Origin of the sequence: Nocardia sp. NBC_01327 (genome assembly GCF_035958815.1) — a bacterium.
Classification (GTDB): Bacteria; Actinomycetota; Actinomycetes; order Mycobacteriales; family Mycobacteriaceae; genus Nocardia.
In genome coordinates, this window is sequence record NZ_CP108383.1 from 230687 (window position 1) to 288357 (window position 57671).

A 57671-nucleotide genomic window follows, 5' to 3' on the forward strand; every position below is an offset into this window, starting at 1 on the left:
CGCGCGCGATGCCGCCAAGCCCGAGGTCACCGTCCTCAACGCGCACCTGGTCTTCGATGAGAACACCATCGAATCGCAGATCTCCGTGGCCAAGACGAATATCGACAAGCTGTCGCTCTACGGCCGCACGCTGCCGATCGTGTTCGGCATCCTCGGCGCCATCGCCCTGATCGCCGGCCTGGTCATCGGCCTGCTCGGCGGTAATGGCAACGGCGGCACCCCCGTCCGCCGCGTCTCCCCCGCCGCCGGTGGTCCGGCTCCCGGTGGTCCCGCGCCCGGCGCCACGTTCCCCTCGAACCCTCCGCAGGGCCGAGTGGACCATTTCGCCGACGCCCCCACCCAGCAGATCGACATCAGCAAGACGCAACAGATCGACATGGACAAGAATCCCTGATCGGATTCGTCCCAGCGGCCCCGCACCTGCGAAAGGTGCGGGGCCGCTCCCGTTTCCGACCTCGGCGCGCATCCCCGCACTCGCTGCCGGAGGTCCCACCCGACCGCACAGCCCGCATCCGAACTTCACAGCCGCTACCTAGGTGTGCGGCACGGACGTGGGCTGTGCGGTTACCCCGAGGGTGAGGTTCCGGCGGAGTCGGGTGCGGTGTTGTGACTTCGGCGAGGCAGAGCCTTTCGGGCGCGAGGCGGATGTGGAACGGGGTGGGAGGGGAGCGGCGGGAGGGGGATGGGAGCATTGCGGGCGTGTCCGTTGTACGTCGTCTACCCGTGGTCGCGGACCTGACGTTGGTGACGGCGGGGGCCATGACGGCGAATGTGGCGGGGTATCTGCTGCAGTTGCTGGCCAGTCGGTGGCTGGGGGTTACCGGATACAGCTCGTTCGCGAGTCTGCTCGCGGTGCAGCTGCTGTGCGCGGTGCCCGCTCTGGCATTGCAGAACGTGGTGGCGCGCGAGATCGTGCGCGGGGCGAGTGTTGCGGCGGCGCGGGGGCTGGCGCTGCGATGTGCGGGACTGGTCGCGGTGGTGGCCGTGCCGCTGATTCCCCTGGTGAGTGCGGTGCTGTCGGTGAGCTTCGCGGCCTCGGCCGCCGCGCTGTGCGCCGCGCCCGTGCTGGTGCTGCTCTCCGGTGAGCAGGGGATATTGCAGGGGCGCAGCCGATTCCGCGAGTTGGCCATTGTGCTCGGCGGGGCCGGAATGGCGCGGGTGACACCAGCGGTGGTGGTTCTCGCGGCGGGTGGGGCAACCACAGCCGCACTGTGGGCTGCCGCAGCCGGAATCGCTGTCGCGGCACTCGGTGCCCGCCGGATGACGGACCTCACCGAGACTCGCACTGCCGATTTCGTGCGGACCATCGCGCCCGCCCCCAGCGGCGGCGCGACGTCCAGCACAACGGTTTTCGACGGTGCGGCCACGTCCAACGCACCGGCACTCGACACTGCGGGTGCCTCCGGCTCACCAGTTCGCGAAAGTGTGCCGACCTCTAACTCCCCGGTTCTCGAGGGTGCGGGAGCTACTGGTGTGGCGGGTCTCGATGGTGGCGCAGCCGTTCTAGATCCGGCTGGGGCTCGGGGTGGGGTGGGTCTTGCGGGGCGGGTGCGGGGGTATGTGGGTGGGGTCGGTCCGGTGTTCCGGGCGGTGCAGGTGCAGGCGGCGCTGATGGCCCTGTCGGCGGCGGATTTGATTGTTTCGCGAATCGTGCTCAGCGAGAGCGATGCTGGGCGGTACGCGCTGGGTGCCATTGCCGCGAAGATCGCGTTCTGGCTGCCGCAGGCGGTGGGGGTGGTGCTATATCCGCGGATGGCGCAGCCGCAGCATTCCGCGCGGGCTGTGCGGTCGGCGCTCGCCGTACTGGTGGGGGTCGGGGCGGTGGCGGTGGCGGGTGCGGCGGTGGCGGCGCCGCTCGCGCCGATGCTCGCCGGGCACGATTACGCGCCGGTGCAGGGACTGCTGTGGATGTTCGCGCTCAATGGCGCACTGCTCGCGGTGCTGCAGGGTGCGCTGCTGTCCGCCATCGCGGCGGATCGGACGGCTCCGGCCGCCATCACCTGGCTGGGTCTGGCTGTGGGCGTGGGCGTCATGCTGACCTGCACGCATTCGGTGTCGAGCTTGATCATGGTCGCGACAGCCGCGTCCGCGGTCACCACCCTCGTCATTACGATCCTCGCCTTGCGCACCGCGCGGGAAGCGGGCGAAAGGGCTTCGAGCGTCCCCGGTTTCGGTGCGAGCGGCGCATAGGGTGCCGGTGTGAGTGTGCGGGGCCGCGAGCGGCGGTGGGCCGGGCTGGTGCCCGCCGGGTACAGCCTGGCGCTGGCGCTGCTGGTACTCGGGCCGCTGCTGGGCCCGGGATACCTGCTGCTCCGCGATGCCGTCAGCACCCCGCGCTCATACCTCACCGATTCAGCACTGGGACTCGGTGATGCCGCGCCCCGCGCCGTCCCCCAGGACGCGCTCATCGCCACCCTCTCCCCGGTCATCGACGGCGGCCTGATCGTCAAAGTCATCCTGCTGGCGGCACTTTGGCTCGCCGGCTGGGGCGCCGCCACCCTCGCCCGCGACCTGCTCCGCGTCTCCACCGGACCTCAACTGGTGGCCGCCACCCTCGCCATCTGGAACCCCTACGTCGCCGAACGCCTCCTGCAGGGCCACTGGAGCCTCCTCACCGGCTACGCCGCCCTCCCCTGGATTGCCCTCCTGGCCACCCGCTTACGCGCCGCCGCGGTCGTACCCGCGGCGGCAATCGACGCAGCCATACCTGCCGACCCGCCGGTTGTGGTGGCAGGTGCGGCGCGGCTCTGCGGTCTCTCTTCTCGCCGATGCGTCACCTGGGCTGCGCTCGGGGGATGGCTGGCGGCTGCGGGACTGACGCCGACTGGCTCACTGTTGGCCGGGTGTGTGGCATTCCTGCTGGTCGGGCGGAGGAATTTGGCTGGCGCAGTGGGGCTTTGGATCGTGGCGGCGGCGCCGTGGCTGGCGGCTACCGCACTCGCGGGAACGGGGGCCGAGCCATCGGATCCGGCGGGCGTGGCTGCCTTCGCGGCGCGGGCGGAGCCTTGGCTCGGGACACTGGGCAGCTTGGCGGGATTGGGCGGGATCTGGAACAGCACCGCTGTACCCGACTCCCGTACAACCTTTTTCGCGCTGATCGGCACGGTGCTGCTGCTCGGACTGGTCGCGACCGGCGTACACGCTGTCATCGGCAGGCGACCGCTCTCGGCCGGCGCAACAGCGAGGATCAGCCAGAGCGGCAATGGTGGTTCGCACACAGGCACATTCGGCTCCGGCGCGGAGGTGAGTATCGGCGAGGACAGCTCGGAGGCCGCGGGTCCGCATACGTGTCGGGTACTGATCGCAATAGCGGTTGCGGCCGTGGTGCTACCGGCGCTCGGGGCGACGGGGTGGGGACTTTCGGCCGGGGAATTCCTGGTGACGAAGGTGCCGGGGGCGGGGCTGCTGCGGGATACGCAGAAATTCGTGGCGCTGGCCATGCCCGGATTCGCGCTGTGCGCGGCGGCCGGATGCCGGGCGGTGTCCGAACGTATTTCGGCGGGACGAGCCGGCACTTCAGACCCGATCGCCGAGCACAGCGCAATGGCGCACGGCGCAATCGCCGAGCACAGCGCAATGGCGCACGGCGCGATCCCCGAGGATAGCGCGGTGACGCGCGACCGGAATGCGGGTGCTCGAATCGGCGGGGTCGCGGCGGTTTTCATTGTGCTCATGCTCGTGGCGCTGCCTGATCTGGCCTGGGGTGTGGGCGGGGCACTGCGGCCGGTGCGGTATCCGGGTGGGTGGGAGCGGGTGGCCGGGATGGTCGAGGCGCCGGGGGATGTGGCGGTACTGCCGGGCGGGATGTTCCGGAAGTTCCGATATTCCGGTAGCGCACCGGTTTTGGATCCGGCGCCGCGCCTGCTGCCGCGAGATGTGCTGCAAACGGGCGAACTTCCGGTGCACGGTGCGACGGTGTCCGGGGAGGGTGTGCGGGCGCATACGGCCGAGCAATTGCTGCTGCGCGGCGGCTCGGCACGCGAGCTGGCCGATCTGGGAGTGGGATGGGTACTGGTCGAGCGCGGCACGCCCGGCCCGCTGGGCGAATCGAAAACCACACTGGCCGAACTGAACTCGGTCTACAGCGATGCCGATCTACAGCTCTATCGGGTGCCGGGCAGCATTGCCGATCACGATGCGTCTGCTTCTTCGCGGCGGATTGCCGGGGCGGCGCATCTCCTGTGGGCCGTCCTACTCTGCGGCGGAATCCTTTCCGCGGCAGCACATATGGTCAGTCTTTCGGGAATCCCACAACGAATCCGACGAGAATCACGACCACGCTGATCACGACGATTATGGGAATAATCCACATACCTACGAGGCTACGACCCGCAGTAGTGCATTGCTATGGCTGCAGGACAGCGCTTCCGGCGACAAGTCCGGACATCCGTTCCCCGCGCGCTACCGCCGACAGCACGTGGAAGACCCCGTTTCCGGTTTGCTCCCAGGAGAATTCGCGCGCTCGCGCCCGGGCCTTCTCCCCCAGTACCGTCCGTGCTTCGGCATTGCCGAGCAGATCGCCCACGGCCTCGGTCAGTTGCGCCGCATCGTCCACGAGGACTCCGGTCACGCCGTCCACGATGGAATCGGTGAGCCCGCGGGAGCTGCGGTAGCCGACCGTCGGCACACCGTGCTGCGCCGCCTCGATCACCGCCAGGCCCCAGCCCTCCTTGCGCGAGGGCAGCACATGCACCCAGGCGCGGGACAGCAGTTCGTGTTTGCGGTGTTCGTCGACATGCCCGTGGAAGGTGACGGCGTCGGCTATGCCCAGTTCATCGGCGTGCGCGCGGAGGTTTCCGGCCCACCAGCCGCCGCCGATCACATCCAGGTGCAGTCCGGGAACGCGCCCGCGCAATCCCGCGACCACGGCCATGGCGTCTTCGATCTGCTTGTGCGGCACCAGCCGGGACAGCACGACAATGCTCGGATGCTCGGTGCGGGTGCTGTCGTCTCCGGCGGTGACCTGCGCGGGCACGGCCTCGGCGCCATTGCGCACCACCGCAATTCGAGTTCCCTCGACGCCCAGCGCGGTCAGTTCCTCGGCCGACGGCAGTGACACCGTCAAGTATTGATTGCCCCGGTGCACGCGCGGCGACAGCCGGGACTCGATCCACCAGCCGATCCGCCCGACCAGTCGTCCCGCGACCGGCCACTGCTCCCGATGCCCGTGATGCACCAGCACCACCGTCGGCGCGGCCGCCGCGGCCTGTGCGAAGAAGGGGATTCCGTTCTGGGTGTCGATCACCGCATCCGGCCGCACCCCGCGCAACGGCCCGACCCCGAGCCGGCCCAGGGCGATCGCGGCCAGCGCCCGCGGATACACGGTGTACCGCCCACCACCCCGGCTGATATCGATCCCCTCGACATGCTCCCGCCGGGCCGCGCCCGCATACCGCGCAGTCCGCAGCGTCACCTTCACGCCCCGGGCCGCCAGCTGCGCCCCCACCTGCTCCAGATACCGCTCACTCCCCCCGCCCTGCGGATGCCCGGTGTCGCGCCAGCACAGCAGCAGCACTTCACGCACGGGACGATCTCCAGGGTCAATGGCAGGGGGACAGCGAACAATGCGCTCCACCATATAACCCAGCCCCCGGTCTTGACCCAGCACCGGCCACCCGACTTTGTACCGACCGGCTCGTCACAGCAGCGTGCCGCGGCCGGTTTACCCCGCGGGGGCAGCCACCAGGCGCGGATGGACAGCTACCGCCTTCGAAAAAGGCGACGACCGATTTCGCGAGGATCGGGGTAACTCCCGGGGCACCCCCGGACCTTGTCACCCGCCTGACCGCGGCACGGATGCTCGGCCGGTGGGGGCACTTACCTGCCCGCCGAAGTTCCGGGGAGGCGGAACAGGCACGTGTCACTGTGCGAGACTGCTCGGCGTGCTTCGAGCCGAGGGGACCCATTCCGGAAGACCGCGTTTTGCCCGGCGGGCCACGTTGCGGCGGTCGCTACGGCTGCTGGGGAGTTTCCGGTTCGAACAGACCGATCCCGGGCTGTTCTACGGCGGTGTGGCCACCGATACGGCCGATCTGGTGGCCGATTTCTATCGGGATCTGACGGGGCGGTCGCTGCGCGGCACCATTGTGCTGGACGTGGGCGGCGGGCCCGGATATTTCGCGGACGAATTCGAGCGCGCGGGGGCGCGGTATCTGCCGGTGGAACCGGATCCGTCGGAGATGCATGCGGCGGGGTTGCGCGTGGCGGGCGCGGTGCGCGGATCGGGAATGGCGCTGCCCTTTCGCGACAATGCCGTAGATGTCTGCATTTCTTCGAATGTGGCCGAACATGTACCGCAGCCGTGGGTGATGGCCGAGGAAATGCTGCGTGTCATCAAACCCGGTGGGCTGATGGTCTTTTCGTACACCGTGTGGTTCGGCCCGTTCGGCGGGCACGAGACCGGGCCGTGGCACTATCTGGGCGGAGAGTTCGCGGCACGGCGATACCGGCGGAAGCAGGGGCGGGAGCCGAAGAACCGATTCGGCACCTCATTGTTCGCGGTGGGCGCGGCCGAGGGGCTGCGCTGGGCACGGCAGACACCGGACGACGTGCAGGTGCTGGCCGTTTTCCCGCGCTATCACCCACGGTGGGCCTGGTGGGTGGTGCATGTTCCGGCGGTGCGTGAACTACTGGTGAGCAACCTGGTGGTGATTGCGACGAAACAGGACTCAGCGCTGCAGTCTGCCGCGCCGCCAGATTCTGCCTAATCCGCCGGTGCATTCCGGTTCGCTCCAGGGTGACTCCTGGGTTGCGAGCCCGACCGTCTCCATTGCTGTGAGCCCGACCCGGCCGGCCAGCTCATTCACTGCGGCAACGGCTTCCGCTGCCTGCAACGCCGCAGCAGCCTGCTCGGTGGTGAGGGTGCGGCCCGGCAGGAATGACACCACCCAGCCGCCGACCCCCACGCTTTTCGCCTGATGAGGGGTGAGATCACTTGTCATCAACGATCTGTCGACCACTTGCACCGCCATGACTCGGACTCCCCTGTGCGGTAACGGTTCATGTATCGAGCGAGCTATCTGCAATAGCTATAAAGCATGCTCGCTACAGGTGCCGAATGCAATAGTGCGTTTCACGAAAAGCGAACCGACAGGTTGGGATTCGATTCTCCCATATGCCAAGAGTTAGCCCGAGGTATGCGGAAGTAGTTGCGCGCCTTGCCCTCCGGTACCGCTCAGAGGTCGGCGACGACCAATCGCAGCACCGGCTGACCCTTGCGCGCCGCACCGCGCGTACTTTCGACGACCTCCACCTGCCAGCCCGGCGGCAACACCCGCTGCAACTGACCGGCAGCCCGCTGCATCGGCGTACTCGCGGGCACCACAGGACTTTCGGTGAACTCGGGAAAAATGAAAGAGTCGATGTCCACAGCGGTCATGCCGTTCGCCTACCTCTCACCAATGGAACCCAGGACGTCTTGAACCAGTGCGTAGTGAACCCAGTGCGCGTCGAGCGAGTAACCGGCCTAGAGAGGAAAACAAAAGAGAGGCACGGCAACCAGAATAGCAGCAGCTAATTAATAGCAACCGGCCAGAACGGTCGGTCGAGCGAAGCCATGCAGAGCATAGGACACCAATAGGCAAACCGAATTGCGAACCGCGTTTCAGGAACGAGTTCACCGGCCGACAAATAGACCGAAGAGTCGAATTTCAGTTCCGTCCCGCTCAGCGGGACGCTCGTCCGGACAATCTTCCGGACAATGGGGAGCAAAACTGTAACGTGTTCTCATGGAGTACCAGAGTCTGTTCATCGGCGGCCGCTGGACCGCACCCGCCGGCACCGAGACCATCCCCGTCGTATCCCCGGCCACCCTCGAAACCGTCGGCAGCGTCCCCAAGCCCACCCACGCCGACGTCGACGCCGCGGTCCGGGCCGCCCGTCACGCCTTCGATCACGGCCCCTGGCCGACCACCCCGCCCGAGGAGCGCGCCGAAGTCCTCGCCCGCGCCTCCCAACTGCTCGATCAGCGGTCGGAGGCGCTCGCCGCGGCACTCTCGGCCGAGACCGGCGCCCCGACCATGGCCGCCGTCACGCTCAACACCTTCCCCGCCAAGGGCACACTCGACTTCTACGCCGGGCTCGGAAAAGTCTTCCCCTGGAACGAAACCCGCACCGGCATCTTCGGCACCACCCGGGTGATGCGCGAACCCGTCGGCGTGGTCGCGGCCGTGATCGCCTGGAACGTGCCGCTGTTCCTGGCCATGAACAAACTCGCGCCCGCACTGCTGGCAGGCTGCACGGTCATCCTCAAGCCGGCGCCGCTGACACCGCTCACCGCGAATCTGCTCGCCGACATCTTCGCCGAGGCCGGACTGCCCGAGGGCGTGCTTTCGGTGCTCCCCGCCGATGCCGAGGTCTCCGAATACCTGGTCTCGCATCCCAGCGTCGACAAGGTCACCTTCACGGGCAGCTCCGCGGTCGGCCGGAAGATCGCGGCCATGGCGGGCAGCCAGCTCAAGCGCTGCTCCCTCGAACTCGGCGGCAAATCGGCCGCAATCCTGTTGCCGGACATGGATATCGCCGATATGCCCAAGCTCGCCTTCGCGGGCCTGATGAACAGCGGCCAGGCCTGCGTCGCCCAGACCCGCATCCTCGCGCCGCGCAGCCGGTACGACGAGATCCTCGACGCGCTCGCGGAATCCACGCGCGCCTTCCCGCTCGGACTGCCCACCGATCCGAATGCCCAACTGGGCCCGCTGATCTCGAAGACGCAGCGCGAACGCGTCGAAGGCTATATCGCCAAGGGCAAGGACGAGGGCGCGCGCCTGCTGCTCGGCGGCGGCCGCCCCGACGACCTCCCCGGCTACTACGTCCAGCCCACCGTCTTCGCAGATGTCACGAATTCGATGACCATCGCCCGCGAGGAGATCTTCGGCCCCGTGCTCTCGGTCCTGCCCTACGACACCGAGGACGAGGCGGTCGCCATCGCCAACGACTCCGATTACGGGCTCGCGGGATCGGTGTGGACCACCGATATCGAACACGGCGTCTCCATCGCCTCCCGCGTCCGCACCGGCACCTACGCCATCAACTGGTACGCCTTCGACCCCTGCGCCCCCTTCGGCGGCTACAAAACCTCCGGAATCGGCCGCGAGAACGGCCCCGAGGGCCTGGACGCCTACTGCGAGCAGAAGTCCGTCCTCATGCCCATGGGCATGTAACTGTCCCGCCTCCCCGCACCTTTAGCGCCGGGAGTTACGAAAACGGCCCGCCCACACCGGTTCGGTGCGGGCGGGCGGTTTCATGTCAGGGAGTGTGGGGGCGGAGCCCCCACGAGTTGCGCTTGTTGCGCACTTATCCCAGACGCTCCTTGAGAGCTTCGAACTCGTCGCGGATGCCGGAGGGCAGCTTGTCGCCGATGAACTCGAACCACTCCTCGATGAGCGGGATCTCCTTCTTCCACTCCTCGGAGTTGACCAGCAGCGCCTCGTCGACATCGGCGGCCACCACGTCCAGGCCCTCGAGGTCGAGGTGCGCGGCGGTGGGGACATTGCCGATCGGGGTGGGCTCGGCCTGCGAGCTGCCCTCGATGCGGCCGACGATCCACTCCAGCACGCGGGAGTTCTCGCCGAATCCGGGCCACAGGAAGCGGCCGTCCGCGCCGCGGCGGAACCAGTTGACGTAGAAGATCTTCGGCAGCTTGTTCGCGTCGGCGTTCTTGCCGATATTGATCCAGTGGTTCAGGTAGTCGCCGACGTGGTAGCCGAGGAACGGGATCATGGCCATCGGGTCGCGGCGGACGGTGCCGACCTTGCCCTCGGCGGCGGCGGTCTGCTCGGAGGAGAGCGTCGCGCCCATGAACACGCCGTGCTGCCAGTCGAAGGACTCGGTCACCAGCGGGACGGTGGTCTTGCGGCGACCGCCGAAGAGGATGGCCGAGATCGGCACACCCTGCGGATCGTCCCATTCGGGGGCGAGGGTGGGGCACTGCGACATCGGGGTGCAGTAGCGCGAGTTCGGGTGCGCGGCAAGCGTCTCCGACTCCCGCTCGTACCAGTCGTTGCCCTTCCAGTCGATGAGGTGATCGGGCGAGCCCTCCAGGCCCTCCCACCACACATCGCCGTCATCGGTGAGCGCGACATTGGTGTAGACGGTATTGCCGGCGTCGATGGTGGCCATCGCGTTCGGGTTGGAGCTGTGGTTGGTGCCCGGCGCGACGCCGAAGAAACCGAACTCCGGGTTGACGGCGTACAGCTGACCGTCCGGGCCGAAGCGCATCCACGCGATGTCGTCACCGAGGGTCTCGGCGCGCCAGCCGGGGATGGTCGGCTGCAGCATGGCGAGGTTGGTCTTGCCACAGGCCGACGGGAAGGCGGCGGCAATGTAGTACGCCTTGTTCTCCGGCGAGATCAGCTTGAGGATCAGCATGTGCTCGGCCAGCCAGCCCTCGTCGTGCGCCATCGCGGAGGCGATGCGCAGCGAGTAGCACTTCTTGCCCAGCAGCGCGTTGCCGCCGTAACCCGAACCGTAGGACCAGATCTCACGGTCCTCGGGGAAGTGGGTGATGTACTTGGTGTCATTGCACGGCCACGGCACATCGGCCTGGCCCTCGGCGAGCGGGGCGCCGACCGAGTGCAGCGCCTTCACGAAGGGCTTGTCGGTGCCGAGCTTCTCCAGCGCGGCGGTACCGGCGCGGGTCATGACGCGCATCGACACCACGACGTACTCGGAGTCGGTGAGCTCCACACCCAGCTTGGGGTCCTCGGCGCCGAGCGGGCCCATGCAGAAGGGCACCACGTACATGGTGCGGCCCTTCATCGAGCCGCGGTACAGCTCGGTCATGGTGGCGCGCATCTCGGCGGGGTCGACCCAGTTGTTGGTCGGACCGGCGTCTGCTTCGTTGCGCGAACAGATGTAGGTGCGAGATTCGACGCGGGCGACGTCGGAGGGATCGGAGAGAGCGAGGTACGAGTTGGGCTTCTTCGCCTCGTTCAGCTTCTTGAAGGTGCCCGCGGCGACGAGCTGCTCGGAGAGCCGCACCGCCTCCGCCTCGGAACCATCCGACCAGACCACGCGGTCGGGCTGGGTGAGTTCTGCGACCTCCTGTACCCAGGCAAGCAGTTCCTTGTGCTCGGTGGGCGCGGTGCCATCGTGTAGACCAGGAATGGTCGCTGAGGTCATGAAACAACTCTCCTGAGATGGGTGGCCCGGGGTGCTCGCGACACCGAGTGCCACCAATTGCGGCAAGGCACCCACCAGTCTTGCCGATAGCACGTCCCGGCTGGACGGCGTACAAGGACCAAGCGGACGCCCAGGTTCCTGCCATAGAGGTTAACGCCATATATCCCGGCGTATGGAATCGGGTTGTCCAGTCGGTACCGGGTCGAAACCTTCAACCAGCGACTATGCGAAATCGAGTGCGCCAATGTCACGTTCGCATGCCGCCAGAAGCGCAGGTCGCCGTTGCGCCGCCTGCCGCAATTGCGCCTCCAATTCCCCTACCCTGCGGTCTGTTTCGACCAGGTGCGCCGTCGTGGTCCGCACCACGTGATCGGTGAGCCGCTCCTCCGCCTCCACCAGTGCCGTCGCCACCCGCTGCTCCAACTGCGCCTTCACGTTGACCAGGGCATCCGCCACCCACTGGCGTAAATGAGCGCGATCAGCCAGCTGCCTGCGCGCCCGCACCACCCACCCCGCCGCGGCCGCGCCGAGCAGCAGACTGACCGGCGCCAGCGCGTAATCCACCGCCTCCCACAGCGCCAGCGGCAGCACCACCAGCCGCCCCAGCCCGAACCCTGCCGAGGCCCCTAACGCGATCATCAGATGATCTTCGACACCCCCGCAGCGCGGTTCGGGCTCCGAACCCACCCGCGGTCGCCGCTCCGGCTCCGTGGACAACGCCCCGACCTGCGCCGACACACCCGCCCCGGCCGTCGGCCCGCGATTTCCGGCCAGTTCCGATGTGCGAACAGCCTTCTCGACCAGTTCATCCAATGCAGCGAGCCGCTGAAAGCTCGCACGATCGATCTCCCGTGTGATCTTTTCCACCGAATTCTGTAATCCCTGCGGAAATCCCCCCAGCCCGCTACGCGGCAACCGCTCGATATCCGCCCGCGCCCCCGCATTGAGCGCCCGAACCCGCACCCCGACCTCGTGCAGCAGATCCACCCGAGCCAAATGCAACCGATTCCGCAGCATCCCCATCGCCGCCCCGCGCCCACCGTCATTCACCGCCAGCAACGTCGCCCGCTCGGCCCGCAACCCCGCAACATCCCCACCACTACGCAACTTCTCCAGCTCCCCCTCGATCCGCCGCCGCGTCTCGGCAATCACCCGCGCCCGCACGATCTCCACCTGATCCCCGGCAGCCCCCGCTCCGGCCGCCGCCACCAGCCGCGCATGCAGCATCGCCACACCCGACCGATCTGCCAGCGCCGCATCCCCATTCGCCCGCGCCACCACCGCCATCCGCGCCGAAACCGGGACGATCTCGGCCGGACCATCTGCCGAGAGCAGAGCCTCATCCCGCGCCAACACCTCCCGCCACTCTCGATGCACATGAAACCCATCGAGAGCGAACACAATCCGCGTCCCGTTCGCGCGCAACCCCTGGACCACACCCGCCATGTCCCGCCCGATGGGCGAACCCCCGTCCAGGAGAAGACAAGCGACCGGATCCAGCCGTTCCGCACCGACACGGGCAGCCCCGTCGACTTCTACAGGGAGTAACTCGACCCGAGGCGTCAACCGCGCCAGTTCGGCACGCAACAGCACAGAGTTCGTCTCCTGTCCGCCGATCAGTGCCACCGGCGCCACCCGCATGCCCGTACTGCTCCGCACGGCCAGCAGCAGGGCCAGGCCATGCGGATTCCACCGCATCACCACCGCTTCCGCCGCGACCGGAAGCGCCGGTACCACGCCGGACGATTCAGGCACCGATACCTCGTGTGATCCCGGCGAAACTTCGGGCGATCCGGCCGAATCAGACCGCGACCCCGTCGATGCCAGCGGACCCAGCGGCAGCGACATCGGCTTCGCCGCAACCGAAGACAATGCAGAATCCCGCTCGACGGGGTAGGGCGACTGCTCGTCGGCCGGCCGACTCTCCGGCGGGCTGACCGGATCGCTGAACCGCGGTACCGGTGAGCTGTCGGGCCGACTCGGATCGGACGGTGGTGAGATCGCGCGGGGCGGCGGCAAATTCAGCTCGGAGGATGACCAGGGCGCCGGTTCGGCCGCAGGTGGTGGCCCAGCCGATGCTCCCGGCGACGCGAGGGCCAAATGTGTTGGCGGGAGGCTCAATCCGGACGGTTCGGGCGACGGATGAGGGTCCGGGCGTTGCGGGCCGACGGGCAGCTCGGCAGGCCCCGGCTCCTCGGCCTGAGTGCCGGGTTTGCCTAGGGCTTGGCGGGTGCGGGGATTCGGTCCAACACCCGTTATTCGTTGTCGGGGGCGGGATCGGCTTGGTGGGTGGGAGATTCGGGGGTCAGGCGGCTTGTGGCTTCTTGGTAGCGGCGGTGGAGTTCGTGGTGGAGGGGGTCTATGCCGCTGGCGGAGTGGAGGATTTGGAGGAGGGACCGGGGGTGGAGGGCGGGGTTGTGGCGGAGGGCGGTGAGGGCGCAGGAGATGCCGTAGAGGTCCCAGCGGGTCAGGAGGGTGCGGCGGGCAGGGGTGTCTTCGGCGATGGCGGGGTCGGTGAAGAGGTCGGGGGTGAGGGTGAAGGCGGGGTCGGTTCGGGTGCGGTGGCGGTGCAGGGTGCGGAGGTCGGCGTCGGTGAAAGTGCCTGCGCGGGTGTGGACGGCGAGGGAGGCGACCGCGGGGAGGGTGCGGAGGCCGAGGGTCGCGGTGTGACGGTCGGCGGTCAGGGCGGCGTCGGACCAGCGGGTGCCGATGGCGTCGGCCTTGTTCAGGACCACAAGGGTGCGGTCCGGGGACAGGGTGGCGAGGACGCGGCGATCGGCGGGGTCGAGGACGCCGGGCAGGACATAGAGAATGAGGTCGCCGTCCAGGACCGGATCCGGTTGCCCGGGGACGTCGATGGGCGCTGTTTCTTCGGCGGATATGAGCGACAACGCATTTCGCACGGTGGATTTACCGGCGCGGGAGCGGCCGGTCACCTGGATGCGCGGTGGTCGCCCGGCCGACACGCAGGGCAGCTTAGTCGGCGTGCGTTGTGCGCGCGGAGATTTCGGCGGAGCGGGTGGGGTGCGGATCACGCACTGTGGGATAGCAGTGATGAGCTGCGGGTCTATCTGTGCGACAGCACAATTCGGTGCAACTGCTCTTCACAGATACCCCGAACTACCCTAGTGTTCGAACCGATCGACTGTTCATTCGACAGCGGCACACGACGGCTCCCTCGGGTCCGACAGCCGGACTCACTCTGGGAGGTTGCGATGACCACGACTGCCGACGATGACCTAGGTATGACCGATTCACCTGCGGGACAGTTCGATCCAGCCCCCACGCGCGCCGCCGACCGGCCGACCGCGCGACAGCCTCGGACACCCGTACGCCGGAGCGCTTCGCAGCGTCCGCTGCCGCCGAGCCGGGATCCGTTCCTCCGCCCGCCCAGCGGTTTCGCCGCGCAGGCCCCCGGCACCCTGCTGCGCAGTCGCCCGGTGGAATTGGCGCTGTTCGGACTGGTATCCCAGCAGGTGACAGCATGGCAGCTGCTGTACCGCAGCAGTGATCTGCACGGCCGGGCGGAGGTCGCGATCACCACGGTGCTGCTGCCGAAGGGCGCGGCGCCGGATGCGGATCGGCCGCTGCTGGTCTTCGGTTCGGCCATGGATGCGGTGACCGATCGCTGTGCGCCCTCGTACGCGCTGCGCAAGGGCGCGCTGTCGCCCGGTTCGATCACGCAGCTGGAGTGGCTGCTGGTCGCCAATGCGGTACGGCGCGGCTGGGCGGTGAGCATCGCCGATCATGAAGGCCCGCAGGGCGGTTTCGGAGTGCCACGCGAGCCCGGCTACCGCTCACTCGACGGTGTGCGCGCGGCATTGCGTTTCGCCCCGCTGGGATTGCGTCCCGATACGAAGATCGCGGTGTGGGGTTATTCGGGCGGCGGTATGGCCAGCGCCTGGACCATCGAGATGGCTCCCGAGTACGCCCCCGAGCTGAATATCGTCGGCGCCGCGCTCGGCGCGCCGGTGGGTGATCCGGGCGAGGTGTTCCTGCGTTTGAACGGTGGCGCGTTCGCGGGATTCCCGGCGATCGTCATAGCCGCACTGCATCGCGTGTATCCGGCCATGGCCGAGGTGGTCCGCGACGATTTCACCGATGAGGGCCGCCGCCTGCTCGAGCGTGTGCAGACGCTCGGCCCGCTCGCCGCACTTCCGCTGCTGATCGGCCGCCGCCTGGAAAACTATCTGAACCGGCCGCTCGATGACGTGCTGCCCCAGCTCACGGAGATGTTCGACGATATCCGCCTCGGCAGCGCGGCTCCGGCATGTCCCGTTCTGGTGATACAGCCGATTCACGATCAGGTCATCGGCGTCGCGGGAATCGACGGTCAGGTGCAGCGCTACCGGGAGGCGGGCGCCGCGGTCTGGTACATCCGGGATCGGCTCAGCGAGCACTTCTCGATGCTGCCGCTCTGCACTCCACTGAGCCTGGATTGGCTGGCCGATCGCATCGCCGGGAAAACTCTCACGGAACCCACAACCAAGACCGTCTGGTCGGTAGCCCTGGAGCCGTCGCACTGGCGCGGATTGGTGGAATTGGCAACTACCGCAATGCGTGTCACGTTCGGATGGGCTCTCCGGCAGGAGTCCGAGCCGGTCGCCGCCGAGGCGTCGGGCCTGGCAGCCTGAGTGATGGCACACGCCCGAACGCCTAGTCGATTGCCGCGCTAATCACCTGATACTGGACAATGGACGCCGTGAACGACGCCGCGAACCACACTGCCGAGTCAGTCCCCGGGCCGCGGTCCGCCGACCTTGCCGGTGACGGCGATCACGCCGCCCGCGAGGGTGTCGACCGCGCCGGTATCGATCGCGCCGATCGCGGCAACCGCCTCTACCCCCGGGTCACCAGCTTCCGCTCGCGCCGCGGCGCACTCACCCCGCAGCAGCAGCAATCCTGGGAGCGGATGTGGCCGCGCATCGGCCGCGACGTCTCCGACGAGAAGCTGGACGCCGACGCCTGGTTCGGCCGCAGCGCACCGCTGATCGTCGAGATCGGTTGCGGCACCGGCACAGCCACCGCCGCCATGGCGCAGGCCGAGCCGGAGTTCAATCTGATCGGCGTCGAGGTCTACAAGCCCGGTGTGGCGCAGCTGGTGCAGCGCGTCGAGCGCGAGCAGATCGAGAACATTCGCATTCTGCGCGGCGATGCCGTGGATGTGCTCGAGCATATGGTTGCTCCGGAGTCGCTGACGGGTGTCCGAGTGTTCTTCCCGGACCCCTGGCCGAAGGCGCGCCACCACAAGCGCCGGCTGCTGCAGTCCGCGACCTTCACACTCATCGCGAGTCGCCTGCGTCCCGGCGGCGTGTTGCACGTCGCCACCGATCACGCGGATTACGCCGAATGGATTGCCGAGGTGGGAAAGGGAGAATCCCAGCTCATTGGCATGAATGAGGCAACGGGTGGGGATTCCGCAAGGTACCTTGAAACCGCACCGATCGGTTTTGAACGTCCGATTACCAAGTTCGAAGGAAAAGGACTCCGCGCGGGTAGCGCCATCACGGAGTTCATCTGGGGGAAGATCGAATCATGAGCGTCAGTGAGATGGCCCCGGAGGTCGCGGATGTTGCCGAAATAATGCACGGCACTGCATCGTCCGAACTAACGGGCGCCGTGGGCGTGGGTGGCACCAGCACCGATTTACGGCGCGTGCTGCTCGTCTGGGATGCGCCCAACCTGGATATGGGTCTCGGCGCAATTCTCGGCGGCCGCCCGACCGCCGCGTACCGACCGCGTTTCGACGCCCTCGGCCGCTGGCTGCTGGCCCGCACCGCGGAACTATCCGTGGGCAGTCGCCAGCGCGTCGAACCCGAAGCGACCGTTTTCACCAATATCGCCCCCGGCACCGCAGATGTGGTGCGACCGTGGGTGGAGGCATTGCGCAATGTCGGCTACGCCGTCTTCGCAAAGCCCAAAATCGATGAAGACTCCGATGTCGACAGCGATATGCTCGGCCATATCGAGCTACGCCGTCGCGGCGCGGGACTGGCCGGAATCATGGTCGCCTCCGCCGACGGCCAGGCATTTCGCGCGCCGCTCGAAGAAATCGCCGCCAGCGGCGTGCCCGTTCAAGTGCTGGGATTCCGCGAGCACGCGAGCTGGGCGGTCACGTCGGATATTCTCGAGTTCATCGATCTCGAGGACATCCCGGGCGTGTTCCGTGAACCACTGCCCAGGGTCAGCCTCGATTCGCTGCCCGACGAGGGTGCATGGCTGCAGCCGTTCCGGCCGCTGACAGCACTGCTCACCTCCCGCCCCGCTCAAGGAGTCGCTTAGTGTTCACCCGCTGGGGCGACCTGGTCTATCGGCTGCGCTATTCCGTTCTCGGGATAGTGGTGGCTGCGCTGCTCTCGCTCGGTGCTTTCGGGTTCGGGTTGGAAGACCATCTCAGCTCCAGCGGATGGGACGATCCGACCTCCTCGTCGTCACAGGCCGCGGTGCTGCGGGATTCCGTCTACGGGCGGGATCACAGCGCGGATGTGCTGGTGCTCTACACCGCACCCGATGGGAAGACGATCGACGATCCGGCGTTCAGCCAGGAGGTCGTCGACAGCCTGAACAACCTGACGGTGAAGTACCCCGAGATCGACAAGGTCAACGGCGCGTACTGGAAAACCAATAACGGCCAGTGGATTCCGTCCCAGGCCGGTACCGCTGACAAGAAGCACGCCTTCGCGGCCATCGCCATCAAGGGCGATAACGACACCGACATGCTCCGGAACTATCGGAAGGTGAAGGACGCCTTCGCCATTCCGGGCGTCAAGGTCGAGGTCGCGGGTCTGCAGCCGGTCGCGGGCACACTGAACGACACCATGCAGGCCGACCAGAAGCGCATGGAGCTCATCGCCATTCCGGCGGTCGCGATCCTGCTGTTCTTCATCTTCGGCGGTGTGGTCGCGGCCGCGCTGCCGCTGATCGTCGGTGGTCTCACCGTGCTCGGCGCCAACGGCATCATCATGGCTTTGACGAAGGTGACCGACGTCAATTCCTTTGTCAGCGGCGTGGTATCGATGATCGGCCTGGGCCTGGCCATCGACTACGGGCTCTTCATAGTCAGTCGATTCCGGGAGGAATTGGCCGAGGGCTATGACACCAAGGCGGCCGTGCGCCGCACGGTGATGACCGCCGGCCGCACCGTCATGTTCTCCGCGACGATGATCGTGGCGAGCCTCGGCGGCATGCTGCTGTTCCCGCAGGGCTTCCTGAAATCCATTGCCTACGCGACCATTGCGACGGTCGCGCTGGCCGCGCTGTCCTCGATCACCATCCTGCCCGCGCTGCTCGCCATTCTGGGGCCGCGGGTGGATGCGTTCGGGCTCAAGTGGTTCAACAAGACCAAGAGCAATGAGGAGATCGAGGCCGGTTTCTGGGGCAAGCTCACCGCCTGGGTGATGAAGCATCCGCTGAAGGTCGCCATTCCGATCTGCGTCGGCCTGCTGCTGCTCATCATTCCGGTGAAGAACCTGGCCTTCGGCGGCATCAGCGAAACCTATCTGCCGCCGGACAATCCGACCCGGCTGGCGCAGCAGCACTTCGACGAATACTTCCCGCTGCGCAAGTCCGCGCCGGTACAGCTGATCATCGTCACCAGCAATCCCAAGGACATCGGCAATATCCTGACCCAGGCCAACAAGGCTCCGGGTCTGGTCAAGAAGAGCACCTTCTCGATTCCGGCGACGCCGCCCAACGGTTCCGATGTGTGGACCACGGACGCGCAGTTGGAGAGCGTCAACGACGCGGGGCCGACCATCGACTATCTGCGGTCCATGGATGTGCCCGATGATGCCCAGGTGCTGGTCGGCGGACAGCCTGCCATCCAGCAGGATTCGATCAACGCGCTGCTCGACCGCATGCCGCTGATGATCGGCCTGGTCGTCCTGATCACCACGATCCTGATGTTCCTGACCTTCGGATCACTGGTGCTGCCGATCAAGGCGGCGCTCATGAGCGCACTGGGTCTCGGCTCCACGCTCGGCATTCTGACCTGGATCTTCGTCGACGGTCACGGGTCCGGTCTGCTCAATTTCACGCCACAGCCGATCATGTCGCCGGTGCTGGTGCTGATCATCGCGGTGATCTACGGCCTCTCCACCGACTACGAGGTCTTCCTGCTGTCGCGAATGGTGGAGGCGCGCACCATGGGTGCGTCCACCACCGAGGCGGTGCGGGCCGGTACCGCGCAGACCGGGCGCATCATTACCGCCGCCGCGCTGATCCTGCTCACCGTGACCGGCGCGTTCGCCTTCTCCGACGTGGTGATGATGCAGTACATCGCGTACGGCATGATCGCGGCGCTGTTCATCGACGCCACCCTGCTGCGCATGCTGCTGGTGCCCGCCATCATGAAGCTGCTCGGCGACGACTGCTGGTGGGCTCCGGCCTGGATGAAGCGGATTCAGCAGAAGATCGGGCTGGGCGAACCCATCCTCGACGATGAGCGGCCCGGCGGCGGTGAGGTGGTGGATCTGGTCAAGACCACGCCCATCACCGATCCGGTCACCATGCAGATGCCTGCGCTGTCCGAGGACGCGACCAGCCGGTTCCCGCGGAAGCCGCGGCCCGCCAGGCTGATCGACAGTGAGGCGCCGACGCAGCGCATCAACACGACCGCGGCGCCGGATACCGAGACCAAGACCAAGGATGCCGGGGCACCGTCGGGGAGTGGAAAGCCTTCCGGCCCCTCGCAATCCCTGCTCGGCGGCGCGGCGGGTGCGGGACTGAACGTCTCGCTGACCAATCTCGGTTCGTCCGGCGGCCGCACCGGTGCTGCTGATTTCAGCGCACCCGCGGGTGCGCCGGTGCAGGCCGAGGCCGATTCGGCGAGCGGCCGGTCCGGTGGGACCGATGCCGTCGAGGAACCCGAGACCACGGATTTCAGTGTGACGGAACGCCGTTCGGGTACCGAGCCCGGTGGCGGGCTGCCGACCGATCTTCCGGTGCAGGCCGCTGTCCCCGCGGTGTCGACGCCGGCGCCGGAGGCCGAGCCGGTTGCGCCGCAATCGGATCCGGAGCCTCCGGCCGCGCCCACCCCGCATGTGGTCGGCGCGGAGCGGGTACTGCCGCCGCCGGCGCCGAAGATGCCGCCGCATCCGGCGACCCGGGCGCAGCTGTATCAGCCGCATGCTTCCGAGGAGGAGCAGCCCGCGGCTGATCCGACTGCCGAACAACCGCATCCGACCCATCACTCCGCCGAGGATCCGCCGAAGGGCGGCGGGCGCAGCAGCATCGAGCAGTGGATGTCGGATCTGCGCTCGGCGCGCCGCCGCACCGATAAGGAGCAGGACAGTGCGGAGGACGACGAGGGCAAGCATCGAGGTGGTGACGGTCGCACGGTCAGTGTGAACGAACTGCTCCGGCGCCAGAATCGCGACTGATATCCACAGGCTGATATCGACACAGCACCGCCCGGCCGAGTTATCCACTCGGCCGGGCGGTTTCATTTACAGGGCATGAGCGTTTACAGGGCATGAGCGTTTACGCGGGCTGGCTGGGCTGTGCCCGGCCGCCCGCCTCCGCGAAGGCACGGGCGTAGCGGGTGCCCACCAGCAGCAGGAGCACGCCGACCACCAGGAAGGCCGCCGCGCGCAGCAGGCCGTCGAGTGTCGCCAGGTCGAAGAGGAAGAGTTTGGCCAGGGCGGCGGCGGTGACCAGCAGACCGGCGGCCAGGGCGACCTTCGCCTGCTGCGGAGTCCGGGACAGGCGGCGCAGGCCGAAGAGCAGGGCCGTCGTGGCGGCGGCCATCCACACCATGGTGGCAATGCCGTGGCCGGCCAGGAAACCGTCGGAACCGCCGGTGATGATGCCGAGCGATACCGACAGCGCGGTCACCATGTAGAGCCCGGCCAAGCCGCCGACCACCATGACCGCGGTCGCATCGCTTTCCCGCTCCACGAAACCCAGCCGTCGTGCGCACCAGAACCCGACCGCGAGCACAGCCAGCGCCGCCACGGCGCCCAGCGCGGTCGAAATCCCCAGGTGCGCTTCGGCATACGACTGGTGCGCCAGGGTAGACGGGCCCGCATCGGCCAGGAAGCCCAGCGTGCCGATCAGCCCGAACACACCGGCGATACCCGCGGCCATTCGCGAGCGCTGCTGCCCGCCCACCGCCAGGAATCCGAGCGCGACGAGGTAGAGCGCCACCGGCACGGTCTGCACCCTGGTCGCACCGAAGCACACCTCGAGCAGTGCGAATGCGCCCGACACCGCGGCAACCGCCGCCAGATGACCCGGAATGCGCACCCGCCCAGCCAGTGTCGACATCCACGGCAGTGCGGCCACCGTCAGCAATACCGCCGCGAAAACAGCGGATACCAGCACACCGGTACGGCGCTCGAACATGGTCGGCGATGCGAGCAGCGGCACCGTGGCGACCGCGAATGTCAGGCTCGCGGTGATGTCTCCGGCCCGGCGGCGTACCGCGAGCACCGAACCCGCCACGCCCACCGCAGCCACCGCGATCGCAGCGGCGAGCACCTCGTAGCGATGCCCGCGCGTGGCATCGCCCAACTCGGCCGCGGCCACCGCGATCAAGGTGGCCAGCACCGCAGGAAGAGTCCGCACCACATGCAGATAGGGCCAGTCACGCACCAATTGCACTGGTAGAGCAGCGATCTGCAACACGATCAAGAACGCGAGCAATGCCAACTCGGTGGTCACCACCGGCGAGAGCAGCGCCGCCCCCAGCACCACCAGCACCGCCAGCGCCTGCGACCGCCACCGCATGGCGAGCCCTACCCCACCCGCGGCAATCCCGAGCGCGACCACATACCCCACCACCGGCGGCAACCACCCGTACATGGTCGTCATAGCCACAATATCCAGATATCCCCCGGCAATACCCGTGGCCGCCAGCGCAATAGCCCCCACCTGTCCCCCGGCCCGCCCATGCACCCGCATCCCCAACCCCACCAGCACCCCCGAGAACACCGCCCCCGCAGCAACTCTCGGCACCGGCCCGAAGAACCCCGCCTGCGCCGCCAACACCAGCAGCATCACCACCCCGATCAACGTGACCCCCACCCCCGCCACCGCCAACACCCGACTGATCACCCCTTCCCGCTGCCACCACGGCACCTTCGGTCCCCGCACCGCCCCCACCCGCCGCTGCTGCCCCACAGGCGGCATAGGCGGATAAACCGGCCGCCCACCCATCCACCCGGCCCCCGCCGCCCCAAACCCCTGCGCCCCCGCAGGCGGCGGAGCCTGCATCCCGGCAGCCGGAGGACCCCACCCACCACCGGCAGCCGGCGGAACCGGCACTCCAGCTCTGGCCTGCGACATCGGCGGCACCGAGGTCTGTGGAGCCTGGGCGAACGCCGCAGTCTGCGCCGCCGAACCCGCACCCGGTGGCGGAACCGCGCCGGTCGGCGCGCTCCCGCTCGGCATCGGACTCGAACCGCCCTGCGTCGCGAAGAGATCCGCAGCTCGCACCGGCGGGCCCGGGACCTCCGCACTCGGACGGGATGACGGCTGCCCCGTGGTGCGTGAGTCGGGCATGACACCGCCCGCCACCGGTGTCTCCGGGGCGGGCGGGGTGGATAGGTGAGGCGCGCGTGGGGCGCCGGGGTTGGCGACGAGCTGGCAGCGCAGGGCCTCGAGGTCGCGGCCGAGGGTACCCATGTGCTCGCTGAGCGATGTGAACTCAGTCGACAACCGTGCGATCAATCGCGGATCGATGGCGGTATTCATGTCAGCAATGCTCGCGACCGGCAGCGCTGCGAACATGAGTAGAAACACTCGTCCGGCAGCCGGTTCCTACCTGTTTCCGCAGGAAGGAGGCGCTGGTGGCGTCGGTCAGGCGGAGTGAGCGGCGGCGGCGCGGGTGATGGTGGCGCGGATTTCGGTGGTGATGCGGGTGGGGGCCTCGAGCATGGGGACGTGGCCTACGCCGGGGAGGGGGTGGACTTCGATGGTGGGGGTGGGGGTCAGGGGTGGGTAGAGGTGGGGTGGGAGGACTCGGTCGAATTCGGGGAGGAGGATCGAGGTGGGGACCGAAAGGGTCGGCAGGGCGGTGAAACCTGTTGGGAGGGCAGGGTCTTCGGCCAGGTCGTCGAGGATGGCGCAGTGGGTGGGTGCGGCGGCCATGGCTCGGGCGAGGTGGGCGGGGACGGTTTCGGGGCGGTGTGCCAGCAGCGGGAGCAGGAGGCTGCGGATCATATTCGGCATGGCGGGCGGGGAGCCTGCGCCGAAGCCGATGAGCGGGCTCATACCGCGGAATTTGCGGACCAGGGTGTGGGAGGCGGCGGCATCGCGCCACAGGCCGGCCGGGGAGATGGCGGTGACACTGCGGGCGCGGCCACGAGCCGCCAGTTCCAGGGCGATCCAGCCGCCGAGCGAATTGCCCGCGATATGCGCTGTGCGCCAACCGTTCTCGTCCAGCAGGCCTTCGGCCCAGTCGGCGAGGGAGGCGATGGTGGCGGGCCGCTGTGCCTGCGGGCCACCCCAGTGACCGGGCAGGGTGGGCGCCAGAATGTCATGGTCGGCGCGCAGATCGTCGATGACCGGCAGCCAGGACTGCCAGGTGAGCAGTACGCCGTGCAGGAGCAGCAGGGGCGCACCGCGTCCGGTCCGTAGGAGTGGGTCCGGAACCGAGTCTGCTGTACCGCCTTCCGCCATGGGCGTGACGATACCTGCCGGAACCACTTGCCCCGGCGTCGGATTCGCCGCCGTGAGCTCAGGCCCGCTCTCAGGCCCCGTTGAGGAAACGCTTCCAGTGCGTGCCGAAGGGGTGCTTGGCGGTGACCGACCCGAATCGGACGCTGCCGTGCACGATGATGTGCAGCGGTCCCATCGGCGGTCCGGTGCGCACCTTATTGTTGGCGCTGGATCCGACCAGGTCGAGACCGTTCATATCGACCGTGGCCTCGGACGGCACGATCAGTTCGAGCGAACTGAAGAAGTCGTCGATCCGGATCTCCACCACCTGCGTCGCCATCGCGGCCTGGGTGAAGTCCAGGCTCACGCCCGACATGAAGCTGTTGACCAGCAGCGTCTGCGGCACCTGCCAATTGCCGGTGCGTTTGACGCCCGACATCCGCGAGCGAATCACATTCCCGGCGCCGACCGGATGCGCGAGCCGGGACCCGTACTGCGGCCGGGCGAACCCGTACTGCGGCCGGGGCGTGTAGACGAATTGCGGCGCTTTGGGCGCGGGCTGCCCGGCGAGCCGGATACCCGGCAGGTCGACCAGCACCGTATTCAGTTCACCACGGGTCTTGGCCGCGAGCGCGGTGTCCATGCGCTCGGTGAATTCCCCCAGTGACAGCATGCCGAGACCGACCGCGCGCTGCAGCAGCCGTCCGACGTGTTCGCGTTCGATATCCGATACCCGCAGGTCACGGTCGCCGATGACGGCGGCCTCGACACTGGAAATCGATTCAGGACCTCCCATACTTCGAGATTACGAGCCGAGGGTGCTTCGCACATCAGGGCAATCCCTGATCTGTCCCGCCTCCCCGGAACTTTGGCGCACGGCCTGGGAGCCGTTGACGGTTGGGGACGCGTAGTGCGGGTGGGAGCCGAACCGATTTTGGGGGTACCCGGGGAGTTACCCCGACCTTGCGAAATCAGTTGTTGCGTTGGGACGATGCACTACTCGTCCAGGCCCTGTTCGATGGCGTAGCGGGTGAGCTCTACGCGGTTGCCGAGTTGCAGTTTGCGGAGCGTGGATTGCACGTGGTTTTCCACGGTGCGGTGGCTGAGGTTGAGGCGGGTGGCGATCTGCTTGGCGGACAGGCCCTTCGCCACCATGCGCAGGACCTCGGTTTCGCGGTCGCTGAGGGCGGGGCGATGGGGTTCGTCACGATCGGGCGGGGTGTTGGCGATGCGCCGGTATTCGCCGAGCACCAGGCCCGCGAGGCCCGGCGTGAAGACGGCCTGGCCGGCGGCGGTGGCCCGGACGGCATCGACGAGTTCGGTGGCGGAGGCGCTTTTGACCAGGTAGCCGATGGCGCCGGCCTTGATGGCGTCGAGCACGTCATCGCGCTCGGCGGAGGCCGACAGCACCAGGACCCGGGTGTGGGGGGAAACGCGCAGCACCTCGGCGGTGGCGTCCGCGCCGTTGCCGTCGGGGAGCTGCATATCCATCAGCACGACGGCGGGCTGTACGGCGGCGGCCCGGCGGGCGGCGGTGCCGACGCCATCGGCGGTGGCGACCACATCGAATCCGGCCTCGGCCAGATCGCGGGCCACGCCTTCGCGCCAGATCGGGTGGTCGTCGACCACCATGACCGAAACCTGGTTTCCCGCATCACCTTCGGACATCATCGCCTCCGATTCCGGTGGATCCCGGCCATAATCATCGCCGGGGCCGCCGCGGCACCCGGAATTCCCACTCGGCCCCGGAGTCGTCGCCCCCGGCTTCGAAGAGTAGATGCGCGGTACCGTCGAGGGCCGCGATACGGCCGATTATGGATCGTGAAACTCCCATGCGCCCTTGCTCTTCCGCCTCGGCGAGGCGTCCGGAGGGAATACCCGGACCGTCATCGCGCACACTGACGATGAGCTCGTCGCCGGTATCCTCCAGCAGCACATACGCTTTCGCGCCCGATCCGGCGTGCTGGGCCACATTGGCCAGCGCGGACGCGACGGCCGCGGAGATCTCCCGGGCTTCGAACCGCCCGATGGGCACCGGCTCACCGGGCGTGGAGATGAGCACCGACGGCGTGGACTGAGCGGTCAGCAGCGGACGCAGATCCTGTTCGACGCCACCGGTGTCCGCGCCGACCCCCTGCTCGGAGATGAGAACCCGCAGCGCGACCTCCTGCTCACCGGCGCGCTGCGCCAATTCGGCCGTGGGACCGCCGATTTCACCGCCCCGGCGCTTGATATAGCTGAGCACCTGCAGCACCCCGTCGTGGACTTCCCGCGCCAGTCGCTCGCGTTCCTGCGCCGCGGCGGTCAGCCGTACGGCGCGTTGCAATTGCTGCTGTGCGCGGCGAGCGGTGTTGGCGGCCAGCCCGATTGCCAGGCCCACCGATACCAGCACCGGCGTGGTGGCATCGCGCCACAGGTCCAGATCCCATTGCGCGCGGGCGGTGACCATGACCGCGGCAATGAGCAGTCCGGACGCGATACCGCCCAGCGGACCCCACAGAATCGCCGCGGACATCACGGCATTGGCCGCCCACAGCGTGGTCGGCAGGGCCTGATGATTGTGATACCAGTCGTAATTCGCGACCAGCCGGGTCGCGAAGATCAGCGCGATGACGATCAGGTGATCGCCCACCACGACCGCGATCCGCACCCGCTGAACATTGTGAACACGCCACTGCGACAACAGCACCGCCGAGACCCCGGACCACACGGCCATGACCGCGATCAGCACCCAGCTGAGCCGCTGATTCGTGTAGTGCGGTGCGGACGCGATCTGCTGCCCCACCGCGTACAGCAGGGTGACCAGCCGGAAGGCCTGCGCCGCCCGCCACAGTGGGCCGGTGGCGGCATCGCGGGGATCGGGTTCAGTCGGCGGTATCACCGGAACTCGCGGCGGGCTTCGAGCCGTCGGCGGAGCCCGCTGATTCCGCTGGTTCCGGCAATTCCCACCGGTCCGGATCGGGCGAGTCCGGGTCGGCGCTGTACATGGATTTATGTGGATCGTGCGGGTGCAGTTCCTGATACAGCTCATCCGGCGAATCGGCCAGCAGCGATCGGATGGCGGTATTGAGCACCGCCACGAACGGCACCGCGAGCAGACCGCCGGCAATTCCGGCGAGCACGATGCCGACCGCGATCGCCAGCACCACCGCGAGCGGATGGATGCGCACCGCGCGGCCCATCAGCAAGGGCTGCAGCACATGCCCTTCCAGCTGCATGACCGCGATGGTGATGCCGAGGACGATGAGCGCGGTGACAAAGCCCTTGGTCATGAGCGCGATGAACACCGCGACCGAACCGGCCAGGAACGAGCCGATGATCGGAATGAACGCGCCGATGAAGACCAGCGACGCCAGCGGCAGCGCCAGCGGGACATTCAGAATCGCCAGACCGGACCCGATGCCGAGCGCGTCGACACCCGCCACCATGACGGTCGCGCGCACGAATCCGGTGAGGCTGCCGAATCCGAGCCGCCCCGCCGTGCGCACCCGCTCCCGATTCCGCACCGGGATGACCTTGGTGATGAACTGCCAGATCTGGTCGCCGCCGTAGACGAAGAAGATGAGGATGAACAGCGTCAGGAACGCACCGGTGAAGAATTCGCCGATGACGGTGGCGGTGGTCAGCGCACCGCTGGTGAGCGCGTTCTGATTCGATTCGACGGTTTTGACAATGGTGTCGCCCGCATTGCGAATCTGCTCATTGCTCATATGCAGCGGACCGTTGATGAGCCAGTCCTGAATATCGTGCACGCTGGTCTTGAACTGGTCGGACAGCTGCGGCACACCGGTGACGAACTGTTCGACGACAAAGGTCATGATCCCGGCCAGCAGCCCGAGACATCCGGCCAGCGCCACGAATACACCGAGCGATCGCGGCACGCCGAGCCGCTGCATCCAGTCCACCAGCGGCGACAGCAGCGCCGCCCCGAGCAGTGCGATGGACAGCGGAATCATGACGGTCGCCAGTCGATGCGCGAGATAGGCCAGCGCCAGCCCAGCCGCGAAGATGATGAGCATCCGCCAGCACCACTCCGCGGTCTCCCGAACCAGCGGGTGCACCGCATCCGCAGCTTCCCGCCGGCGCGCCGAACCGCCCTTTCCGGTACCACTCTTCCCGGTCTTACTGGGCACTGCCTGCGATCTACCGGGCTCTGCCTCCGCCTCGCTCACGATCTCGAGCCTAACCTGTGAGGCCCACAAATTGCCTCCGCTACGATCCGCCCCGCCTCCCCGGAACTTCGGCGCACGGCTGACCTGCTGCGCGAGGCCGGGGACGAGTACCGGCGGTGCGGGAGTCGACAGCCTCGATCAGCCGGTCGGTGGTGCGAGGTGTTCCAGCGCAGAACCTCGTCAGGACTCGGAGGTGGTCTCGCCGGCCTTGCGAGTGAGCGCGGTGAGGGCATCGAGGTGGGCGCGGTAGGCAGTACGGCCCTTGTAGGTGAGGGCGAGCCAGGTTTTCGGTTTGCGCCCCGCGTAGCCCTTGGTGACGGTGACGTACCCGGCGGTCTCGAGGAGGGTCATCGCTTTGGAGAGCGTGGATTTGTTCAGCTCGCACAGGTCGGCGACAACCAGGAATTCGGCTTCGGTACAGCCGTCGAGGAAGGCGACGAGTTTCAGGCGCGGCAGGGAGCCGAACAGTTCGTTCAGCTCCTCCATGATGCGATCCGCCGTCGCGTCTTCCACGGCATGCCCTGCGGTCGTGCCTGTTCGAACCAGACCCATCCGCCCAGGATCACTCCGGCCACCACTTGCAGCCCTACCGCCACGCTCGGATTTCCGAAGCCGAAGACCGGAACAACCAGCACCACAACCAGTATCACCGTGAACTTCCACTGCGCCAGCGGGACCGGAACGAGGCCGCGCGCACGCCGGACTCGGCGCAACCACCGCACGGTTGCGAAACACATCAGGCCCGAGGCGACGGCGCCGGCGGCGGCCGCCCAGGTGATCGGGTCGTCGAAATCGAAGACGGTCGTCAGCCCGAGCATCGTGGAGAACACTGCCGCGAACACACCGGCCGCGAAAGGTCCCCCACTGGGCAGAGCGGCAGCCTCCTGCGCCTGGCGGGTGGTAGCGGCGGCAATATCGAGCGCCTGCTGTGGAGTCTGTGCCTCATGCATGAAACCGACCCTACATCAACCAGTTTCCATTGAGAAACCAGTTTCCCCTTCGAGCGCCACGCGCCCCGAGTGGCCAACGGCACTCGAAGCCACCTAGCGGCGAGGAAGCTAGATTGGTGTCTGTGTCAGCGCCCCTGGAAGCAATTACAACCATAGTTCCTACATTTGCGATTCCACCAGGTCAGCGGGCGAAAACCCACGGTTCAACGAGCGTCAGCCGCCAATAAACTTCCCACTGACAGCCAGCAGCCAGATATCGGAGGAACATCTGGCCGTAAACAGCTGCTCCCAGCCAGCCGCCAGCGGCGGGGCTCGACCGGGGTTGCCATACCCGTCCAAGAAGCTGGCTCTAGCCGAATCAAGTGAGCTGTAATGCCGATGAGCGAGCTGACCAGCGACCATCAGGCCATGCGGGGGACCGGACCCCGGGGTTTCCAACTCTGGGAAATGGATGGCCTTCAGCGAGAATGGGCCGCTGATGGGAGCGGACATGGACATCGAGGAAATGCTGGACCGACTCGGCTCGGTGATCGGGCCGCCGCCCGCGGGCGGGGTGGTTCCGGTTCCGTGGGAGCTCGGGCCCGAGACGATCGGTTTCCAGCTGCCGGCGGACTACCGGGCGTTTGTCGACCGGTACGGGATGGTGAGCATCAGCGACGAGCTGCACATCTACGCACCATCAGCAGCGCCCAGTCCCCAGATCGGGGAGCCGCCGGGTTTCGACGGATTCCTGTACGCCACCACGGATCCCTACGGATACTGCGCCATGCTGGCTCAGGCCTACCAAGGCGGGGACTACGACGAGTGCCCGTATCCGCTGTTCCCGGCCGAGGGCGGGCTTTTGAAGTGGGGCAACAACTTCAACTCCGACCACTTCTTCTGGCTGATGCGCGACCCGGATCCGGACCGGTGGCCGGTCGCCGCCAAGTTCGACTCGATGCGGGAGTGGGACCTGTTCGAGGGCGGCTTCCTGGAGTTCGTGCTGGCCGCGGTGACCGAACAGTATCCGTACCATGAGGACGTTGTTCCCGGTGGGATGAAGCAGATCGGCGATGGCCGCGGTTATCTCCCTCGGGGTGACTGGTCGAAGCAGCTGTGGCAGTGAACCCGAACATGGTCAACGGCCATACCCAGGGCGGCTTCAGCACGGTGATCTGAGTATCCCGTCTCCGTCAGGGGTGACGCCCTTCGTTTGGCAGAACTCGCCGGGATTACACCAAACACACTAATCCGCCGCGACCCGGGCGGGCCCGGAGCGGCATGGGCAAGCCGCGATTTGAGCACCTGCCTCATCAATCTTCGGGCGGCCCTGGTGGATACAGGTCGAGCACGATGTCGAGCCCCAAGGCGGCGACATCGGCAAGCAAGTCAGCGGGCAGCGCGCAGCCACCCTGACCGTTCTCGCTGCCGAAGCCGAGGAACAACTCCATTTCGCAATCGGCGGACAGGCCGGCCAGCTCCTCGCGACATCCGTCCAACATGTCGACCAGCGTCTGGACGTGGTCGGCGAGATCGCTGTCGTTGGGCAGCCCGCTGCGCCGGAGCCAGAGACTGTTCTTGCGTCGAGCACCGTCCGGATGACGGGGACTCACCAGGCTGCCTTGTTCGAACTGTTTGTCAGCCACGATCCCCAGGCGCGCCGAGATCTCGCTCGCGGTAACAGTCAGACTCGCCAGGCGAACCGACCCTGCCGACCATTTTCTGTCGTCTGACTGTGGCTGCACCTGTAGTTCCTCTGACACGGCCTCACCATCGCAGACGGGCCTGAACTACGCGAACCCATTTATCAGGCTGCCAAAGGGGGACTCTCGAGCTCGGGTGTTCGTTCGGCCGTCGAACGCACTCAACTGCCGCGACCCGCGCGTTGCGAACCGGCCAGCGCGGGCACCGGAAGATCAAGTGGCCGTGGCCAACCCAGGCAGGCTGAACGCACCATATTGCCGATTTCCGATGATTCGCGTACCGGCTCGACTGGGCGCCACCCTCAGCGCGATGGAGGCGGACATCAGCGTCCGATGTCCGCCACCTACTTCCATTTCATTTCCGCGTGAGTTACGGCGCACTTCAATCTGTTGGGGCTACAGACTCACATGACCCCATTAGAAGGTGTCCGTAAACCCCTGCCCGGCGCGTGTTTTCGCTTCTGATCCTCGATCGCGGAGGGTGGCTGGCAATCACCGCCTGGTCGTCCGCTAGCAAGCGACGGGCGGGGGGTTGCGATGAGACCCGTCAGCGATCCGCCCCAGGCGGGCCTGGATCCCATGTCCCAGCAGTAACCAGCATCGCTGGCCTTTATCGGGTCAGCGATACCCTCCACCCACTCACGTTCCGCTCCTGGAATATCGCAGGCGTGGAGGCCGCCGACTTTTGGCAGGAATGCCGCACCCTTCACCGCGGACCAGCAGTACCCGAGGTCCATGGCGAGTACTTGCGCTTCCGCACCACGGCTCTGAAAGACCCAATAAGGCTCTTCTCCAGGTCCAATGTTGCACGATATTTCCTTGCTAGTCATGATCTCGATGCTAAGCGAGGATGGACACCGAAACTTGGCGATTACTACCGGAGCCCGGTCTTCTCAATGCTGAACTGCCGCGTGGCGCGCGGTTCGAACCGGCCAGCACGGGCACCTCCGAAGATCAACCGGCCGTGAACATCCGGCACACGAAACCGAGCCCGCACCGTCATCGAAACCGCACCGCCGGAAAACGAAACCCTGAGCCAGTTCTGCCGGCAACAAGGAACGCCAGTCCGAGAAGAGGACCAGAACCGGCCCTCACCCGCATACCTACAATGCAATGAAGCCCCTGATCGGCGGGGAAGCTAGATTAATGATCGTGTCAGGCGCGCCTTTGGAAGCAATTACAACCATAGTTCCTACATTTGCGATTCCACCAGGTCAGCGGGCGAAAATCCACGGTTCAACGGGCGTCAGCCGCCAATAAACTTCCCACTGGCAGCCAGCAGCCAGTTATCGGAGGAACATCTGGCCGTAAACAGCTGCTCTCAGCCAGCCGCCAGCGGCGGGGCTCGACCGGGGTTTGAGGTTCCCCCCAAATGGTGGACGGGGGTTCTATGCGGCCGAGGAATCGGCCGCGTGGAGTGACCGCTCATAGCGGTCGGGGCTGAGCATTCCGATCGCGGAATGGCGTCGCCGAGTGTTGTACCGATTCATCCATTTGTCAACTGCAGCAACGAGTTCCGACTTCGTGGTGAAAGTGTGCCGGTAGTAGTACTCGTGCTTGAACGTCGACCACAGGCTCTCCGCGCCGGCGTTGTCCCAGCATATTCCGGTCGCACCCATCGACCTGCGCAGCCCGTGACGCGAGCAAACGGCGGCCATGGCGCCCGCCGTGTATTGGGCGCCCCTGTCCGAGTGAAGAATCGTGCCCGCACACGAACCGCCGCGAGTGGCGACAGCCAATTCGACAGCGTCGGTGACCATTTCGGTGCGCATGTGCTCGGCCACTGTCCAGCCGAGCACCTTTCTGGAGTGCTCATCGCGGATCGCGCACAAGTACATGTCGCCTTCACCGCAGGTCAGATACGTGATATCCGAGGTCCACACCGCATCGAGGCGGCCCCGGTCGAAGTCGCGATCCACCAGATCCGGCGGGAACGACGCGGCGGGATCGGTGATGGTGGTGCGGATTTTGAAGGTGCGCGGGCTGATCCCGGCCAATCCGATCTCGGCCATGATCGCCGCGACCGTCTTCTCCGACACCCGATCACCCTGCTCACGCAGCTCAGCGGTGATGCGCGGCGCACCATAGGTGCCGTCGGAATCGGTGTGAACGACTTGGATTTTCACCGTCAGATCAGCGCGGCGTTGCTGCCGATCAGTCAGGACGGTGGCCGCCGCGCGTTGGCACCAGGCATAGAAACCCGAGGTCGATACGCTCAACAGGCGTGCCATGCGGGTGATATCGGTCCGAGCGCCGGTGATCTGCGGGGCGGCGCACTCCGCGGCCATCAGCTCGAACCGGGCCGGTTCTGCTGCATCGCCGCGAAGTACGCCGAAGCTTTTTTCAGGAACGCAATGTCCTTGTCCTGCTCCGAGACTCGCCTGCGCAAAGCGAGCAACTCGGCTCGCTCAGCAGGGCTCAACGGCGCCTCGCCATGGACCTCGGCGGCCGCCAGGCGGCGGCGTTCGTCTTTGACCCAGCCGCCCAGCACTGGCTCACCCACTCCGAGCTCGCGGGCGACTTCGGCGATCGTGCGCCCGGTGTCGATTACCCGGTGCGCGGCCTCGACTTTGTACTCGGTCGTGAACGACCGACGCTTGCGAGGAGGCATAGGGACATCCTTTCAACAGGACTTGTCGTCCTGCTAATCAGGTGTCCACCGATCGGGGGGAGCCTCAGTTGCCATACCCGTCTAAGAAACTGGCTCTAGCCGAATCAAGTGAGCTGTAGCCGATGAGCGCGGCTTCGGCATGATTTGAGCGCTTACCCCCGTACAGGTTGCACAGAATGGCCATCGCCGTCACCTGTCGCAGCAACTGCAAATGCACTGCGGCATAAACGACTTCCACGCAATCTGGCATCACCCCACCCACACCAACCGTGGACAGGTCAGACGCCCGCAGACCAACGACCCACTGAACGCACTCCAACCCACGAAGACCCTCTGCCACGGAACACCGTGCGCAGGCCATGACTCGGGAGCGGCACTACTCGATGCAGCCGCCCACCGACTGCGGGCACGGCGTAGCCCACGCTGACCCGTCCAGCACGCCGGACTGTTCTCTAGAGCTCTTCCTTTTGTCCTTCGTTACGAAAAGTCAGACCGCGCGTATGCCTGGCTGACCTCAACTTTTGGTGCTTGCGAACCTGAAAGTTCTTGCTAGACTGACCATCACGAACGGCACCTGTGTGCCTATCGCGAGCCCCGACCAATCGGTCGGGGCTTTTTCGTTCCGCCCAAGCCCCCGGTTGCGCACCCGCGCCGGGGGCTTTTTGCGTTCAAAGGAGATTGACGTTGTCCGGAGTATGGAGTGCCCTCGCCGAGGGTGGCAGTTGGCTGGTGTTCTGGCTTCAGCTGCCGCTACTGGTGCTCGCCATCGCGGTCTTGGTTGCCTTCGCCCTCGCGTTGTTCCGTGCGCGCCCCGAGGATGTTCCGCAGGTGTTCTGCACAGCCACAACGCTTTTCGACCGATGGCCGCACTGGCTTCCCCACCGACGGGCCATACTTCCTCAGGGCGAGAGCGAGCATGACGAGAGCGAAACAACTCCCGTCGACAGTGAGACGAGCCCCGACCTGAACGAATCCGATAGTGAGCAGGAAGAGCAGTGACTCGTCGACGCTCTTCATCCCGCCCAACTGAACGACATGCCACCGACCGGGTCTCGGTTGAAGGGACTCTGGCCGCAGTCCAGCAGAGGTTGTCCGCCTATATCGGTATGCGGTTGCTGACCCAGGACCAAGCGACCGCGATCACCGAGATGGTCCATGGGATGTGCGACATGTTCCCGGTAGCGATGACCGAGGTCGCCGAAGAACTCGTCAACGACCCCTGCGGGGTGAACCCGAGCGACACGTTGGGCACCTTCGTCGCCGCGATGTTCATCATGGCCCGATACGCAGAAGACGCCGCAGGATCCTCCGCAGACAAGAGAGCAGTGAAGCCGTACGAGATGAATTCTCGCGAAGGCAGGATCTGGTCCAAGGTCCACGACCAGCCACAACTGAAAGAGATGTATGACCAGTGGCTGAGGGAACTGTCCATGGGGATCCGGGAGCGTGCAGCGGCGAGCCGGGGTGCGCGACTGCTCAAGTGCCCCAAGCACGGCCGTGTGGCCGAGGTGACCGCGGATATGAGACTCTGCGCAGCACGTACCTGCGAATGCCCGTTGCGTGAGCAAAGTCGCGGTCGCCGTTCTAAGTTCTGCCGACCGGAGTGCCGCCAGCGTGGATACCGCGACAGGCAAAAAGGATTGCCGAGCACGGCACCGGACATCTTGGAGGTGCTCGGGCACGCCGCAACCCTCGACTACGGTGTGGGAAACCTCGCTGACGGCTGGCGAGCGATAGACGACAAAGCGAGGTGGGAGTACACGTGGTCGGAGGCGATCACGGCGTCTGCCGTAGAGATCACCTTCGGGGAAGAGGGCTGACCACACCTAGTCGCTACCCTGAAAGTGACTCGGCAGTACATGGCAGGACCCGCTGATCTCCCTGTTCGGAGATCGGCGGGTCCTGGTCCGCTATCGGCCTACAATCTCTTGTCGTCGTACTCCTCGCTATCGAATCCGAATGCGCCCCGATTCTTTCGGCGCAGGTCGCGGTGACGGCCAGTGCCCGTGACCACGGTCCCGGTTGATCGGATGACCGGTAGTTGAGGGCAAAGCGTCGGTGCCGCGCTGAGACCCGCTGGGGACATCCAGAGAGTCCGTTGTCGATCGGGGCAGCCGATAGTCGGGAGCTAGTTACCCCATGGCAATTCAAAGGCTGATGTCGGCGGGTTGAGTTACATTGTGCGAATGTCGCCCGTTCGGGCGTCTGGTATTGCACTGATAGGAGGTCCCTCATTGGACCCGATTACGTTGATTGTGGCCGCAGTAGCAACTGGTGCTGCCGCCGGTACAGGGGATGTGGTCAAGCAAGCTATCACGGACGCCTACGCCGCGTTGAAGCGACGAATCTCCAACGACTACGGGGTCGTCGACGCTGAGGTTCTCAGCGTCGAGTCCGAACCGGAAGAGGACCTGCGCCGCCAACTGCTGGCCAAACAGCTCACCAAGGTCGGTGCCGGCGAAGACGAACAGCTCGTCGCCGCCGCCCAAGAACTTCTGAACTTGGTCATCGATGAGGCACCACAAGCTGCACAGATCGTTGGCATCGAGCTGAACCGTGTCGACGTCGGCGGCGATATCGAAGTCATCGACGTGGCTGTACAGGGGGGCAGCGGTGTCACCGCTACTGACGTCTCCACCGGCGGTTCGTTCACGATCAGCAACGTGCGGGCCAGCGCCGGGGAGCCTCCCCACCCTCCCCAGGCGCGGCGGTAACCGGCTTCACTGCCGCCGCGCAGCAGAGCTTCACCGCCTCCAACCGCAACACCTCGGTCGGGCGGGATTACATCATCAACGTCGGTACGCCCGTAGGTGAGGGCGGAAACTCCGGGAACGTCCGCGCCGTCACCACCTCCGTCGAAGCGCTCCCGATCGGCGAAAACATGTGGACGATCAAGGTTCACAACGGCTCCAAAGGCCCGATCACCGATCTCAGCGTGAACGTGTACGTCACCGACCAAGTCGGTCAGCCGACTGAGGACGAGTGCGTCCCCGCGAAGGGACGGATATCCATCGAGCAGCTCACACGGGACCTGATGGGGCAAGCCATGCGCGGCGGTATCGGGGCGGTCGAGGACCAAGCAAGGAGATCACCGCTGGCCTCGCTGTTCATGCCGAATGACATCAACCTCATGGGGCTCGTCGACAGCAGCTCGATGATTCCGGACATCCTCAACCTCGCCATGCCCACATTGAGGCAGCACATGCAGGCAATGAACGACACCTTCCCGACGGTCCTGCCAGCGGGTCAATCCACCGCCGTGGTGTACTTCGCTGCAGGCCAGGGCCAAGTGCAGGCCGATATCAAGTTCGACGACGAAGCAGGCAACCATTGGGTCCGGTTGTTCGGCCAACCGCCGGTACTGACCGAGTAGGCCGATCCCCAGGATGAGGTCCGCGCAGCGGCGGCCTTCATCCTGGGGAGAGACAGTTAAGGTCGACATCTTCACGCGGTGATGGGCATGGAACATGGTCATAGCGTCAATCGCGTCGAGGTCGTCGACGGTGGGGCCGTGATTGTTGAGGTACCCGCGGAAGACAAATTTCAAGGTCGACAGCTCACCCGCGTAATTGTGCCGGACCAAGTCGAAGGCTAGGCGCGAGTGCACGTCTGAAGTCTCGAGCCATCCGCTATTGCCGCGTGACGCGCGGTTCGAACCGGCCAGCACCGGGCACCTCCGAAGATCAACCGGCCGTGGACATCCGTCACACGAAACCGAGCCCGCACCGTCATCGAAACCGCGCCGCCGGAAAACGAAACCCTGAGCCAGATTTGCCAGCAACAAGGAGGCGCCCCTTCGGGAAGAGGACCAGAACCGGCCCTCACCCGCATGCCTACATGCAATGAAGCCCCTGATCGGCGGGGAAGCTAGATTGATGATCGTGTCAGGCGCGCCTTTGGAAGCGGTCAAACAGACCATGAGAACACGCTGGCCGCTGTACCTCGCATCGATGCTCGCGGCCAACGCGTTCGGTGCTGTCCTGGTGTGGGCGTTCATCCAGTACGGGCTGCCCGTGCCGGAGCGGGGGTCGAATGCGACCCGGCAGACGGGGTTCCTGCTGCCCGCGCTCGTGTTTCTCGTCGGCGGGCTGCTGAGTTTGACCGCTTCGGCGCTCATGTTGCGGCCGGTGATGCGCTGGCAGGTGCGCGGCGGGCCGCCGAGCCGTCAGGAGCAGATGGCGGCGCTGCACGCACCGCTGCGGCAGTCCATCGTGCATCTGGTGCTGTGGCTGGTGGGCGGCGCGGTGCTGGCATCGCTGATCATCGTGCGGGCCCCGGAGCTGGCGGCCGCGGTCATCGTCACCGAATGTATGGCCGCCACCATCGTTTTCGGCTTCACCTACATGCTGGGCGAGCGGATTCTGCGCCCGGTCGCCGCCGAGGCGCTGACCGTCGGCGCGTTCGATCACACCCTGACCGCCGGTGTCGGCACCCGTATGGCCATGACCTGGGGCATGGGCACTTTCGCCCCGGTGATCGCCATCGTGCTGCTGTGCGTCACCCAGATCTCCTCGCGCGTGCAGTTCTCCGCGCAGTCGCTGGCGGTATCCATTCTGCTGCTGTGCGGTGTGGTGATCATGCAGGCGCTGGCCCTTTCCATGCTTACCGCGGCCAGTATTTCCGATCCGATTCGGCAGCTCAGCCAGGCCATCGATCGCGTGCAGGAAGGCGCGCGGGATGTGCAGGTGGAAGTGTTCGACGGTTCCGAAATCGGACTGCTGCAGGTTGGCTTCAACCGAATGATGGGTGAGGCCGCAAAGCGTCGGGAACTTCAGGAATTGTTCGGCCGGCATGTCGGTGAGGATGTGGCGCGGCGGGCACTGGAGTACGGCACCGAACTCGGTGGTGAAACCCGATTCGTGGCGGTGCTGTTCGTCGATATGGTCGGTTCCACCGCCACCGCGGCGGAACGCCCGCCGACCGAAGTGGTCAGCCTGCTCAACGAGTTCTTCCGTGTCGTGGTGGATGTGATCGACCGCCACCACGGTTTGATCAATAAATTCATGGGTGATGCCGCGCTGGCTATTTTCGGTGCGCCGCTGGACCGCCCGGATGCCCCGACCGCGGCCCTCGCCGCGGCCCGTGAGCTGCGGGAAGCCCTGCGCGAGGTGCCCGGATTGGATATCGGCATGGGCGTTTCGGCAGGCTTGGCAGTCGCGGGAAATATCGGTGGCGCAAATCGTTTCGAGTACACCGTGATCGGTGATCCGGTGAACGAGGCCTCCCGCCTCACCGAACTCGCGAAGGATCGCCCGGGTCGCGTCCTGACCTCCTCCAGTGCGCTGTATTTCGCCGACGAGAACGAACAGCGGCATTGGGAAACGGGCGAAGAGGTCCAACTGCGTGGCCGCCGGCGGAAAACCCGGTTGGCCTGGCCCAAGGAAAGTACCGACCCGATGGATGCAGACGAGGCGGTAGCCAGTTCGTTAGGGTGAGCATGTGACGGCCCATGGTGAGCTGGCCGGCGAACCTGCGCCGCCCGCGGAGAACTCGCGCCGCGGCAGGTTCTGGTGGGCCAAATGGGTGCTCGGGGCCGCGCTGCTGAGTCTGTTGATTTCAGAAGGCTTTTATCTATATCCCCGCCTGCACGAATCCTGGAAGAACCTCACCGAAATCCATTGGGGATGGGTCGCCGCCTGCATCGCGATGCAGGCGATTTCCATGAGTGGGTTCGGCGCCATCCAGAAGCAGCTGCTGCATGCCGGGGGCGTGGAGGTCAGTCACCGCAAGTCGGTGTCGGTGGTGTACGGCTCCACCGGTATGTCGCTGACACTGCCTGCCGGGCAGGTCTTCTCGACCGCCTTCACCTACCGGCAGATGCGGCGCTGGGGCGCGAGTCCGATTGTGGCGTCCTGGCAGCTGGTCATGTCGGGAGTGGTGGCGGCCGCGGGCCTGACGCTGCTGGGTCTGTTCGGCGCGGTGCTGGCCGGGGACCGGGTCGGACCCGCCAAGGTGATCTTCTCGCTGGGCGCGGTGGCGCTGCTGGTGTGGGCCCTGAACTACGTGGCCCGCCACCCCGGCACCATCGAAGCGGTATTGCATCGAATTCTGCGGCTGGTCAACAGGATTCGACATAGACCCGCGGAGGCCGGCGCCGAGAAGATCGGTGAGGTCCTGAACCAGCTGGAGTCGGTGGATCTGGGCCGCAAGGACGGCGCCTGGGTGGTGCTGTGGGCGCTGGTGCACCGGCTCGCCGACGTCGCCTGCCTCGGTTTCGCCTGCTACGCGGTGGGCGCGGACCCCCGCCTGGCCGGGCTCATGCTGGCCTTCGCGGCCGGAAAAGCGGTGGGCACCATCCCCTTCGCCCCGGGCGGCATCGTCTATGTGGACGCCACCCTGATCTACTCGCTGACGGCGGCCGCCGGTCTGCCCGCCGCCCAGGCCGTGGCCGCGGCCTTCCTCTATCGCCTGATCAGCTTCATCCTGGTGGCGATCATCGGCTGGATCGTCTTCCTCTTCCTCTTCCGCAAGCCGCATGACGACGACGCGGCGTACGAGAAGGAATTCGAGGAGCGCGGCACCCCCCTGATCGCCGAACCGCGCCGGCCCAATGCCCCGCCCGGCGAGGATTCCTGACCTTCGGCAGACGCCCTCCCGCGGTGAGACGAGTGTCCCTCGCAGTGGGATGTAGGACGCCCGATAACCTGTGGCCCGTGAAGAAACTCGCGCCGTTCGTCGCAGATGCCGTACTGGTGATCGTGTTCTGCGCAATCGGCCGGCACAATCACGATGAGCCGGTGCTCGCCGGAATGGCCCGCACGGTATGGCCTTTCGCCACCGGCCTGCTACTGGGCTGGGTGATCGCCATCGCGGTCGCCGCCGGGGGTGAAGGAGCCAGCGCGGCAAAGCGTTTCGACGGCCGGCCGGTATGGCCGACCGGCGTCATCATCTGGCTGAGCACCCTGGTTGGCGGCATGCTGCTGCGCGTGGTGAGCGGCCAGGGCATCGCGTTCAGCTTCGTCCTGGTCGCCGCGACCGCGCTCGCGCTGTTCCTGCTCGGCTGGCGGGCCGGTGTGAAAGCGCTGCGCTGGAACTAGTCCCGAACAGTCGGGACTAGTCCGGGGCCGCCAGCGACTGCAGCAGTCGCGCCGCCATGCGCGCGGTGGTGTCCCCGCTGTCCACATCGTCGATGTGAATGGCGAAGGCGAGATCGCCCATGGTCGCGATGAGCCAGCCATTGGTGCCCGCCGGAGCGGCGAACGCCTGCACGCCCTGATAGCGATTGAGGCTGGCCAATTCCGGAGCCGCCGTGCCGTCGCGGAGCATGCCGCGCAGGCGATTGGTGACATCACCGGGGAGAGCGGGCAGATCGGCTTCGGTGGTGGCCGGGACGCCGATCTGGATCATCGGCTTGGGCACCTGGCCATTGGCGATGGCGGCCGCCGCGATGGCCATACCCCAGGGGCTGGCCAGCAGTGAGTCGGCGGCATTGCCGCGGCCGACCTGTTCGGCCGCGTTCTTGCCGGTGGGCAGGCGGCCGGTGGTCTCGTCCAGTCCGGGGATCTTGAAGTCGATTCCGACGCCGAGCATGCTCGCCGCATCGGCCGCATCGCCGACCGAGACGTCCTGCGGCGCTTTCTTCTTGGTGATGGCGGCCATGTTCTTGAACAGCTCGATCATGCCGCCGACCGGATACAGCCCGGTGAAGGCCACCGAACCGTGCTCACTGGCCTGGCTGTTCTGCGCGGCGGCGACGATCGCCCCACTGGAGGGCTGGATGGCCACGATGGAGGCGGGCGTGCCGACACTCACCACCGCGTCCTCGGCCGCGCGCTGCAGATGCTGGTCCATGGTGCCGGGGATATCCGGTCCGGGCGGGCCCTGTTCGCCGGCGAGCTGGGTGACGAAGGTGCCGTCCGGTTCGAAGAGTTGTACACCCCAACCTGAGCGCTGATCGTTATTGTTCTGCCACACCTTGTTCAGCGAGTCGAGCATCGGCGACCACACTCGGCGGTCGGCGGAGATGAGCCGGGGTTGCTGCTCCATGACCACGCCGGGGATGGCCGCCATCTTCGGTTGCAGGATGGCGAAGTCGCCGTCGCGCAGGTTCACCGCGACCACGGGTTTACCCTGCGAGGCCGACAGCTGTTGCAGCAGTGACGGTCCGGTGATGAGCGGCGCGACCGGGGCGATGGCATCGGCCAGCGCATTGCTGGAGGCGACCGGATCGCCGGTTTTGGTGGGGTCGAGTTTGACGACATTGATGGTCTGCTCGGTCATGAGCGGCGCACCGACGATGTCATTGACGTGCGGGGCCGGCGTGGCATACGTGCGAACCAGCTTCACGGTGCGTTTGCTGTCCAGCTGCGGGATGATCAGCGCCGGATCCCATGAGATGCGCCAGCCCACACTGAGTTTGCGCACGGTGCCCTGCAGGTCGTACTTCCAGTTCTTATTGTCCCCGAAGTTCCAGGCCGCACTCATGCTGAACAGACCGGTATTGCCGTCGAGGCCGATGAACTGGGTCACCTGGTAGTCGGGTTTGCCCGGGTTCAGCCCGCTGAAGACTTGCTTCAACGTTGCGGACGCACCATTCGGGTAGGACGTCAGCTCTGCCGCGTCCTCATAGTTCTGTTTATCGAGCAAGCTGGAGAATCGCTCGACAACAGCCTCCGCACCGGTCGCTCGCTCCCGGAAAGCACACGACCCCATCGCAATCGCGAGGGCGAGCACCCCCGCGAGCACGATCGCGCCACGGATCCGGAAGCGGCGGGATCCCCACACATCCATATCGCCCACTCTTCACTCTTGCCACATCAGCAACAGGACCACGGTACCGCGTTCAAATCACTCGCGGTGCCACCTTTCCACCAGGCGTGTATGTACCGAGATCCACCATAGTGCCGATTTCGGCCCACAAGGACCAGTTACATGATCACCGGTCGGTTACGGACCTGGCGTATTCACGCCTCCGCGAACCACTCAGTACGTACCCCATGGCGTGCTTGCGCAACCGTCGAGATCACCCGCACCAACCCCGTTCTCGGAGAGCGGAATCCAATCGCCCGGAATGAACGTAACGTTGTAATCAGAATTACAACTCGACACAGCAAGTGAGAGTGACCGCCATGAGACACGGACATCGTGGACGTGAGTTCGGACGCCCCGGAGGCTGGCAGCAAGCCGACCTGCCCGACGCCGCAGACGCTTCCGATTGGTTCGCTGGACGATTGCCAGCCGACTGGTTCACCGGACCCCCGACCCTCGAGATCGACCGCGACGAAATCGTCGTAGTCGGCGAACTTCCCCTGCCCACTCCCGAATCCGCCGAAGGTGAGGATGCGGCCGACGTGCCGCAGGCCACCCGCGAGGGCCTGGTTTCCCGCTTCCGGGAATCCACCCGTGCGGCCCGCATGCAGATCGCCCAGGAGGCTCAGGCCCGCTACGGCCGCAATGTCGCCTGGGGCGTCACGGCCGGCGACGATCGAATCCTGTTCACCCACCTGGCAGTTCCGGTCATGACCCGGCTCCGCCAGCCCGAGCGCAAGGTTCTCGACACCCTCATCGACGCGGGTGTCGCCCGCTCCCGCTCCGACGCGCTCGCCTGGACCGTGAAACTCGCGGGCAAGCACGCCGAGGAGTGGCTCGACGAACTGCGCGGCGCCATGCGCAAGGTCGACGACCTGCGCTCCGAAGGACCGCGCGGGCTCTGAAACCCGCGCCCGCGGCTCGGGTCCACGGCGAGGGGCCTGAACCCGGGCCACCGGCGGGTCAGCCGATACAGTGAGCGCATGGCTGCCTCCGCCGGTCCGATCCTGGTGCTCAACGGTCCGAACCTGAACATGCTCGGCACCCGACAGCCCGAGGTCTACGGGTCCGACACCCTCGACGATGTGATCGAGCTGTGCCGTAAGACGGCGGCGCGATTCGGCCGCGAGGTCGAGGCGTTCCAGTCCAATCATGAAGGCGCGCTGATCGACCGGATCCATGCGGCGCGCGGCGTCGAATCCGGGATCGTCATCAATCCGGGCGGCTTCACGCACACCTCGGTGGCGCTGCGCGACGCACTGGTGATTCCGGAGGTGCCGATCGTGGAGGTGCACATCAGCAATGTGCATGCGCGCGAAGAGTTCCGGCACCATTCGTTCGTCTCCCCCATCGCCACCGCGGTCATCGCGGGCATGGGGATCCAGGGTTACGCGGCGGCGATCGAGTTCCTCGCGACCCGCTGACACCACCCGCTGATCAGGCCCGGCTCACCTCGAGCCGGGTCTTTTTTTCTGCCTTTTTCGGGCGGCCGAATATCGCTTCCGCATCACGAGATGTAGTAGGTATGCTACATATCATCCGGCTTCTACTACGGAGGATGGTATGACCGTCGGCGAAGATGTTGTTTTGGACGTCGAACAGCTGCGCATGCGATACGGCACGCGAGATGTGCTGCACGACGTCACTTTTCAGGCACATGCGGGCGAGGTGCTGGTGCTGCTCGGCCCGAACGGGGCGGGCAAGACCACGACCATCGAGATTCTCGAGGGCTTCCGCATGCGCTCGGCGGGGCGAGTCTCGGTGCTCGGCGCCGACCCCGCGCACGGGGACGAAGCCTGGCGCGCACGGATCGGGGTGGTGCTGCAGTCCTGGCGCGATCACGGTAAGTGGCGGATCCGCGAACTACTGGACTACCTGGGCATGTTCTACGCGCCCTACTCCACCGGCAGCATTCGCCGGCCATGGGACACCGATGAACTCATCGCGGCGGTCGGTCTCACCGCACATGCCGATGCGAAGGTCATGACGCTGTCGGGCGGGCAACGCCGGCGGCTCGATGTGGCCATCGGCATTGTCGGGCGGCCGGAACTGCTGTTCCTGGACGAGCCGACCGCCGGCTTCGATCCACAGGCCCGGCGCGAATTCCACGATCTGGTGCACCGGCTCGCCGATGACGAGCACACCACCGTCCTGCTCACCACCCACGATCTGGACGAGGCGGAGAAACTGGCCGACCGCATTCTGGTGCTGGCGGGCGGGCGGATCATCGCCGACGGGTCGGCCGATCAGCTGTCCCGGCGCATTGCCGGTGAGGCCGAGGTGAAGTGGACGCGGGACGGTCAGCGGTTCGTGCACACCACGACCGAGTCCACCAAGTTCGTCTACGAGCTGTTCCAGCAGCACGGTGCGGAGATCGAGGAGCTGGAGGTGCGGCGCGCCTCCCTCGAGGACACGTATATGACGCTGGTGCAGCGCTTCGAGTCCGGCCAGGAGGAGAACGATGTGCACACTCTGGAGGAGGTAGTCCGATGAATCCCCTCGGCATCGCGGTCAAGGCCGGGTTCCGGCGCGGCTGGATCGAGCTGCGGCAGACGCTGACCAGCGGCCAGGACCTGTTCATCCAATTCTTCTGGCCCGTCATGACTTTGGTCGCGCTGTACCTCATGCGCAATGGCAGCTTCGCGGCCAGCGGGCTGAAGCTGGGTGCGCTGGCGCTGCCGGGCGTGCTGGGCATGCTGATCGCCTTCAACGGCATGTTCGGCATCTGCCAGGGCCTGACCACGGACCGCGAGGACGGCACGCTTTTGCGCGCCAAGGCGACTCCGAACGGCATGGTCGGCTATCTGATCGGCAAGATCGTCATGGTGTCCGGAATCGTGCTCTCTCAGCTGATCATGGTGCTGGCGGTGGGCGCGTTCATCATCGGCGGCGTGCGGCTGGACACCGCCGGCTCCTGGATGACCCTGATCTGGGTGCTGGTGCTGGGCCTGCTGGCCGTGCTGCCGATCGGCGCCGTGCTCGGATCGATCTTCGAGAGCCCGCGCGCCATCGGTTTCCTCTCGTTCCCCATTATGGGTCTGGTGGCGATCTCCGGAATCTTCTACCCGATGACGGCCCTGCCCGGCTGGCTGCAGGGCGTGGGTCAGATCTTCCCGATCTACTGGCTGGGTCTGGGCATGCGCTCGGCCCTGCTGCCGGACAGTGCGGTGGCGGTGGAGCTCGGCCACTCCTGGCGGCACCTGGAAACCGTTGCGGTACTGGGTGTCTGGTCGATTGCCGGACTACTGCTGGCACCGGTCGTGCTGCGCCGCATGGCACGGCGGGAATCCGGGTCGAGCGTGGCGGCCCGGCGCGAGAAGGCCATGGCGCGTGCCTACTGAGGTCATTTTCAATCGGATCGCGATGCTGCGCGCCGAGCGCGGCATCTCCCGGCGGGAGCTGGCGGAGGCGCTCGGCGTGCACTACCAGACCATCGGCTACCTCGAACGCGGCGAATACAGCCCCAGCCTGCATCTGGCACTGCGGGTTTCGCAGTACTTCGAGGTCCCGGTCGAGGTGGTCTTCTCCACCGACCCCTTCCCCCGCATCGGCTCCGAAACGGCGTAGTCCGCTGTCGTCAGGCGCCGCGCATGACCGCGTACACCGGTACCGGCGCACCCGCGCTCTCCGATGCGGCAATCGCCTTGCGCCACAGCGCCTGTGCGGCACGGGAGAGCGAAGCATCCACGCCCGCTTCCACACTGGCGTCGACCACGTGCTGCGCTCCGGCATCCATCATGGCCAACTGGGCCCGATCACCCCAGCCACCGGCCTTCGCGGCTGCGGCGAAATCGCTCATGAAGTAGGGAAACGCCTCGTTGGAGCGCAGTGCGAACGGCAGAAAGCGGTCGATCTCGTTGCCGGAGTTCGCGATCAGCGCCATGGCCTGGTCGAAAGCCAGCATCCACGGATGGAAGATGGTGAGCAATGCCTGGTAGAAGACCTGTGCCAGACCGTCATCCACACCCAGATACTCCTGTGGACTGAGCGGGCGCAGCACCTCGGCGTGCGCGTCGAAGACCTCGCGCGGACCGCTGTAGAAGATGTACGACGCCGGATGCGCGATATTGTCGCCCGCCGACATGACGCCGCCGGACAGGAATTCCGCACCGTGCGCGCGCACCCAGGCCGCACCCCGGCGGGTCTGCTCCGGCGAATCCGAGGAAAGATTGGCTATCACCTTGCCCGCCAAGTGTTCCGCGGCCTGACCGAGCACGTCGTACATGGCGGCGTAGTGGGTGAGGCTGAGCACCGCCACCTCGTTCGCCTCCAGGGCCTCCGCCACGGTCGCGGCCCGCTTCGCACCGAGTTCGGCCATGGCGTCGGCCTTTTCGGCACTGCGGTTCCATACGGTGACCTCGACGCCGGCCTCCAGGAAGGCCCGGACCATGGCCTGCCCCATCGGGCCCAGGCCGAGAACGGTGACGGAACGCGGCTGCTGAGACATGGTGTGTCCCCTTCGAATTGTCGCTGGAATGGTGTCGGCGCCGGATTCGATGGTGGTCGCGATCGGTAGCCTCGGGAAGACCGCACCTGCGCGTGCGGTTGCTTACCTACAGGTTCGAAATACGGTCAGGAGGTCCGCGATGAATGCCGGTGGTGACGCGGATCACGACGTGTGCGGCATGTCCGTCGCCATCGACGTGGTCGGCGGAAAATGGAAACTGCATCTCATGTGGGTGCTGGGCGACGGCCCGAAACGCTTCGGCGAAATCCGCCGCCTGCTCACCGGCGTCAGCGAGAAGGTCCTCACCGAAAACCTCCGCCACCTGGAATCCAGCGGCGTGGTCCATCGCGAGATCTACCCCGAAATCCCACCCCGGGTGGAGTACTCCCTCACTCCCCTGGGCGAAGACCTCAACCAGGCCCTGCGCCCCCTCGAACACTGGGGCGACCGTAACCGCACCCGCCTCCTCGCCTCCGCCCCTTGATCCGAACCTCTCCGTACTGCCCTCAAATCGCGAATTGCTCGGCGAGGCGTTCGCCGATGCGCTCCACGAGGGTCGCGGCATCGGCCATGCAGCGCACAGGGTCTGGTTCCAAGTCGGTGAGCGCGTAGGCGGCAGCGAATCCGGCGGCATGCCACTCATCGGGAGTCAGTTGCAGGCGACCGGAAACCGCTACGACCGGGATGCCCGCGCGGCGGGCGGCGGTGGCTACGCCCATGGGGGCTTTGCCGTGCAGGCTTTGCAGGTCGAGGGAGCCCTCGCCGGTGACGACCAGGTCGGCTCCGGTGAGGTGGGCGGGGAAATCGACGAGGTCGAGGACGACGTCGATGCCGGAGCGGGGGACCGCGCCGAGCACCGCCATGGCGCCGAAGCCGGTGCCGCCCGCGGCGCCCGCCCCGGGTTTGTCCGCCCATTCGGGGCCGATGAGGTGCGCCCAGATCGTCAGGGCTGCTTCGAGAGTCGCGATCTCGGTGGGACCCGCACCCTTCTGCGGCGCATAGACGGCGGCCGCTCCGGTGGGGCCGAGCAGCGGATTGTCGACATCGCTTGCGAGAGTGATGCGGGTGTGTGCCAGCGCCGGATGCAGGCCGGTGCGATCGACACGCTCACCGTGACCGAGAACTATTTCAGGCCAAGACAATTCGGTGCCGGAGGCATCGCGAATGCGCAGCCCCAGCGCGTGCAGCATGCCCGCTCCGCCGTCGGTGGACGCACTGCCGCCGAGGCCGAGCACGATATCGCGCACCCCGCGATCCAGGGCGTCCGCGAGGACAAGGCCGAGTCCGTAGGTACTCGCGCCCAGCGGATCGAGCACTCCGCCAGGGAGTTTCACCACTCCGACCACTGCCGCCAGTTCGATCACGGCGGTATCGCCCCGGACGGCGTAGGCGGTGTCGACCTTTCTGCCGGTCGGGCCGAGAGCCCGCACCGGCACCCGCTCCCAGCCCGCGGCGAGGAAGGCGTCGACGGTCCCGTCGCCTCCGTCCGCGACGGGCAGCTGCCGCACCTCGGTCCCGGGTGCGGCTCGCCCGATGCCCCGGGCGAGCGCGGCCGCGACTTCGGCGGCGGTCAGCGAGCCTTTGAATTTGTCCGGGGCGAGGATCACCCGGCGTGGTCCGGCGTGTGTCACCCGCTCAGTCTCACCGATTTCCGCGCCCGCGACACGCCCGGAACGCCGGAAACCAGATACGGACAAATCCCCTGGGCAAACCGGTTAGCGTCGCAGTATGCCGAGTGAGCCGCATGTGCCGGTCGAGATTCGCAAGAATGTCGAACTGGATCGCTTCGAGCTGTACGTGGACGGATACCTCGCGGGCGTCGCCGCCTATCAGGACACCGCCAACGAGCGCGCCTTCGTGCACACCGAGATCTATCCGCAGTTCGAAGGCCTGGGATACGGCCGCAAACTCGTGCAGGGTGCACTCGATCAGACCCGGGACGCGGGCTTCGGCATATTGCCGATGTGCCCGATGGTGCACCATTTCGTCGAATCCCGGCCGGAGTACCTGGCATTGGTGCCGCAGTGGTCGCGGGAGCGCCTGAATCTGCCGCAGCAATAGGTGCGGCGTCAGTAGACGGCGACCGCTCCGTCGAGCGCGGTCTGCAGTTCATCACGCACGATGCGGGTGATCTCGGCGGGTTTGGTGGGCAGCTCCGGCACCGGCGCCCCGAAATAGAAGCTGGCCGATTTGGCCTCCTCCTTGGTGGGTTCCACCTTCGGATCCGCGCGCGGCCCGTAGCTCAGGCCCAGGCTCACCAGCACCGGATCGGCCCCGAGCTTCTTGGCCCGGAAGGCGATGTGCCCGATGCCGGTTCCGACGGTCTGCACGTGCGCCGGGTCCACGTCATTGCAGGTGCCCTCGGGAAAGACCGCCACCCCGTCGCCGCGCGCCATGCGCTCGGCACAGATGTCGATCATGCGCTGTCCGGCCGCATTCACCGCGCGGAGTCCGTGGTCCTTACCGCGGAAAACGGGAATTCCGCCCATCATGTCGATGCGCCGGCGCAGTTCCGGTTCCAGGAACAGCTCGTCCTTGGCCAGCACCCGGGTCCGCCCGATGACCGGTCGCAGCACACTCCCCCATGCCGCGGCGGCGACCGTATAGGGGTCCAGCTGTGAAAGGTGATTGACAGCGATGAGCAGCGGCCGACGCTGGGAGATCAACTCACGCAGCCGTTCCCGCGCGCCCGGTGCGTACGAGATCCGCGGCCGATACCGCCGGCCCAGCAGCCAGTAGGCCGCGCGCGCCTTCAACAGATTCTGTTGATGATCGAGATAGAAGTCGTACACCGCGTCATTGTTCTCGAGGATTACCTCGGGACGTTCCATGCCGTCACCCTAGCGGGGGCGGCGCAATTGAGCAGAGACGGAATTTAACAAGGCAAAGAGCCTGCCGCGGTGGAATGATGACTGAGTGGCACGCGCAGAAGAACACGGTGACCGTTCTCGACGCGAATTCCGGCATGAGGACCAGGTGGTACGCCCTGGGACTCTGCTGGTGTCGGCGACGGACCTGGTGGAACCCTCCTTCCGGCGCACCATTGTGTACATCATCGAGCACAATGACGCGGGCAGCCTGGGCGTGGTCCTGAACCGGCCGAGCGATACCGCCGTTCACGACGTGCTCCCCAATTGGGCCGAGCTGGCGGCGTCGCCGCGCAAACTCTTTCTGGGCGGACCGGTGAAACGTGATGCCGCGCTGTGCCTGGCCACCGTGAAGGTCGGCACCTCGTTCGCCGGCATCCCGGGTCTGCGCCGGGTGGACGGCCGGGTGGCCCTGGTCGACCTCGACTCCGACCCGGATCGCATTGCCCCGCTCGTCGAGGGCATCCGCATTTTCGCCGGTTATGCCGGTTGGACCTTCGGACAGCTCGAAGGTGAATTGGATCGCGGGGACTGGATCGTCCTGTCCGCACTTCCGACCGACCCGCTGGCGGGCCGCGCCGATCTGTGGGCGCAGGTACTGCGCCGGCAGCCGCTGCCGTTGTCCCTGCTCGCCACGCATCCGATCGAAGTGGAACGAAACTGAACTGAACCGTCGGCACGGTCTGTGTCGTGGAGGGTACGGAGGTGACCGATGCCCGACGACCAGGCGGCATTGCTCCGGGTGCTCTACGAGGAGCATGCGGCCGCATTGTGGCGATACACGTACGGCCTGGTGGGAGATCCCGGCCGCGCGGAGGACATTGTGCAGGAAACGCTACTGCGGGCCTGGCAGCGGCCGAATGTGCTCGACCAGTCCACGAACTCGGCCCGGGCCTGGCTGTTCACGGTGGCCCGTAATCTGGCTGTGGACGAGCATCGCAGCGCCAGAAGCCGGCGCGAATTCCGAACGGACAATCCGCCGGAGGTGCCGACGCCGGATCAATCGGATAGAGCACTGGACGGTTGGCTGGTAGCCGACGCACTGGCGCGATTGACCATCGATCATCGTGAGGTCATCGTCCGCGCCTACTACCGGGGCCTGTCCACCCACCAGATCTCGGCGGAATTGGATATCCCGGAGGGGACGGTGAAGTCCCGTATGCACTACGGCATGCGGGCACTGCGTTTGGTGCTACAGGAGATGGGGGTGACGAGATGACGGAGGGCCACGACCTCTGTGACGGCTACACCACGTGGGACGGGTCGTACGTGCTCGGCGCCCTGGCCCGCGACGAACGCCGCGAGTACGAGGACCACCTGGCGACCTGCGACCACTGCCGGACGGCCGTGTCGAAGCTGGCCGGTCTACCCGGACTGCTGGCGCTGGTGGACGAGGACACGGCGCTTTCCATTGCGGCGCAGGAGGATCCGCCGACCGCGGTGCCTCCGCCGCCCGAGCGCATGCTGCCGCAGCTGGCGGAGCAGGCCCGGAAGAGGGAGCGCCGCAAGCGATTTTGGTCGGTGGGCGGCGCGGTGATGGCGGCCGCGGCTACCGCCCTGATCGCGGTGCCGGTGACGGCCACCCTCGCCGAGCGTGACGTTCCGGCCATCGAGCAGGTGGTGGCCCAGGGGCCGCTGCAGGCTCAGGCCGAAACCCCGATCGTCGCCACCTACAAACTGCTCTCGGTCAACGGGCAGACGCGCGTGGACATGATCTGCAACTACCCGCCGTCCAGCGAGATCTACGCGTGGCAGCTGTCGCTGTGGGTGGTGCGCGCCGACGGCACCCAGTCGAAACTGGCGGAGTGGACGGCGAAGCCGGGCCAGGTGTTCACCCCGGACGGCACCACCTCGGCCACGCCGGGCGATGTGAAATCGGTGGAGATCCGCAATGCCACCGGCAAGGTGCTGCTGGCGGCCGGGCTCTGAACGCACGAGAACGACGCACCCGAGGGGGTGCGTCGTTTTCGCGTCGCGCAGGGTGTGCGATCAGCTCGTCTTACGCTTGAAAGTCGAGGTGGACCAGAAGTATCCGATACCGCCGAGCACCAGGCACCAGGCGATGGCGAGGATGCCGTTGTGGCCGATTTCGGTGCCCATCAGCAGTCCGCGCAGGGTTTCGGTGATGGGGGTGAAGGGCTGGTATTCGGCGAACTGCTTCACACCGGCGGGCATGGTGTCGGTGGGCACCAGACCGCTGCCGAGGAAGGGCAGCAGCAGGATCGGCGTGGCCAGATTGCTCGCGCTCTCCGGATTCTGCGCGACCAGGCCGAACCCCGCGCCGAGCCAGTTCAGCGCGTAGACGGTCAGGCCGATGAGCCCGAAGGCCGCCAGCCAGCCCAGCACACCCGCATCGTGCGACCGGAAGCCGATGAGCACCGCCACCAGGGTCATGAGGCTCACGCCCGCCATGCCCTGGATCCAGGTGCCGACGACCTGACCGGTCAGCACCGACGACTGCGAAATATGCATGGTGCGAAAGCGATTGACGATGCCCTTGGTCATATCCGAATTGATCGACACCGCGATGCCCGCGATCATGTACGACGGAATCATGAGCATCATGCCGGGTGTCAGGTACTGGATGTACTTGGCGCCGCCGGTCGCGCCCCGCAGTGCGCCGCCGAAGATGTAGTTGAACATGAGCAGCATGACGATCGGCATGACCAGCACGCCGATGGTCATTCCCGGATACCGCTTGGCGTGCACCAGATTCCGGCGCAGCATCGTTTTCGAATCGGCGAACGCAGTGCTACTCATCGTGAGTTTTCCTTTTCGGGAGCGTGGCCACCGGTGAGGGCCAGGAAGACGTCGTCGAGATCAGGGGTGTGCACGGACAGTCCGGCGGGTTCGATACCGGCGGCATCGAGGCGGTCGATCACCTCGCGCACCGAGCGCACGCCGCCGTCGCTCGGCACGGCCAGGGTGAGATCGCCGTTGACCTGGGCGGCATTGCCCAAAGCCCGTGCGGCATTATCGAGTTCGGCACGATCGTTGAAATCCAGCCGGACATAACCGCCCGGCACCAGCCGCTTGAGCTGATCGGGCGTGCCCTCCGCGACCAGCCGGCCCTGGTGCAGCACCGCGATGCGGTCGGCCAGCTGATCGGCCTCCTCCAGGTACTGGGTGGTGAGGAAGACGGTCACACCGCCCGCGACCAGATCGCGAATGATGTCCCACATGACCCGGCGGCTGCGCGGGTCCAGGCCGGTGGTGGGCTCGTCGAGGAAGATGATGCGCGGCTCGCCGACCAGGGTCATGGCCAGATCGAGACGACGGGTCATACCGCCGGAGTATCCGGAGGCCACCTTGTCGCCCGCGTCGACCAGATCGAACTTCTCCAGCAGATCCGCTGCGCGACGACGGCTTTCACTACCCGGCAGATGGTGCAGGTCGCCCATGAGCAGCAGGTTCTCGCGGCCGGTGAGCAGTTCGTCGACGGCGGAGAACTGCCCGGTGACGCCGATGACCGAGCGCACGTCGTCCGGCTGGGTCGCGAGATCGTAACCGCCGACCCGCATCTCGCCGCCGTCCGCCTTGATCAGCGTGGACAGGATCTGCACGGTGGTGGTCTTGCCCGCGCCGTTCGGTCCGAGCAGCGAGTAGATGCTGCCTTCGGGAACGGTGAAGTCGATCCGGTCGAGCACAATGTGCTCCCCGAACGATTTGCACAGACCCGCAGCCGCGATGGCTGCCGGGCGGTGGGCGGTGGTCATGGGGTCCCCTTCTCATCAACAGGTACGCATGAATGCATGGCTTACCTAAGCCGTGACCGCTGGGCTGCGATCAAAGCTGTTATGTGTTCAGTTGTTGTAGGGCGGAGTTGCGTTGTGCGACAGGGTCGTTCAGGACGCCAGAGCTCAGATGTCGAGCACTTCGGTGACCCGGTGCTCGGTGATATCGACTACGCGGGCGAAGAGCCGATCGGGGATCTTGCCCTCCAGCTCGCCGACGGTGTCGACGACCTCGAAGAGGTAGTCACCCCAATCCTGTTCGCCCACACCGAGAAAGCGCCGCCACTGCTTCCAGTCCTTGAGAATGTTGGTATCGGTCGGGAATTCACTCCAGTAGGAGAAGTGGCTGTGCACCGCGTACGCGCCTTTGCGTGTGCGGTACACCCGAATGTCCTCGACGCGCTTGTCGCCGACCTGGTGCCACTCGGTCAGCAGTGCGCCGGAGAAGCGGATCTGCCGCACCCCGTCCTTGCCGACCTTCAGGACCACCTCGTCGTAGCCCTCGATGCGGTCCTCCTCGAGCTCGATGAAGCGCCGCAGTGCCGTCACGATCGCGCCCGACAGATTGCCCCCCACCAGCTCCTGCGCGCGCTGAAACAGCTTGAGGTCCTCATCGGAAACGTAGATCGTCTTGTTCGGCATGACCCAACTATACGTAGACGTATACATACATTGCAAGAGGGGCGGGGACTCGCCCTGCGGCCACAGGATTGAACCGGCAACCGCTCGCATTCGTATCCCGAGTACAGACTCGGGAGTCCGGTGTCAGGCACCGAAGGGAGCCGCCTCCATGCACAATCGCACACGCGTGGTGGATCACCTGGTCAAAGCCGTCTCGGAGCTGGGCGTGCGGCATATATTCGGCGTCGACGGCGCGAATATCGAGGACCTCTACGACGCGGCTTTCGATCATCGCGAGCTTGTCACCGCGGTAGTCGCCAAGCACGAATTCTCCGCCGCCACCATGGCCGACGGCTACGCCCGCTCCACCGCCGGTCTCGGCGTGGTCGCGGCCACCTCCGGCGGCGGCGCCATGAATCTGGTCGCCGGGCTGGCCGAATCCTTCACCTCCCGCGTCCCCGTGCTCGCGCTGGTCGGGCAGCCGCCGACCGTCCTGGAGGGCAAGGGCGCCTTTCAGGACACGAGCGGGCGGGCCGGCGCCTTCGACGCGGTTCGGCTGTTCACGCCGATCTCGCACTACTGCGCCCGCGTCGAGGCCCCCGCCGACCTGCCCGCTCACCTGACCCGCGCCATCCATGCCACCCAGCACGGTGGTCCGGCGGTCTTATTGCTGCCCAAGGATATTCAGCAGGCGGAACTCGTCGCGCCCGCATTCACGCCGCCGCCGCGCGCCTATCGCCGCGATACCGCGAGCCTGTGGAGAGTTGTGCATACCTTGCAGGCTGCCCGGGTCATCGGCAAGGTGGTGATCATCGCCGGTGATCAGGTCGCGCGCGACGGCGCGCGCGGCGAACTGGCGCAGCTCGCCGCGGTGCTCGATGCCGCCGTCGGCGTGGCCCCGGACGCGAAGGATGTCTACCACCACGCGGATCCCGGATTCTGCGGCGTGGCGGGCAGCATGGGGCATCCGGAACTCATCGAGGCGCTGCACCGGGCCAGCCTCTGCCTGCTCATCGGCACCCGTATGCCGGTCACCGCCCGCGCCGGGCTGGAGGACGCGCTGGCGGAGGTGCCGCTCGCCAGCATCGGCGGCGACATCCCGTTCCTGGGCTCGATCCACGCGCGCAGCACCGATCTGTCGCTCACGCTCACCGAGCTGATCGGTGAATTGACCGCTGCCACACCGATTCACCTGCGCGGCCGCAGCGGCGACGGGGTTGTGGACAACCCCCGGCATATCCGGTTCAGCCTGCAATTGGTCCCGGACGACAGCACGGTTTCGGATCTATCCACAACTGTCACAGGTCTATCCACAGAGTCCGGCGACGCGGTGGTCATCCCCCTCCAGACCGCGCGCGGCGAGCAGCCCGAGGATACGCCCGCACAAGGTCCGGGACTGCGGTACCGGGAGGTGGTCGAGGCCGTCAACCAGGCGCTGCCCGAGGGGGCGGATGTCTTCGCCGACGCCGGGAATACCGGTGCGGCAGTGGTGCATCACCTGCGGCTGCCGCGCGACGGCCGGTTCACGGTGGCCCTGGGGATGGGCGGGATGGGGTACGCGTTCGGGGCCGGAATCGGCTCGGCCTTCGCCCGGTCGCAGCGCCCGGACGGGAGTATGCGGCGCACCTTCGTCATCGCCGGTGACGGTGCGTTCTTCATGCACGGCATGGAGATTCACACCGCCATCGAGCACAACCTGCCCATCACCTTCATCGTCCTCAACAACAACGCGCATGCCATGTGCATAACTCGCGAACAGCTGTACTACGGGGATCGGTACAGCTTCAACAGATTTCGACCGGCGTATCCGGGCGCCGGTCTCGCGGCCATGTTCCCGGATCTGTGCACACACGCACCCATCACCAGAGCCGACCTCGCCGAATCACTTCGGCACTGCGTCGGCAGTCCAGGTCCGTCGTTCATCGCCGTCGACTGCGATCCCGACGAAATCCCACCTTTCACGCCGTTTCTGACGGCACCGCGGAGGTAATCGTGACCACCAGCGCCCTGCCTGCACTCAGCGATATCCCCGAGGGGGTGGTGCCCGGACTCTTGCGTATCGAGAACTCCGATCGCGAGGCCACCACGCCCGTCATCCTCGAAATGCTCCGGTCGGTGTACCCGCACGATCAGATCTTCGGCGACTACTGCCCGGTCCAGGCCTATATCGAGGCGCCTCCGCGCGAGCTGTACGAATATCTCGCGGACACACGGTCTCTGGAGGAGTGGACCTACAGCCTGCGCGGCTTCACCGAAACCGCGGAGCCGGGCCTGTGGGAGTCGTATGACCGGCTGGGCCCCAATACCCGCATCTACACCCGCACGGTCGCCAATCCCGATGCCATGACGGTGGATTACCACTGCGCGTGGGATCAGAGCAAGCACCTGTGGATGATCTACCTGATGCGGGTGGTGGATGCGCAGGTGGTGTTCGACAAGCCCGGTTCGGTGGTGCTGTGGACGAACTGCCATCACCCGTTCTACGACCGGAATCCCTACCAGGACAGCGCACCCGAGGGCCGCAAGGTGTGGGTCGGCGACTTCTGGGAGATGTTCTCCGCCGGGCACCAGCTGGAGATGGACAACCTCAAGGCGATCGCCGAGTACCGCGCCGCACACGGACTCCCGCTCACCCCCGACTGGATGAAGTAGGTAGGCGCACCATGGATTTCACGGACCCCGCACTGCGTATCGTGCCCCCGGTCAGCCTGGTCGACGTGGCCAGCTATCTGCCCGGTGAGCCGGTCGGCACCGAATACTTCACCCAGTTCTCCCGCTCCGAGCGGATGGCCAAGAACGTCATGTTCCGCGCCCCCAAGGGCCGCCACCACATCGGCCGCGATACGCGGGTGCACGAGATGGCGGAGCAGGCCATCGCGCCACTCATCGAACGCCATGGGGCACAGGAGATCTCGAATATCGATATTCTCATCACGCATACCCAGCTGCCGGAGAACCCGGTGCTGGGCGCGGGTGGCGAGGTGGCGCGCCGGCTGAATATGAACCCCCGCTTCGTCTTCGATGTGCACAATGGCGGATGCGCCGCCTTCGTACACATGATGTGGCTGGCCCGCACCATCATGCTGACCACCGATGCGCGCACGGCACTCATCGTCGCCACCCAGAACTGCGCGGGGCCGGTATTCACCCAGACCGAGATCCGCAAGCTCGCGCAGGCCCCGGTGCCCGGGGACGGTTGCGGTGTCGGATTTCTGGTGAAGAACAACAGCGCACCGATTCTCGATATCGAATGCCGCACCTATCCGGAGTTCGCCGGGGATATGGAGTTCTCCACCGGCTCCGATCGCAAGTACTGGGAGCCCGGAGAGGGGCAGGGTTGTGTGAGCTTCACCGAATCCAAGGTGGCCAAGGTGTTCGCGCGCGGCAACCGGCTGGTGCCCGAGGTGGCGCACGAGGTGTGCAAGCGCATCGGGGTGAAGAGCAGCGATATCGACACCCTGGTCACCAATCAGCCCAACCGGCTGTTCCTGCGCAATTGGCACGATGCGCTGGAACTGCCCGCCGAACGACATCCCGACACCTTCGATCAGTGCGGAAACCTGTTCGCCGCAGGTATTCCCGTCACGCTCGACACCGAGAACCAGGCGGGGCGGCTGCGCAATGGTTCGGTCGTGCTCATGTCGGCCTTCGCGCATGCGGGAGACTTCGCGGGCGCGGCGGCCGTGCGCTGGGGCGCGGCGCGATGAGTGCGTCGCTGGAGGCCTACCGCTTCGAGACGGTGCGCTTCGATCTCAGTCTGAGCGAGAACCCGTTTCCGCCACTGCCTTCCGTCATGCGCGCCCTCGACGACAGCATGGCCAAGGCGAATCGCTATCCGGAATTCCTGCCGCGCGCACTGCCCCGGATCATCGCGGACCATATCGGCGTGGACCCGGACCAGGTGGTGGTCGGATCGGGTGCGACCGGGGTGGCCATGCAGATCATGCAGACGCTGCCCGCTCCAGGGGCCCGATTCGTTTTCGCCACACCGACTTTCGACGGCTATCCGATCATGAGCGGTATGGTCGGACTGCGCTCGCATCCGGTGGCGCTGGACTCGTCCGGGCGGCAGGACCTGTGGGCCATGGCGCGGGCGGTGGACGAGCACACCGGGCTGG

General features: G+C 66.4%; 55 protein-coding genes (2 of these 55 running past the window's edge). 31 read left to right on the top strand and 24 right to left on the bottom strand.

Annotated features, from left to right (window positions below):
• The 3 genes from OG326_RS00960 to OG326_RS00970 form a co-directional block, all read left to right on the top strand.
• Positions 1-394, top strand: the 3' portion of a protein-coding gene (locus tag OG326_RS00960; protein ID WP_327142737.1) for a DUF3068 domain-containing protein. The gene continues 827 nt to the left of window position 1, outside the view; the window shows 394 of its 1221 coding nt (coding positions 828-1221); its start codon lies beyond the left edge, outside the window; it ends in the stop codon at positions 392-394.
• A 365-nt stretch (positions 395-759) separates the two neighbouring features.
• Positions 760-2190, top strand: a complete 1431-nt coding sequence (locus OG326_RS00965) for a polysaccharide biosynthesis protein (RefSeq protein ID WP_327146314.1) — start codon at positions 760-762, stop codon at positions 2188-2190.
• A gap of 9 nt (positions 2191-2199) precedes the next feature.
• Positions 2200-4284: a hypothetical protein gene (locus tag OG326_RS00970; RefSeq protein ID WP_327142738.1), complete on the top strand. Its 2085-nt coding sequence runs from the start codon at positions 2200-2202 to the stop codon at positions 4282-4284.
• A 61-nt stretch (positions 4285-4345) separates the two neighbouring features.
• Here the strand turns inward: OG326_RS00970 and OG326_RS00975 are convergent, their stop codons facing one another.
• Positions 4346-5524 (bottom strand): glycosyltransferase family 4 protein, encoded by a 1179-nt coding sequence (locus OG326_RS00975; RefSeq protein ID WP_327142739.1) that lies wholly within the window; start codon positions 5522-5524, stop codon positions 4346-4348.
• 358 nt (positions 5525-5882) lie between these two features.
• On the opposite strand from OG326_RS00975, the gene OG326_RS00980 reads away from it, so the two are divergent.
• Positions 5883-6707: a class I SAM-dependent methyltransferase gene (locus OG326_RS00980; RefSeq protein ID WP_327142740.1), complete on the top strand. Its 825-nt coding sequence runs from the start codon at positions 5883-5885 to the stop codon at positions 6705-6707.
• On the opposite strand, the gene OG326_RS00985 is transcribed toward OG326_RS00980, so the two are convergent.
• Together OG326_RS00985 and OG326_RS00990 are read right to left on the bottom strand one after the other, a co-directional pair.
• Positions 6669-6971 (bottom strand): hypothetical protein, encoded by a 303-nt coding sequence (locus OG326_RS00985; protein ID WP_327142741.1) that lies wholly within the window; start codon positions 6969-6971, stop codon positions 6669-6671. The genes OG326_RS00980 and OG326_RS00985 overlap by 39 nt on opposite strands.
• 203 nt (positions 6972-7174) lie before the next feature.
• On the bottom strand, positions 7175-7378 hold the full coding sequence (locus OG326_RS00990) for a hypothetical protein (protein WP_327142742.1): 204 nt from the start codon (positions 7376-7378) through the stop codon (positions 7175-7177).
• A gap of 349 nt (positions 7379-7727) precedes the next feature.
• On the opposite strand from OG326_RS00990, the gene OG326_RS00995 reads away from it, so the two are divergent.
• Entirely contained in the window at positions 7728-9161 is a 1434-nt protein-coding gene (locus OG326_RS00995; protein WP_327142743.1) for an aldehyde dehydrogenase, read from the top strand.
• A gap of 133 nt (positions 9162-9294) precedes the next feature.
• On the opposite strand, the gene OG326_RS01000 is transcribed toward OG326_RS00995, so the two are convergent.
• The 3 genes from OG326_RS01000 to OG326_RS01010 form a co-directional block, all read right to left on the bottom strand.
• Positions 9295-11121 (bottom strand): phosphoenolpyruvate carboxykinase (GTP), encoded by a 1827-nt coding sequence (locus OG326_RS01000; RefSeq protein WP_327142744.1) that lies wholly within the window; start codon positions 11119-11121, stop codon positions 9295-9297.
• 222 nt (positions 11122-11343) lie between these two features.
• Entirely contained in the window at positions 11344-12876 is a 1533-nt protein-coding gene (locus OG326_RS01005) for a hypothetical protein (RefSeq protein ID WP_327142745.1), read from the bottom strand.
• A gap of 500 nt (positions 12877-13376) precedes the next feature.
• Positions 13377-14087 (bottom strand): hypothetical protein, encoded by a 711-nt coding sequence (locus OG326_RS01010; RefSeq protein ID WP_327142746.1) that lies wholly within the window; start codon positions 14085-14087, stop codon positions 13377-13379.
• A gap of 249 nt (positions 14088-14336) precedes the next feature.
• Here OG326_RS01010 and OG326_RS01015 point away from each other — a divergent pair, with 249 nt between their 5' ends.
• From OG326_RS01015 to OG326_RS01030, 4 genes are read left to right on the top strand one after another with little or no spacing between them, the layout of a single operon-like run.
• The gene (locus OG326_RS01015) at positions 14337-15755 is read left to right on the top strand and encodes a lipase family protein (RefSeq protein ID WP_327142747.1); all 1419 of its coding nucleotides are present in this window, start codon (positions 14337-14339) and stop codon (positions 15753-15755) included.
• Positions 15756-15814: 59 nt separating this feature from the next.
• Complete coding sequence (gene trmB / locus OG326_RS01020) at positions 15815-16660, top strand: tRNA (guanosine(46)-N7)-methyltransferase TrmB (RefSeq protein ID WP_327142748.1); 846 nt, start codon at positions 15815-15817, stop codon at positions 16658-16660.
• Positions 16657-17403, top strand: a complete 747-nt coding sequence (locus OG326_RS01025) for an NYN domain-containing protein (protein ID WP_327142749.1) — start codon at positions 16657-16659, stop codon at positions 17401-17403. Before trmB ends, OG326_RS01025 begins: the two co-directional genes overlap by 4 nt.
• The gene (locus tag OG326_RS01030; RefSeq protein ID WP_327142750.1) at positions 17403-20501 is read left to right on the top strand and encodes an MMPL family transporter; all 3099 of its coding nucleotides are present in this window, start codon (positions 17403-17405) and stop codon (positions 20499-20501) included. The genes OG326_RS01025 and OG326_RS01030 overlap by 1 nt, the downstream gene beginning before the upstream one ends.
• Before the next feature lie 100 nt (positions 20502-20601).
• On the opposite strand, the gene OG326_RS01035 is transcribed toward OG326_RS01030, so the two are convergent.
• From OG326_RS01035 to OG326_RS01070, 8 genes are all read right to left on the bottom strand, one after another.
• The gene (locus tag OG326_RS01035; protein ID WP_327142751.1) at positions 20602-22215 is read right to left on the bottom strand and encodes a DUF2339 domain-containing protein; all 1614 of its coding nucleotides are present in this window, start codon (positions 22213-22215) and stop codon (positions 20602-20604) included.
• Positions 22216-22920: 705 nt separating this feature from the next.
• Positions 22921-23742: an alpha/beta fold hydrolase gene (locus OG326_RS01040; RefSeq protein ID WP_327142752.1), complete on the bottom strand. Its 822-nt coding sequence runs from the start codon at positions 23740-23742 to the stop codon at positions 22921-22923.
• Positions 23743-23812: 70 nt separating this feature from the next.
• Complete coding sequence (locus OG326_RS01045; protein WP_327146315.1) at positions 23813-24475, bottom strand: DUF1707 SHOCT-like domain-containing protein; 663 nt, start codon at positions 24473-24475, stop codon at positions 23813-23815.
• Between the two features lie 242 nt (positions 24476-24717).
• Positions 24718-25389 (bottom strand): response regulator transcription factor, encoded by a 672-nt coding sequence (locus OG326_RS01050; protein ID WP_327142753.1) that lies wholly within the window; start codon positions 25387-25389, stop codon positions 24718-24720.
• Positions 25390-25423: 34 nt separating this feature from the next.
• Entirely contained in the window at positions 25424-26599 is a 1176-nt protein-coding gene (gene macS / locus OG326_RS01055; RefSeq protein WP_442790989.1) for a MacS family sensor histidine kinase, read from the bottom strand.
• The gene (locus tag OG326_RS01060) at positions 26586-27740 is read right to left on the bottom strand and encodes an AI-2E family transporter (protein WP_327146317.1); all 1155 of its coding nucleotides are present in this window, start codon (positions 27738-27740) and stop codon (positions 26586-26588) included. Before OG326_RS01060 ends, macS begins: the two co-directional genes overlap by 14 nt.
• 333 nt (positions 27741-28073) lie before the next feature.
• Positions 28074-28379: a transcriptional regulator gene (locus OG326_RS01065; RefSeq protein WP_327142755.1), complete on the bottom strand. Its 306-nt coding sequence runs from the start codon at positions 28377-28379 to the stop codon at positions 28074-28076.
• The gene (locus OG326_RS01070; protein ID WP_327142756.1) at positions 28367-28843 is read right to left on the bottom strand and encodes a hypothetical protein; all 477 of its coding nucleotides are present in this window, start codon (positions 28841-28843) and stop codon (positions 28367-28369) included. The genes OG326_RS01065 and OG326_RS01070 overlap by 13 nt, the downstream gene beginning before the upstream one ends.
• A gap of 490 nt (positions 28844-29333) precedes the next feature.
• On the opposite strand from OG326_RS01070, the gene OG326_RS01075 reads away from it, so the two are divergent.
• On the top strand, positions 29334-29948 hold the full coding sequence (locus OG326_RS01075) for a hypothetical protein (protein ID WP_327142757.1): 615 nt from the start codon (positions 29334-29336) through the stop codon (positions 29946-29948).
• 187 nt (positions 29949-30135) lie between these two features.
• Here OG326_RS01075 and OG326_RS01080 read toward each other — a convergent pair whose 3' ends face one another.
• The 3 genes from OG326_RS01080 to OG326_RS01090 all read right to left on the bottom strand — a co-directional run bounded on the left by OG326_RS01080 (position 30136) and on the right by OG326_RS01090 (position 33136).
• A complete protein-coding gene (locus OG326_RS01080; protein WP_327142758.1) occupies positions 30136-30585 on the bottom strand; it encodes a DUF4279 domain-containing protein in 450 nt (149 codons plus the stop codon).
• Positions 30586-31913: 1328 nt separating this feature from the next.
• On the bottom strand, positions 31914-32813 hold the full coding sequence (locus OG326_RS01085) for an IS3 family transposase (RefSeq protein ID WP_327141149.1): 900 nt from the start codon (positions 32811-32813) through the stop codon (positions 31914-31916).
• Entirely contained in the window at positions 32813-33136 is a 324-nt protein-coding gene (locus OG326_RS01090) for a transposase (protein ID WP_327141148.1), read from the bottom strand. The genes OG326_RS01085 and OG326_RS01090 overlap by 1 nt, the downstream gene beginning before the upstream one ends.
• A gap of 684 nt (positions 33137-33820) precedes the next feature.
• On the opposite strand from OG326_RS01090, the gene OG326_RS01095 reads away from it, so the two are divergent.
• The 7 genes from OG326_RS01095 (at position 33821) to OG326_RS01125 (ending at position 40173) form a co-directional block, all read left to right on the top strand.
• Positions 33821-34135 carry a hypothetical protein gene (locus tag OG326_RS01095; RefSeq protein WP_327142759.1) on the top strand — a complete coding sequence of 105 codons (315 nt, stop codon included), beginning with the start codon at positions 33821-33823 and terminating at the stop codon, positions 34133-34135.
• A 107-nt stretch (positions 34136-34242) separates the two neighbouring features.
• Positions 34243-34956, top strand: coding sequence for a hypothetical protein (locus OG326_RS01100; RefSeq protein ID WP_327142760.1), 714 nt, complete (start codon positions 34243-34245; stop codon positions 34954-34956).
• Between the two features lie 414 nt (positions 34957-35370).
• A complete protein-coding gene (locus OG326_RS01105) occupies positions 35371-35850 on the top strand; it encodes a hypothetical protein (protein ID WP_327142761.1) in 480 nt (159 codons plus the stop codon).
• A 167-nt stretch (positions 35851-36017) separates the two neighbouring features.
• On the top strand, positions 36018-36509 hold the full coding sequence (locus tag OG326_RS01110) for a hypothetical protein (protein WP_327142762.1): 492 nt from the start codon (positions 36018-36020) through the stop codon (positions 36507-36509).
• A gap of 502 nt (positions 36510-37011) precedes the next feature.
• Positions 37012-38571 (top strand): adenylate/guanylate cyclase domain-containing protein, encoded by a 1560-nt coding sequence (locus OG326_RS01115; protein WP_442790895.1) that lies wholly within the window; start codon positions 37012-37014, stop codon positions 38569-38571.
• A 4-nt stretch (positions 38572-38575) separates the two neighbouring features.
• Positions 38576-39712: a lysylphosphatidylglycerol synthase transmembrane domain-containing protein gene (locus tag OG326_RS01120; RefSeq protein WP_327142763.1), complete on the top strand. Its 1137-nt coding sequence runs from the start codon at positions 38576-38578 to the stop codon at positions 39710-39712.
• Between the two features lie 77 nt (positions 39713-39789).
• Positions 39790-40173 carry a DUF3054 domain-containing protein gene (locus OG326_RS01125; RefSeq protein ID WP_327142764.1) on the top strand — a complete coding sequence of 128 codons (384 nt, stop codon included), beginning with the start codon at positions 39790-39792 and terminating at the stop codon, positions 40171-40173.
• 16 nt (positions 40174-40189) lie between these two features.
• On the opposite strand, the gene OG326_RS01130 is transcribed toward OG326_RS01125, so the two are convergent.
• Positions 40190-41866 (bottom strand): NTF2-like N-terminal transpeptidase domain-containing protein, encoded by a 1677-nt coding sequence (locus tag OG326_RS01130; protein WP_327142765.1) that lies wholly within the window; start codon positions 41864-41866, stop codon positions 40190-40192.
• Positions 41867-42204: 338 nt separating this feature from the next.
• Between OG326_RS01130 and OG326_RS01135 the strand changes: the two genes are divergently transcribed.
• From OG326_RS01135 to OG326_RS01155, 5 genes are all read left to right on the top strand, one after another.
• Complete coding sequence (locus OG326_RS01135) at positions 42205-42789, top strand: hypothetical protein (protein WP_327142766.1); 585 nt, start codon at positions 42205-42207, stop codon at positions 42787-42789.
• 78 nt (positions 42790-42867) lie between these two features.
• Positions 42868-43308: a type II 3-dehydroquinate dehydratase gene (gene aroQ / locus OG326_RS01140; RefSeq protein WP_327142767.1), complete on the top strand. Its 441-nt coding sequence runs from the start codon at positions 42868-42870 to the stop codon at positions 43306-43308.
• A 139-nt stretch (positions 43309-43447) separates the two neighbouring features.
• The gene (locus OG326_RS01145; protein ID WP_327142768.1) at positions 43448-44377 is read left to right on the top strand and encodes an ABC transporter ATP-binding protein; all 930 of its coding nucleotides are present in this window, start codon (positions 43448-43450) and stop codon (positions 44375-44377) included.
• Complete coding sequence (locus OG326_RS01150) at positions 44374-45225, top strand: ABC transporter permease (protein ID WP_327142769.1); 852 nt, start codon at positions 44374-44376, stop codon at positions 45223-45225. The genes OG326_RS01145 and OG326_RS01150 overlap by 4 nt, the downstream gene beginning before the upstream one ends.
• Positions 45215-45451, top strand: a complete 237-nt coding sequence (locus tag OG326_RS01155) for a helix-turn-helix transcriptional regulator (RefSeq protein WP_297622364.1) — start codon at positions 45215-45217, stop codon at positions 45449-45451. Before OG326_RS01150 ends, OG326_RS01155 begins: the two co-directional genes overlap by 11 nt.
• A 10-nt stretch (positions 45452-45461) precedes the next feature.
• Here the strand turns inward: OG326_RS01155 and OG326_RS01160 are convergent, their stop codons facing one another.
• On the bottom strand, positions 45462-46331 hold the full coding sequence (locus OG326_RS01160) for an NAD(P)-dependent oxidoreductase (RefSeq protein ID WP_327142770.1): 870 nt from the start codon (positions 46329-46331) through the stop codon (positions 45462-45464).
• Between the two features lie 139 nt (positions 46332-46470).
• On the opposite strand from OG326_RS01160, the gene OG326_RS01165 reads away from it, so the two are divergent.
• The gene (locus tag OG326_RS01165) at positions 46471-46815 is read left to right on the top strand and encodes a winged helix-turn-helix transcriptional regulator (RefSeq protein ID WP_327142771.1); all 345 of its coding nucleotides are present in this window, start codon (positions 46471-46473) and stop codon (positions 46813-46815) included.
• Between the two features lie 22 nt (positions 46816-46837).
• Here the strand turns inward: OG326_RS01165 and OG326_RS01170 are convergent, their stop codons facing one another.
• Positions 46838-47962, bottom strand: coding sequence for a glycerate kinase (locus OG326_RS01170; RefSeq protein WP_327142772.1), 1125 nt, complete (start codon positions 47960-47962; stop codon positions 46838-46840).
• Positions 47963-48059: 97 nt separating this feature from the next.
• Here OG326_RS01170 and OG326_RS01175 point away from each other — a divergent pair, with 97 nt between their 5' ends.
• Positions 48060-48392, top strand: a complete 333-nt coding sequence (locus OG326_RS01175; protein ID WP_327142773.1) for a GNAT family N-acetyltransferase — start codon at positions 48060-48062, stop codon at positions 48390-48392.
• 8 nt (positions 48393-48400) lie between these two features.
• Here OG326_RS01175 and OG326_RS01180 read toward each other — a convergent pair whose 3' ends face one another.
• Positions 48401-49162 carry a lysophospholipid acyltransferase family protein gene (locus OG326_RS01180; protein WP_327142774.1) on the bottom strand — a complete coding sequence of 254 codons (762 nt, stop codon included), beginning with the start codon at positions 49160-49162 and terminating at the stop codon, positions 48401-48403.
• 85 nt (positions 49163-49247) lie between these two features.
• Between OG326_RS01180 and OG326_RS01185 the strand changes: the two genes are divergently transcribed.
• Genes OG326_RS01185 through OG326_RS01195 form a run of 3 tightly spaced genes read left to right on the top strand, consistent with a single transcriptional unit; the run spans position 49248 to position 51127 of the window.
• A complete protein-coding gene (locus OG326_RS01185) occupies positions 49248-49862 on the top strand; it encodes a YqgE/AlgH family protein (RefSeq protein ID WP_327142775.1) in 615 nt (204 codons plus the stop codon).
• 48 nt (positions 49863-49910) lie between these two features.
• A complete protein-coding gene (locus tag OG326_RS01190; protein ID WP_327142776.1) occupies positions 49911-50417 on the top strand; it encodes a sigma-70 family RNA polymerase sigma factor in 507 nt (168 codons plus the stop codon).
• Positions 50414-51127 carry a zf-HC2 domain-containing protein gene (locus OG326_RS01195; protein WP_327142777.1) on the top strand — a complete coding sequence of 238 codons (714 nt, stop codon included), beginning with the start codon at positions 50414-50416 and terminating at the stop codon, positions 51125-51127. Before OG326_RS01190 ends, OG326_RS01195 begins: the two co-directional genes overlap by 4 nt.
• A 60-nt stretch (positions 51128-51187) precedes the next feature.
• Here the strand turns inward: OG326_RS01195 and OG326_RS01200 are convergent, their stop codons facing one another.
• From OG326_RS01200 to OG326_RS01210, 3 genes are all read right to left on the bottom strand, one after another.
• Positions 51188-51958: an ABC transporter permease gene (locus OG326_RS01200; protein WP_327142778.1), complete on the bottom strand. Its 771-nt coding sequence runs from the start codon at positions 51956-51958 to the stop codon at positions 51188-51190.
• A complete protein-coding gene (locus OG326_RS01205; RefSeq protein ID WP_327142779.1) occupies positions 51955-52914 on the bottom strand; it encodes an ATP-binding cassette domain-containing protein in 960 nt (319 codons plus the stop codon). The genes OG326_RS01200 and OG326_RS01205 overlap by 4 nt, the downstream gene beginning before the upstream one ends.
• A gap of 144 nt (positions 52915-53058) precedes the next feature.
• Positions 53059-53574, bottom strand: coding sequence for an EXLDI protein (locus OG326_RS01210; RefSeq protein WP_327142780.1), 516 nt, complete (start codon positions 53572-53574; stop codon positions 53059-53061).
• A 148-nt stretch (positions 53575-53722) separates the two neighbouring features.
• Between OG326_RS01210 and OG326_RS01215 the strand changes: the two genes are divergently transcribed.
• The 4 genes in view from OG326_RS01215 to OG326_RS01230 are tightly spaced (at most 11 nt apart) and all read left to right on the top strand, a layout consistent with a single transcriptional unit that may run on beyond the window.
• Positions 53723-55543 (top strand): thiamine pyrophosphate-binding protein, encoded by a 1821-nt coding sequence (locus OG326_RS01215; protein ID WP_327142781.1) that lies wholly within the window; start codon positions 53723-53725, stop codon positions 55541-55543.
• Between the two features lie 2 nt (positions 55544-55545).
• Positions 55546-56205 carry an SRPBCC family protein gene (locus tag OG326_RS01220; RefSeq protein WP_327142782.1) on the top strand — a complete coding sequence of 220 codons (660 nt, stop codon included), beginning with the start codon at positions 55546-55548 and terminating at the stop codon, positions 56203-56205.
• Positions 56206-56216: 11 nt separating this feature from the next.
• Positions 56217-57260 carry a 3-oxoacyl-ACP synthase III family protein gene (locus OG326_RS01225; RefSeq protein WP_327142783.1) on the top strand — a complete coding sequence of 348 codons (1044 nt, stop codon included), beginning with the start codon at positions 56217-56219 and terminating at the stop codon, positions 57258-57260.
• A protein-coding gene (locus OG326_RS01230; protein ID WP_327142784.1) for an aminotransferase class I/II-fold pyridoxal phosphate-dependent enzyme crosses the window boundary here: on the top strand, positions 57257-57671 show its 5' portion. Its footprint extends 686 nt past the window's final position; the window shows 415 of its 1101 coding nt (coding positions 1-415); it begins with the start codon at positions 57257-57259; its stop codon lies beyond the right edge, outside the window. Before OG326_RS01225 ends, OG326_RS01230 begins: the two co-directional genes overlap by 4 nt.

Excerpts from the sequence above, each read along its gene's own strand:
- OG326_RS00965 (WP_327146314.1), top strand. The coding sequence starts at position 760 with ATGACGGCGAATGTGGCGGGGTATCTGCTGCAGTTGCTGGCCAGTCGG.
- OG326_RS00985 (WP_327142741.1), bottom strand. The coding sequence starts at position 6,971 with ATGGCGGTGCAAGTGGTCGACAGATCGTTGATGACAAGTGATCTCACC.
- OG326_RS00990 (WP_327142742.1), bottom strand. The coding sequence starts at position 7,378 with ATGACCGCTGTGGACATCGACTCTTTCATTTTTCCCGAGTTCACCGAA.
- OG326_RS00995 (WP_327142743.1), top strand. The coding sequence starts at position 7,728 with ATGGAGTACCAGAGTCTGTTCATCGGCGGCCGCTGGACCGCACCCGCC.
- OG326_RS01000 (WP_327142744.1), bottom strand. The coding sequence starts at position 11,121 with ATGACCTCAGCGACCATTCCTGGTCTACACGATGGCACCGCGCCCACC.
- OG326_RS01015 (WP_327142747.1), top strand. The coding sequence starts at position 14,337 with ATGACCACGACTGCCGACGATGACCTAGGTATGACCGATTCACCTGCG.
- trmB (WP_327142748.1), top strand. The coding sequence starts at position 15,815 with ATGGACGCCGTGAACGACGCCGCGAACCACACTGCCGAGTCAGTCCCC.
- OG326_RS01025 (WP_327142749.1), top strand. The coding sequence starts at position 16,657 with ATGAGCGTCAGTGAGATGGCCCCGGAGGTCGCGGATGTTGCCGAAATA.
- OG326_RS01040 (WP_327142752.1), bottom strand. The coding sequence starts at position 23,742 with ATGGCGGAAGGCGGTACAGCAGACTCGGTTCCGGACCCACTCCTACGG.
- OG326_RS01050 (WP_327142753.1), bottom strand. The coding sequence starts at position 25,389 with ATGTCCGAAGGTGATGCGGGAAACCAGGTTTCGGTCATGGTGGTCGAC.
- OG326_RS01060 (WP_327146317.1), bottom strand. The coding sequence starts at position 27,740 with ATGCTCATCATCTTCGCGGCTGGGCTGGCGCTGGCCTATCTCGCGCAT.
- OG326_RS01065 (WP_327142755.1), bottom strand. The coding sequence starts at position 28,379 with ATGGAGGAGCTGAACGAACTGTTCGGCTCCCTGCCGCGCCTGAAACTC.
- OG326_RS01070 (WP_327142756.1), bottom strand. The coding sequence starts at position 28,843 with ATGCATGAGGCACAGACTCCACAGCAGGCGCTCGATATTGCCGCCGCT.
- OG326_RS01075 (WP_327142757.1), top strand. The coding sequence starts at position 29,334 with ATGGACATCGAGGAAATGCTGGACCGACTCGGCTCGGTGATCGGGCCG.
- OG326_RS01085 (WP_327141149.1), bottom strand. The coding sequence starts at position 32,813 with ATGGCCGCGGAGTGCGCCGCCCCGCAGATCACCGGCGCTCGGACCGAT.
- OG326_RS01090 (WP_327141148.1), bottom strand. The coding sequence starts at position 33,136 with ATGCCTCCTCGCAAGCGTCGGTCGTTCACGACCGAGTACAAAGTCGAG.
- OG326_RS01100 (WP_327142760.1), top strand. The coding sequence starts at position 34,243 with ATGCGGTTGCTGACCCAGGACCAAGCGACCGCGATCACCGAGATGGTC.
- OG326_RS01110 (WP_327142762.1), top strand. The coding sequence starts at position 36,018 with ATGTGGACGATCAAGGTTCACAACGGCTCCAAAGGCCCGATCACCGAT.
- OG326_RS01115 (WP_442790895.1), top strand. The coding sequence starts at position 37,012 with ATGATCGTGTCAGGCGCGCCTTTGGAAGCGGTCAAACAGACCATGAGA.
- OG326_RS01130 (WP_327142765.1), bottom strand. The coding sequence starts at position 41,866 with ATGGATGTGTGGGGATCCCGCCGCTTCCGGATCCGTGGCGCGATCGTG.
- OG326_RS01135 (WP_327142766.1), top strand. The coding sequence starts at position 42,205 with ATGAGACACGGACATCGTGGACGTGAGTTCGGACGCCCCGGAGGCTGG.
- aroQ (WP_327142767.1), top strand. The coding sequence starts at position 42,868 with ATGGCTGCCTCCGCCGGTCCGATCCTGGTGCTCAACGGTCCGAACCTG.
- OG326_RS01145 (WP_327142768.1), top strand. The coding sequence starts at position 43,448 with ATGACCGTCGGCGAAGATGTTGTTTTGGACGTCGAACAGCTGCGCATG.
- OG326_RS01150 (WP_327142769.1), top strand. The coding sequence starts at position 44,374 with ATGAATCCCCTCGGCATCGCGGTCAAGGCCGGGTTCCGGCGCGGCTGG.
- OG326_RS01160 (WP_327142770.1), bottom strand. The coding sequence starts at position 46,331 with ATGTCTCAGCAGCCGCGTTCCGTCACCGTTCTCGGCCTGGGCCCGATG.
- OG326_RS01165 (WP_327142771.1), top strand. The coding sequence starts at position 46,471 with ATGAATGCCGGTGGTGACGCGGATCACGACGTGTGCGGCATGTCCGTC.
- OG326_RS01175 (WP_327142773.1), top strand. The coding sequence starts at position 48,060 with ATGCCGAGTGAGCCGCATGTGCCGGTCGAGATTCGCAAGAATGTCGAA.
- OG326_RS01180 (WP_327142774.1), bottom strand. The coding sequence starts at position 49,162 with ATGGAACGTCCCGAGGTAATCCTCGAGAACAATGACGCGGTGTACGAC.
- OG326_RS01190 (WP_327142776.1), top strand. The coding sequence starts at position 49,911 with ATGCCCGACGACCAGGCGGCATTGCTCCGGGTGCTCTACGAGGAGCAT.
- OG326_RS01195 (WP_327142777.1), top strand. The coding sequence starts at position 50,414 with ATGACGGAGGGCCACGACCTCTGTGACGGCTACACCACGTGGGACGGG.
- OG326_RS01200 (WP_327142778.1), bottom strand. The coding sequence starts at position 51,958 with ATGAGTAGCACTGCGTTCGCCGATTCGAAAACGATGCTGCGCCGGAAT.
- OG326_RS01205 (WP_327142779.1), bottom strand. The coding sequence starts at position 52,914 with ATGACCACCGCCCACCGCCCGGCAGCCATCGCGGCTGCGGGTCTGTGC.
- OG326_RS01210 (WP_327142780.1), bottom strand. The coding sequence starts at position 53,574 with ATGCCGAACAAGACGATCTACGTTTCCGATGAGGACCTCAAGCTGTTT.
- OG326_RS01215 (WP_327142781.1), top strand. The coding sequence starts at position 53,723 with ATGCACAATCGCACACGCGTGGTGGATCACCTGGTCAAAGCCGTCTCG.
- OG326_RS01225 (WP_327142783.1), top strand. The coding sequence starts at position 56,217 with ATGGATTTCACGGACCCCGCACTGCGTATCGTGCCCCCGGTCAGCCTG.